Below are 50,388 nucleotides of genomic sequence, written 5' to 3'. Positions count from 1 at the left end.
CGCGAGCTGGGTTCAGAACGTCGTGAGACAGTTCGGTCCCTATCCGTCGTGGGCGTAGGAAATTTGAGAGGAGCTGTCCTTAGTACGAGAGGACCGGGATGGACACACCGCTGGTGTACCAGTTGTTCTGCCAAGGGCATCGCTGGGTAGCTATGTGTGGACGGGATAAGTGCTGAAAGCATCTAAGCATGAAGCCCCCCTCAAGATGAGATTTCCCATAGCGCAAGCTAGTAAGATCCCTCGAAGATGACGAGGTTGATAGGTCAGAGGTGGAAGCGCGGTGACGTGTGTAGCTGACTGATACTAATCGATCGAGGACTTAACCAAATTTATAAAGCGCAAGAAGCCCGTTTACATCCATAGGATGTGGCTTCTGGAGCTAGATTCAAAATGAATGTATTTTGTCTAACGTTATCTAGTTTTGAAGGAACGAAATTTTCTGTTGCATTATTCTTGATAAAAGGGTATAATAGAAAATGTTCTTTTGAAATTGTCTAGTGATTTTGGCGAAGAGGTCACACCCGTTCCCATACCGAACACGGAAGTTAAGCTCTTCAGCGCCGATGGTAGTTGGGGGACTCCCCCTGCGAGAGTAGGACATTGCTAGGCTTATATTGTTCCACAGTAGCTCAGTGGTAGAGCTATCGGCTGTTAACCGATCGGTCGTAGGTTCGAGTCCTACCTGTGGAGCCAATTTATTGCGCCCGTAGCTCAATTGGATAGAGCGTCTGACTACGGATCAGAAGGTTATGGGTTCGACTCCTTTCGGGCGCGCCAAATTATTATTACTAATTATAAGAATTTCTTGGCGGTGTAGCTCAGCTGGCTAGAGCGTACGGTTCATACCCGTGAGGTCGTGGGTTCGACTCCCTCCGCCGCTACCATTTGTTATTTTATACGGAGGAATACCCAAGTTTGGCTGAAGGGATCGGTCTTGAAAACCGACAGGGGTGTCAAAACCCGCGGGGGTTCGAATCCCTCTTCCTCCTCCATTTTATTTAAAGTAAGCATTTAATCAAAAAAATATTCCTTATTATCGCGGGGTGGAGCAGTCTGGTAGCTCGTCGGGCTCATAACCCGAAGGTCGCAGGTTCAAATCCTGTCCCCGCAACCAATATGGAGGGGTAGCGAAGTGGCTAAACGCGGCGGACTGTAAATCCGCTCCTTTGGGTTCGGCAGTTCGAATCTGCCCCCCTCCACCATTATAGGGGCATAGTTTAAAGGTAGAACTGAGGTCTCCAAAACCTCCAGTGTGGGTTCGATTCCTACTGCCCCTGCCAACTAAGTTAATATTAAGTATGGCGGTTGTGGCGAAGTGGTTAACGCACCTGATTGTGGTTCAGGCATTCGTGGGTTCGATTCCCATCAGTCGCCCCATATTTATTCTTGCGGGTGTAGTTTAATGGTAAAACCTCAGCCTTCCAAGCTGATGTCGTGAGTTCGATTCTCATCACCCGCTCCAAAAAAAGTTTAAAATAATACTTAGAATGTCGACGATATTTCGTGATATTTCCTACTGAAATATCCCAAAATATCCTCTTGCGATGCTGATTCATGGAGCGTATTCGAGGAAGATGTTCATGTAGATTCTTCAATGGGCTATAGCCAAGCGGTAAGGCAACGGACTTTGACTCCGTCATGCGTTGGTTCAAATCCAGCTAGCCCAGCCATTTTTTTTTGTAAACATTTTGTTTTTTCAACATATAGTATAATTATAGAAATTAAAGCAAGTAAAGCAAGTAAAGCAAGTAAAGCAAGTAAAGCAAGTAAAGCAAGTAAAGCAAGTAAAGCAAGTAAAGCAAGTAAAGCTACATGTTATTATATTAATGGCGGCATAGCCAAGTGGTAAGGCAGAGGTCTGCAAAACCTTTATCCCCGGTTCAAATCCGGGTGTCGCCTCCAATTCCTTACTAAACTCAAAATTATATATACATACTTAAAAGAAGGGCTTATTAAGTAACTCTTCTTTTTTTGTATGTAAATTTAAAAGTGGTTTTACTTCTGCGAAACTATCTGTTATACTTTGCATGTAGTAAAGTCTTTTTATGGGGGTTATTGGTTTGGAAAATCTTCTAAAATCGTTTGCTAGCTGGTTAAGTGATGAAGGGAAGTCTGAAAATACAATTAAAACTTATGATGGGTCTCTTCGTCAATTTTTTGAGTGGATTTTAAAAAATGAGCGTAGTATACATCATTTAACACGAGAGGATGTTCAAGACTACATGTTTCATCTTGAAAATCTTAATAGAAGTGCAGCAACGATTGAGAAAGCATTTTCGGCGATTAGTGTATTCGCTAGGTTTCAGAATATACAAGAGGTTATGAGTAATATTTCACGATTAGAAAAAGAAAAAAATCATGAAAGCCCTGATGCTTTAGATAAGGTAGAAAGAACAGCATTGCTTCAAGAAGTCGAGAAGGATGGGGATCTTCGAAATATTGTCATTGTTTATACTTTACTGCATACAGGGATTCGTATTTCAGAATTATGTGCTTTGAATGTCGTTGATGTTCACTTAAATTCTGGTAATGGTGAAGTATTTATTCGAAATGATAACGGTACAACTAAACGAACAATTCCGTTATCAAAGGACCTCATGTTATACCTAGGAAGATATATTGAAACATTAAAGGATAATCAAGAAGCATTATTTATCTCAAGTGTTGGAAAGAGAATTTCAACACGAGGAGTTCAATATATGTTAAAAAAATATAATGTGAATCCACACAAACTACGTCATACATTTTGTACGGAGTTAGTCCAAAATGGGATTGATATTTCAACTGTAGCTGAGCTTGCCGGACATTCAGATGTAAATGTGACAAAAAGGTATATGCCAAAAGACAATCCAAGTAGGATAGAAGAGGCTATAAAACGTACGTTTGCTTAAATGTTTTTTGTGACACACATGGTAGTGTTGTTTTATAATTGTTTGAATCGCATTAGAGAATATACGTTAATACCTAGACAGGCGAAAATAAATTGATAAGCGGCTTTGGCTCTATATTATATAGGCTAAGGTCTTTTTTTTTTAGCAAAAAAAAGACCGCCTGGATCTCAAGCGGTCTTTTCTAATTCTTTATTTTTTTGATTTAATCTTGCCATTCCATTGCTTGTATCCACCTTTAAGTGTAAACAACTGTTTATATCCTTTTCGTCTTAAAAGCTGAGCGGCTCTTCCGCTTCTCATTGTGTTTTGACAATATAGATAAACTGGCTGATCTGTTCGTACTTCTTTAATTCTCATTTTTAACTGAGTAAGTGGAATATTACGAGCACCTAATATATGGCCTCCATCATATTCATTTGGTTCACGAACATCTATTAATTGTGCTTTACGATAGCCTGCACGGAATTCATCTTCAGTAAGTGTTTTTAATATTCTTTTTTGATAGAAAAACATAACTAATGAATATGTGATGATTGCTACTAAGGCTATAATGATTATTTCCACAATGAATCGACTCCTTCTCTTGTCCTCTATTATCGACATCTTCTATTATATAAGTACAGGCATTAAGAATCAAAGGAATTCTACTATCATTTTTCTTTGAAAATTCTTCAGTATTTGATAGACTTAGGAAGCAAAAGAAGAATACAACATAAAGAGGGTTAAAAATGGAACAAGAAACATGGAGGTTTATTGACTCCGGAGAATGTTCTCCTGAATTTAATATGGCATTAGATGAAGCATTATTAGAGTGGCATAGTAAGGGAGAAATTCCTCCTACGATTCGTTTTTATGGATGGAATCCTGCAACTCTGTCGATTGGATATTTTCAAAAGGTAGAAAAAGAAATAAATCTAGATGTTGTAGAGCGCTATGGATTGGGGTTTGTTAGAAGACCTACAGGTGGGAGAGGCGTTCTACACGATAAAGAGCTTACTTACAGCGTAATTGTGTCTGAGGAGCACCCAGAAATGCCAAAAACAGTTACTGAAGCTTATCGAGTCATTTCTGAAGGAATTCTTCAAGGGTTTCGTTTACTTGGTCTTGATGCATACTTTGCTATACCTCGAACGGACGAAGAAAAAGCTGGGTTGAAAAATCCACGTTCTGCTGTTTGTTTTGATGCACCTTCATGGTACGAACTAGTGGTTGAGGGACGAAAGGTAGCTGGTAGTGCGCAAACAAGGCAAAAAGGTGTTATTTTACAACATGGCTCGATCCTTCTAGATATAGATGAGGATAAGTTGTTTGATTTATTTAAGTATCCGAATGAACGTGTACGTGAACGAATGCAACGTAATTTTAAGAATAAAGCTGTTGCAATTAATGCAATTCGTGAGACACCAGTTACGATTGATGAGGCAAAGGAAGCATTTATTAAAGGTTTTGAGCAAGGGCTTAACATTCATTTGGAACCATATGTACTTTCACAAACAGAATTAGACTATGTACAAAAGATAATGAAAAATCGATATGCAAATGATGAATGGAATTTTAAGAGATAAGGTGACTTTTTTTAGTCATCTTTTTTTAGTGTGTTTTGAAAAGCCTGAGAAATTAAGGGTTGTTTACTATCGAAAAAACGCAACCGACAAAATTCATCAAATTTAACGAAAATAAGAGGGTTATCTAGTTTTATCTCGAGTATCCTTTCATTTATTAACAATTTTCTGTTTGACAAAATTAAAATAACCTATAACAAAATCAATATGTTGTATGTTTTTTAAAATATTAAATACTATATATTGATTTTATTGGAGAAAATATGATAAGTTATTCTTACCGTAAAAACAAGTCATCAATCCGAGCTTCTAATAGAAATATACACCAAGATGCTCGTTGGACAAGCTTTTTATAATAGATAGTTTAAGGGAGTTGTGAGAATGTCTGTTGCGTTACCTAAAAAAATGAATATTAATGTTGAAAGACTAAATCAAGATATCCGACTGTTTCCTCAAGTTCATCCAATTACTGATGATATGAAACTGTCACACAAAGGGGTATCTCGTTTAGTCATGCTTGATCGGTACACATTTAAAGATACCGAGAAGCTAACTTTAGCAGAGGGCGATTTTGTTGTTCTTACTATTAAGGAAGATCCAAAGTTTCCAGCTCGTGGTCTTGGGTTTATCGTTAGCATCGATTGGGAGCAAAAATCAGCACAAGTACTTGTAGATGAAGAGTACCGTGGTGTATTAGATTCACCTGAGGAAATTGAAACAGGGATTGTGAATCGCTCGCTAGATGTTATTGAAAAACCGCTTGAAGTTTTTTATGAGCAAATTGCTAAAAGAAACGCAACTGGACTGGCATCTGTTGAAAATACTGAAGAGAAACGCCAAGAATGGTTTGAGAAGTTCTATGCTGAATTAGTTGGCTTAAACTTCATCCCAGCTGGACGAGTTCTATATGGTGCAGGGGCAGATACGGATGTAACTTACTTCAATTGCTATGTTATGCCATTTGTACAGGACTCTCGTGAAGGCATTTCAGAGCATCGCAAACAAGTGATGGAGATCATGAGTCGTGGTGGTGGAGTAGGAACAAACGGTTCAACTCTTCGTCCTCGTAACACACTTGCTCGAGGAGTAAACGGTAAATCATCGGGATCTGTATCGTGGTTAGATGATATTGCTAAGTTGACTCATCTTGTGGAGCAGGGTGGATCACGCAGGGGCGCACAGATGATCATGCTTTCGGATTGGCATCCAGACATCATGGAATTCATTATTTCTAAAATGCAAAACCCAAGAATTTTACGATTCTTAATTGAAAATACAAATGATGAAGCAATTAAAAAATACGCTCAAGATAAATTAAAATTTACACCACTTACAGAGCAAGAGAAAGCAATGTATCAAGGAATTATCAATTATAAACAGATTCCAGGTTACGGGGGATTTAGTGAGAAGATCTTCCAAGATGCTGAACTTAAGCTAAGCATTGGTGGAAATTATAGTGTTCATAATTCTGAATTTTTAACAGGAGCAAATATTTCTATTTGTTTAACTGAGGATTTCATGAATGCTGTTGAAGCAGATGCAACTTATGAATTGAAATTCCCGGATGTAGAAAGCTACGGACCGGAAGAAATGAAGATTTATAATGAAGAATGGCATAAGGTTGGAGATGTACGTGAGTGGGAAAGACTTGGTCACAAGGTTCGCGTTTATCGTAAAATCCAAGCGAAAGAGCTTTGGAATTTAATCAACATTTGTGCGACTTATTCAGCAGAACCAGGTATTTTCTTTATTGATAATGCTAACGACATGACAAATGCAAAAGCATATGGTCAACAAGTTGTTGCGACAAATCCATGTGGTGAACAACCACTTGCACCTTATTCAGTTTGTAACCTTGCTGCTGTTAATTTAGCTGAAATGGCTGACAAAGAAACAAGAACGGTTAACTTTGAGAAGCTTAAGAAAACAGTTGAAGTAGGAGTAAGAATGCAGGATAACGTAATCGATGCTACTCCATACTTCCTTGAAGACAATAAAAAACAAGCTCTTGGTGAGCGCCGTGTTGGTTTAGGCGTGATGGGATTACATGACTTACTAATCTATTGTGAAACTGAGTATGGTTCAGAACAAGGAAACAAGCTAGTTGACGAAGTGTTTGAAACGATTGCAACAACAGCTTACCGTGCATCAGTAGAATTAGCGAAAGAAAAAGGAAGCTTCCCATTCTTAGTAGGAGATGAGCAAGAAACAAATCGTCTTCGTGAAGCATTTACGAACACTGGTTTCATGCAAAAAATGCCAGAAGGTATCAGAGATGATATTAAAAAATACGGGATTCGTAACTCTCATTTACTAACCGTTGCTCCTACGGGAAGCACTGGTACGATGGTAGGAGTTTCCACAGGATTAGAACCTTACTTCTCATTCTCTTATTTTAGAAGTGGACGTTTAGGTAAATTTATTGAAGTGAAGGCAGATATCGTTCAAGAATATCTTGATCAACATCCAGAAGTGGATCCAAACAATTTACCAAACTGGTTTGTTTCTGCGATGGAATTAGCACCTGAAGCACATGCTGATGTTCAATGTATTATCCAACGCTGGATTGATAGTTCAATCAGTAAAACGGTAAATGCTCCTAAAGGCTATACTGTTGAGCAGGTTGAGGCTGTCTATGAGCGTCTTTACAATGGTGGAGCTAAAGGTGGAACGGTTTATGTTGATGGTAGCCGTGATGCTCAGGTTCTTACCTTAAAGGCTGAGGAGAATACTTTTGAAGATGAAGTTGAAGTGAAATCAACTGAAAAGAAGAAAAGTCATGTTGTTTTAGTAGATACGATTAATGACCTACGCTCCACAAATGTAACGATCGGTTCAGAAGTTGGAAATACTTGTCCTGTTTGTCGTCAAGGTACGGTTGAAGATCTTGGTGGATGTAACACTTGTACTGGTTGTGGCGCACAATTGAAGTGTGGCCTCTAAAATATTCTCTAAAACCCGTTTGCTGATCACCAGCAGCGGGTTTTTCATTTTTTAAAAGGAAAGTAAATAAATACACACGTAGGAATTAACTATTGGAAACCATTACTTAACTCTAATTTCTCCTAATTGCTAATACTAACTGCAAGTATTGATGAAAAAAGAGGTGAGTATATGGAACCGTTTGTTCCACAGCTTGTTTATATTGAACCAAAAGCTTTAGAGTATCCGTTAGGTAAAGAACTGAAAGAGAAATTCGAAAAGATGGGAATTGAAATTCGTGAAACCACTTCTCATAATCAGGTACGAGGAATCCCTGGGGATAATGAATTTCAGCAATACCGAAATGCTAAATCAACATTAGTAGTAGGTATTAGAAGAACCTTAAAGTTTGATACATCAAAGCCGTCAGCTGAATATGCGATTCCTTTAGCGACAGGGTGTATGGGGCATTGCCATTATTGTTATTTACAAACAACACTTGGAAGCAAACCATACATTCGTACGTATGTAAACTTAGAGGATATCTTTGAACAAGCTGATAAATACATGAAAGAACGTGAGCCTGAAATAACAAGGTTTGAGGCAGCATGTACGTCAGACATTGTAGGTATTGATCATCTGACACACTCATTAAAGAAAACAATTGAATATATGGGTCAAACAGAGTTTGGTCAATTACGATTTGTTACAAAATATCATCATGTCGATCACCTTCTCGATGCAAAACATAATGGCAGAACGAGATTTAGATTCAGCGTAAACTCAAGATATGTTATTAAGAATTTTGAGCCTGGTACATCTTCTTTCGATGAACGTCTTGAAGCAGCTAGAAAGGTTGCTAAAGCTGATTATCCTTTAGGATTTATTGTTGCCCCTATCTATATGCATGATGATTGGCAGGAAGGCTATTATGAATTGTTTGAACGACTGTCTAAATCTTTAGAAGGAGTCAATTTAGACGATTTAACTTTTGAACTAATTCAACATCGTTTTACAAAGCCAGCGAAAAAGGTGATTGAAAAACGCTATCCTAAAACAAAGCTTGAGATGGATGAAACAAAGAGGAAATATAAATGGGGAAGATATGGCATAGGTAAATATGTTTATCAAAATGAAGATGCTAATGATATTGAAACGACGATTCGCCGATATATTCATGAATTCTTTCCTAATGCAGAGGTACAATATTTCACATAAGTTTATCAAATATTGAGAACAAATGATGTTCTCTTTTTTTATGTCAAATTCTGTACTATTTCGTTCATTCCCTTATTAAAGATGTAAGAGGGATAATGAACGGAGGGGTACCATGTTATATATTGATGGTGTTTTTTCTGGTGGCGGAATAAAGGGGTTTGCTCTTATTGGTGCATATGAAGCACTTGAACAAAAAGGGATAGGATTTAAGCGGGTAGCGGGTACTAGCGCAGGCGCAATTATTTCTGCTTTGATTATGGCAGGATATAAAAGTAAAGAAATTGCACAAATTATGGGGGCTGTTGAATTGTCTTATTTTTTAGATGAAAGAAAAACACTCATCCCTATTCCGTTTGCAAAGTGGCTGTTTTTATATAAGAGACTTGGTTTATATCGAGGAGATGCTCTTGAGCATTGGCTAGAAGCAATATTATCTGCAAGAGGTGTTGCTACTTTTGGTGACCTCCCAACAGGCTCGTTACGTCTCATCGCTTCTGATTTAACAACCGGCACATTAATTGTTCTCCCAGATGACCTGCAAAAGTACGGAATTAATCCTGACAGCTTTTCCGTAGCAAGAGCGGTTAGAATGAGTTGTAGTCTTCCTTATTTTTTTGAACCTGTAAAGTTAAGACCTCCAACTGGCTATTCCTTAATAGTTGATGGTGGTGTATTAAGTAATTTCCCGATTTGGCTATTTGATAATGGAACTAGTCGGCAAGAGAGGCCTGTTCTGGGGATTAAACTCTCGGCAAATACGAATAAACAGCCTGTTAATAAAATTGACAACGCAATTACTCTTTTTTCATCACTATTTGAAACGATGATGACAGCACATGATCTAAGGTATATTTCGAGAAAGCATGAAAAAAACATTGTTTTCATTCCAGTTGAGGGAGGAATAACAACTGAATTCTCTCTAGGTGAAAAACAAAGAGAAGCGCTAATCCAACAAGGAAAGGAAAAAACAGAACAATTCTTAAAAACATGGTGTTTTTAACAACATAAAAAGAACCGAGCTTTTAAAAGAAAGCTCGATTCTTCTTTTTCCCTTTTTTTCCTTCGATGACTGTTAAATGGGTCGTTGATTTTTTTCGTTTAGTTGTACTTGTATGGTTTGCATTTTTTTTAGCTGTAGAAGTGAGTCTTTTTCCATCAATGATTTTTGATGGCTGTTTTTGTTGACCTGGCTCATTGAAACGTCTTTTGGATTGTTTTGCTGCACGCAAATATGCAGAATGTTCATTGCTTCCATGTCGGCGCTTCATATAGAATTTGTAAACAAGATAGATGATTCCACCAAAGAAAACAATCGACCCTAATTGAGTCAGTAATCTGGAAGGCTGTGTAAAAAGGGTATATAGAATACCGATAATACCTAAGAAAACAATAGCATAAACGAAAAGATTTGAACGTCGACGATTCATGAGAAACACCTCCCTGAATTACCCTCTTTTAGTATTGTATTATCTTTAAAAGAGCTTGTTGCATAAATTACATAATTTCTTTCTTTCAAGAGTATCTCTTCTTTTATTCTACAAGAAAACATGGTAAACCTCTAGGTAAATGATTACTTTAAAGATATTTTGCCCAAGAATTTCCTTCTATACACAAAAATTCTGTATTTTTTTCCTTCCTTTCCAAATAAATAGATGAGGATTAAGAGGGACATAATAAGGAATGGAGGTGTTGGTTGTGGAAAAAGAAGCAAAGCAAAATCCGCAGTTAGAACAAAATAAATCAGATGAACCAATGTCGATGATTGCAAAAGTTGTTATTACAGGTCTCTTTGGAGGGATTTTTTGGAGTTTATTGAACTATGGGACATATGTGTTTAATTTTACAGAAATAAGCCCTAATCTAGTTCTACAGCCTTGGACTGTAGGGGATTGGAAGGACCGAGTATTAGGGCAATTTATAGGAATAGCAGTAATCGGTATATTATCGATTGGGGTAGCACTTTTATATTATGCACTACTAAGAAGATTTCAAAAGATATGGGTCGGTATGGCGTTTGGTATTGCTTTATGGGCAATGGTATTCTTTGTGCTAAATCCAATTTTCCCGGGCCTGAAGGCAGTCACTGAACTTGATCGAAATACGAATATCACAACCATTTGTTTCTATATATTATATGGTGTTTTTATTGGGTATTCGATTTCATTTGAAGCAAACGAATTCGCTCATGAAAAAAAGGCTTCGTTGGTAAATGAGTAGGTAGCTTCAGTTTATTTATGATAGAATGTTCTTGATTGAACATTCTATTTTTGTCTGAGAAAATTACATATTAATACAAATATGGTCGTCGGGAGGATCAGAATATGGGGAAGATAGAACAGTTACGAGAGAGCTTTAAAGATTTCGGAATAGATGGAATTGTCGTGACAAATAGCTATAATAGAAGATATATGACCAATTTCACTGGTACAGCTGGTGTTGCGGTTATTTCTGAATCCAAAGCAGTGTTTATTACAGACTTTCGCTATGTGGAACAAGCCTATGAGCAAATTAAAGAGTTTGAGATTGTTAAACATACCGGACTACTTATTGATGAAGTGGCAAAGCAAGTAACTGAATTGGGTATTAAGAAGTTAGGATTTGAACAAGATGATCTTTCATATTCAACCTATACTGCCTACCAAAATGCTGTTTCAGCTGAATTAGTACCAGTGTCTAATTCAATTGAAAAGTTACGCTTGATTAAGTCTGAATCAGAGATTAAGATATTAAAGGAAGCAGCAGAGATTGCCGATGCCGCATATACACATATTTTGGGATATGTTCGTCCAGGGATAAGTGAGTTAGACGTTTCTAATGAATTAGAATTCTTTATGAGAAAACAGGGAGCTGTTTCTTCATCCTTTGATATTATTGTTGCATCAGGCGTTCGTTCAGCATTGCCGCATGGAGTCGCGTCAGACAAAGTGATTGAAAAGGGTGATTTTGTTACATTAGATTTCGGTGCTTACTATAAAGGGTATTGCTCTGATATTACTAGAACTTTTGCGGTTGGAACTCCAAGTGATGAACTTAAAAATATCTATGATGTAGTTCTTGAGGCACAATTACGTGGCATGGCAGGAATCAAACCAGGTTTGACTGGGAAAGAAGCAGATGCCCTGACTCGTGATTATATTACAGAACAAGGTTATGGTCAGTATTTCGGACATTCAACTGGCCATGGGTTAGGTATGGAGGTTCATGAACAACCTGGTCTTTCTTCAAAATCAGAGATGGTTCTAGTACCTGGCATGGTAGTAACTGTTGAACCAGGCATATACATAGCAGGCCTTGGTGGTGTAAGAATTGAGGATGATACAGTTATAACAGAAAAAGGTAATGAAACATTAACATTTTCAAGTAAAGAATTAATCATTCTTTAATGACGTTAACTATCTCGTTAAAAAGTGTATTTTAAATTAGGAGGATATTTGTAAATGATTTCAGTAAATGATTTTCGTACAGGATTAACAATAGAGGTTGATGGTGGAATTTGGCGTGTAATGGATTTCCAACACGTTAAACCAGGAAAGGGTGCAGCGTTTGTTCGTTCAAAGTTACGTAATCTGCGTACAGGAGCTGTTCAAGAAAAAACATTCCGTGCCGGTGAAAAAGTAGCTAAAGCTCAAATCGAAAACCGCAAAATGCAATATTTATATGCAAATGGTGATATGCATGTATTCATGGATAATGAGTCATATGAGCAAATTGAACTTTCAGCAACCGCAATTGAGTATGAGCTTAAGTTTCTAAAAGAAAACATGGAAGTTCAAATCATGACATTTGGTCATGAGACTCTTGGGGTTGAATTACCAAATTCAGTTGAGTTAAAAGTAGCAGAAACAGAACCTGGTATAAAAGGTGATACTGCCTCTGGTGGTACTAAGCCTGCAATCTTAGAAACTGGATTATCTGTTCAAGTTCCATTCTTCATTAATGAAGGTGACGTTCTTATTATTAATACTACCGAAGCAGCTTATGTTTCAAGAGCATAACTAAGAAAAGCGGAAGCGCCTGTTCAGCTCCGACAGGCATAAGGCGAATCACGCAGGAAATCTTGATTTCTGAAGTGATTTGACTTATGACCCCGAGGGGCTAGGCGCTGGAGCTAGACACCAAGAAAAGCGGAAGCGCCTTGATCAGCCTCAGGCAGGCATAAGGCGAATCACGCAGGAAATCTTGATTTCTGAAGTGATTTGACTTATGACCCCGAGGGGCTAGGCGCTGGAGCTGGACACCAAAACTTCGTTCAGTTCTTATACTTCCTTATAATTATTAAAAGTACCCATTCCTATGAATGGGTATTTTTTTGTTCAAAAATTTTGAAAGTCTTCTCGATAATCCTCAAATGCCTTCCTGTCCTACCAATTCATAATTTCCTCGATGATTAGAAACTTTCACTTCTTAAAAACCAGATGACCGCATAGGTTGTACAAATAAAACATTCTTAAAGTGTTGGGGGATTCTTCATGAGAAAATGGCTATCTTTAATAGAAACAAGTGTACTTTCAATGGCTGGACTTCGTTTTTTATCGGCTTCCATTGAATTAACTGCTGCGATTCTTATGCTTGTTTTTAATGATGTAAAAAAAGCAGTGGCAATAAATGCAATGTTAGCTGTAGTAGGACCGGTTATTCTAATCACTACGATGGCGATTGGGTTATTAAGTCTTGCAGATGACCTTTCATTTTCGAAATTATTCTTTGTAGCACTTGGTGTTGGGCTTATTCTGTTCGGTATTTATAAGTAATGGCACCGTATTAGTTGTCATAAAGTGGTCAAGCCTGCATACATTGAAATATAAAGTGAACAAGTAGTACCAGTGAATAAATTATAATTGGAGGAATCACAATGCATGAGATTGTCGAGATATTGCCCTCAGCGATTGCAGATATCATCCAAAATTATCCTCCTTCCTTAAAGGAAAAAGTGGAAGAAATTAGAGTAAGAGTTTCTAGACCTCTTGAGCTTGTTGTAGGTGGAAAGCCGCACTTGCAATCTCATATTGTGACAGCTGATGAAGGGATTCAACTGTTAAATCGGTTAAGTCATTATTCTATTTATACACTCGAAGAAGAGCTTAAAAGAGGCTATATCACCATTCAAGGTGGACATAGGGTTGGACTTGCGGGCAAGGTAATTACGGAGCAAGGGAAAGTAAAGGCGATAAGAGATATTTCTTCATTTAATATACGAATCGCCAAGCAAAAAATAGGAATTGCTGCTCCTTATGTTCCCTTACTGTACAAGGAGCATTGGAAAAATACAGTGATTATCGGACCACCTCAAACAGGTAAGACCACATTGCTTCGTGATCTTGCAAGAATAATTAGTACAGGTGATGAGCTTTTGGGGATCCCCTCTAGCAAGGTGGGGATTGTAGACGAACGGTCTGAAATTGCTGGTTGTGTAAAGGGTATTCCGCAGCAAGCTCTTGGTCCAAGAGTGGACGTGCTTGACGCTTGTCCAAAAGCAGAGGGAATGATGATGATGATTCGTTCATTAAGCCCTGAAGTATTAATTGTTGATGAAATTGGTCGTCAAGAAGATAGTGATAGCATTCTTGAAGCAGTTAATGCGGGTGTTTCTTTAATTATTACTGTTCATGGTCATCAGCTTGCAGATTTATATAAACGACCTACACTTCGTCCACTTCTAGAGATAGGTGTCTTTGAACGTTTTATTGAATTGTCACGTACAAAAGGCCCAGGTACGATTCGGGCGGTTTTAAATCAGCATGGCAAAGAAATATATCCACGTCCAGCGAGAGTGTCATCATGATGAAAATCCTTGGTGCCATTTTCATTTTATCAGCGTCTACTTGGATTGGATTCGAAATTTCACGTCATCTGACTGAACGTCCTCGTCAATTAAGGTATTTACGTACGGCACTAAAGTCACTAGAAGCTGAAATCATGTATGGTCATATCCCACTTGATGAAGCTGCGATGAACTTATCACGTCAGATCCCGAAGCCTTTGTCTTGGTTTTTTGAGGTATTTAGCAAGAAGCTTCAAGCCGGAGGATTAATGGTTAATCAAGCTTGGGAAGAGAGTATGAAGGAGATTTGGAAGTTAACTGCCTTTAAGCAAGGTGAGTATGAGATTTTAAAACAATTTGGTGAAACGCTTGGGCAAAGTGATCGAATCTCCCAGCAAAAGCACATAGTTTTAGCATTAACACATTTGGAACAAGAAGAGAATGAGGCAAGAGAGAAGCAGGGGAAATATGAAAAAATGATTAAAAGTCTTGGGTTCTTATCTGGTTTATTGTTAATCATCTTGTTGATGTAGGTTATAGGGGGAGAAGCTTGTGGGAGTCGATGTAAATGTCATTTTTCAAATTGCTGGTGTAGGAATCGTTGTTGCATTTCTCCACACTATTTTAGATCAAATGGGAAAAAAAGAATATGCTCAGTGGGTAACACTTCTAGGCTTTATTTATATTTTATTTATGGTTGCGACGATCGTAGAAGAACTGTTTGCCAAAATTAAGTCAGTCTTCCTTTTTCAAGGGTAAAGGGGGAATCGGTCATTGAAATTATTCAGATTGTAGGTCTAGGGTTAGTCGCTACCTTTTTAGCTCTAATTATAAAAGAACAAAAACCTACTTTTGCTTTCATGTTAGTGGTATTTGTCGGTTGTGTGATCTTCCTCTTCCTAGTTGATCAAATATCGGACATTATCCGCATGCTTGAAAAAATTGCGATTAATGCAAATGTAAATATGGTTTATGTTGAAACAATTTTGAAGATTATTGGAATTGCTTATATAGCTGAATTTGGTGCTCAAATTACAAAGGATGCTGGACAAGGTGCCATTGCTTCCAAGATAGAGCTTGGTGGAAAAATACTTATTTTAGCAATGGCGATACCAATCCTGACCGTAATTATCGAAACGGTTATAAATTTGATACCAAGGTAGTTATACCTAAGGGGTGAAACAATGAATCGATTTGGACTCTCGACTTTTATAATCTTTCTCGTTCTCTTATTTTTACCACAGATAGTACAAGCTTCTCCCCAAGATGAAACACTTGTTGAGCAACAAATAGAAAATCTAGGTTTAGATGAAATCAAGCTTTACTGGGAAAAAGTCGTTTCAGAGTACGGAGGCGTGTTACCGGAAAGTCAAAAAGGGTCATTAGTTGAATTTATTAGTGGGGAAAAAAAACTATCACTAAAAGAGTGGCTACTTGGCTTTGTTAAATACCTATTTTACGAACTGATTGCTAACGGTAAACTTCTTAGTACGTTAATTATGTTAACGATATTTAGTACTTTTTTACAAACATTACAGAATTCCTTTGAAAAGAGTGCAGTTAGCAAGGTCGCTTATGCTCTTGTATATATGGTGTTAATCATTATCGCTTTGAATAGCTTCCGATTAGCCATTATGTATACAGAAGAAGCGATTACTACGATGACCAATTTTATTTTAGCACTTGTTCCGTTATTGCTGGCATTGATTGCATCTTCTGGTGGACTAGCTTCTGCAGCATTCTTCCATCCATTGATTTTATTCTTAATGAATACAAGTGGCATGCTGATCCAGTTTGTTATTCTGCCACTTCTGTTTTTATCTGCGTTGCTAAGTATTGTAAGTACAATGAGTGAGCATTACAAGGTGACACAGCTTGCACAATTAATTAGAAATGTGAGCATCGGTTTATTGGGTGCATTCTTAACAATCTTTCTTGGTGTCATCTCTGTTCAGGGTGCATCTGCAGCGGTAGCCGATGGGATCACAATCAGGACAGCTAAATTTATTACAGGTAATTTCGTCCCAGTTGTTGGTCGTATGTTTACAGATGCCACAGATACTGTGATTAGTGCATCAGTTTTACTTAAGAATACAGTGGGCATTGTTGGCGTGGTGATTTTATTATTACTAGCTGCATTTCCAGCTTTAAAGGTTTTGTCACTAGCGATTATTTATAAAATTGCTGCCGCACTCCTTCAGCCGATTGGTGGTGGACCAGTTATTGCTTGTTTAGATGTAATTAGTAAAAGTGTAATCTACATTTTTGCTGCACTTGCGATTGTTTCTCTTATGTTCTTTTTAAGCATTACAGTAATCATTGCAGCTGGTAACCTCACAATGATGGTCAGGTAAGTATTCTAAGTTGTTAGATTGAGTGACTGGAGGGGGGGATGGAATGAACTTTTTAACAGAATGGATAACAAATATTATTTTATTTATTTTGCTTGCGACGATCATAGATATGCTCCTCCCAAATTCAAGCATGCAGAAATACGTCAAGATGGTTACCGGACTTATTCTAATTGTCATCATTTTAACACCATTGTTTAGTATTTTATCCAAGGACTTTGAAAAAGTGCTTTCTTCGATAAGTGTTACACCTGTATCTGATGAAAAAAATATGGAAAATTTGATAGAAATGAAAAAAATAGAAATACAAGCCTCAAACCGTGCATATATTTTAGAACAAATGGCTGTCCAAATGAAATCTCAAGTTGAAGAGGAGTTGATGGATAAATATGAGTTAGGGGTAGAGCGGGTGGATATTGCATTAAAAGAGGAAGTTGGTGAAGAACCCACTCATAATGATATTGCCTCTATCAAAGTAGTATTATCTGAAAATGTAAGTGATTCAAATGAGATCCCAGTCATCAAGCCAGTAGTGATTGATACCTCCAAACAGCCAAAAATAGAGGATCAGCAAATGGACACCAAACCTATTGTTACTTATTTATCTACTGAATGGGAAATTCACACAGAAATGATTGAAGTTACTGTGGAAGGAGGGAAAGAGTAGGAAATGGATAAAGATAAAGGGTTTATAGATTCAATGAAAAAATTATTTTTTCAATCAAATGAAAATCCGCCTGACAAAAAGACAAAGAAGAATCGATATATCCTCATCGTTTTGGCAGCTGGAATTGTCTTTATGTTAGTGGGCAATCTTTTTTCAAAGGAAACTACTACTCAATCATCAATTCCAGTTTTGAAGGAGACGAGTTCACAAGGAGAAGTTGAGACATTTGGGCAAAAAGATAATGTTGAATCACTAGCAATCTCTGAATATGAAACTAAATATGAAAATGATTTGAAAGAAGCATTAGAAACCATCATTGGCGTTGATGATGTGACCGTAGTTGTGAATGTAGATGCAACAGAAACAAAGGTTCTCGAAAAAAATACAATCACACAAAGCCAATCAACAAAGGAGAAAGACCCTAATGGTGGTGAACGAAACGTAGAGGATACATCCATGGATGAACAAGTTGTCATCGTCAGAACAGAAAATGATGAGAAGCCAATTATCATTAAAATTGAAAAACCAGTGATAAGAAGTGTTCTCGTCGTAGCTGCAGGTGCTGACAACATTAAAATAAAACAAATGGTGCTTGAAGCTGTAACAAAGGGGTTGGATGTACCGGCTCATAAAGTTGCAGTAATGCCCAAAAAAACTAAGGGGGATTCATAAATGTTATTGAAAAAACAAACAGTATGGTTATTAACAATGTTAAGCTTAGTGGTGGTTCTGTCAGTCTACTATATTACTTCACCAGATATCACAACTGAAAATGTAGCTTTCGATCAAGAGAGTGCTGAAGTTGAAAAAGAGACAGCGGCTGATGAAAAAGTGAATGAAGAGGCTGCTAAAGAAGATGGCGTTGATGTGACAGTTGAAGAAGCTGAAGATGGCTCTCTCATTTCTGCTGTATCAAGTGATGAGTTGTTCACGGAGCTTCGCATGCAAATCGAGGATTATAGAAGTCAGGTAAGAAGTGATTTACAAGCACGCGTAGCATCTAAAGATGTATCTGCAGAAGAAAAGAGTAAAGCATATGAAGAAATGCGTGAACTACAAGAAGTTAGTGCAAAAGAAACATTCTTAGAAATGCTAATTAAAGGTAAGGGTTATGAAGATGCACTAGTACGTGCGGATGGTTCTGAAGTGAAAATTACAGTTAAAGCTGAAGAAAATTCAAAAACGGCTGCAAACGAAATTATCAGACTTGTAAGAAGTGAAATGGAAGACCTACAAAATGTAGTCGTTACATTTGATTCAAAATAATTGATCAACAACGTAGGGCGTATCCAAATCATGGGTGCGCTCTTGTTCTATAAAGACTTTGTTATATATTTTTGTTGCAAATCGTGAAATAAGAGTTAAAAAACACAAATCGGACTGTGAAAGCATATAGGCCTTGTTTGTAGGAGGTCTCTATCGGACAAAACGAACGGTGCCAGCAAAGGGTTTGTCCAATAAGCGGTCTCTATCGGACAAAACGAACGGCGCCAGCAAAGGATTTGTCCAATAAGAGGTCTCTATCGGACAAAACGAACGGTGCCAGCAAAGGTTTTGTCCAATAAGAGGTCTCTATCGGACAAAACGAACGGCGCCAGCAAAGGTTTTGTCTAATAAGAGGTCTCTATCGGACAAAACGAACGGTGCCAGCAAAGGATTTGTCTAATAAGAGGTCTCGCGATCGGACAAAAGCAACCGTGATAAACAACACACCGAACTCAATTCTTTGTTATACCGAATGAATTATTAAATTAGGGATTTGAACCTACAGAAAAAGCACAAATAACAAATATCAACCAATGAAAACGCTTTAATTATATGGTATAATTTACTTATATTTAAAAACATCCTACTATCGCTTGAATGAGATTACACTCTAGCGTATCATGTTAGTATGTGGTACTAATACTAACAGTTATATTTTTTGATAGTATTTTACTGAAATATAAAGTATGATGGAGTGGTATGACCACCTAAATACATACCATTGGATTGGTGTGAAGGGGTCTCTTTACTTATAATAAGGAGTGTAAGATCATGTTGAAAATACAAGAGATTAGAGAACTAATTAAATTAATCGATGAATCAAGCATTGACGAATTTTCGTTTGAACACGAAGGTTCAAAATTGAAAATGAAGAAAGTAAAGGAAGTTGTTGTACAACCGACAGTAAATACAGTTGTTGAACAAATTCCACAACCAATGGTCGGACACACGCCACAAGCAGCTCCTGCATCTCAAAAGGAGAGTCAATCAGCTACTGCACCGGTTTCTCCATCAGAGGAAACGGGTAAAGAAAACTTACATAAAATTACTTCACCTATGGTTGGAACATTTTATTCGTCTCCATCACCAGATGCACCAGTATATGCAAATATTGGAGATAAAGTAAGTGCTGATACAGTTGTTTGTATTGTTGAAGCAATGAAACTTTTCAATGAGATTGAGGCAGAGGTAGCTGGAGAAATTGTTGAGGTATTGGTTGAGAATGGACAACTTGTTGAATATGGTCAACCACTATTTCTTGTTAAGGCATAGTAAGGAGCGAATAATATGATAAAGAAGTTACTGATCGCGAACCGTGGAGAAATAGCGGTACGGATTATCAGAGCATGTAAGGAGCTAGGAATTGAAACAGTAGCTGTATTTTCAGAGGCTGATCGCGAATCACTACATGTTCAATTAGCAGATGAAGCTTATTGTATTGGACCAACCTCATCTAAGGATAGCTACTTAAATTTCACGAACATTATTACCGTAGCTAAGTTAACTGAAAGTCAAGCGATTCATCCAGGATATGGATTTCTTGCAGAAAATGCTGATTTTGCAGAGCTTTGCCGAGAGTGTAATATTATTTTTGTTGGTCCAAGTCCAGAGGCAATTACAAAAATGGGTACAAAGGATGTTGCTAGAGAGACCATGCGTGAGGCTGGGGTACCAATTGTTCCAGGTTCTCAAGGGATCGTAGAGAATGCAACTGCAGCTGTTGAATTAGCAAATGAAATGGGTTATCCTGTCATTATTAAAGCTACTGCCGGTGGTGGTGGTAAGGGTATAAGGGTTGCACATAACGAACAAGATTTAATTAAGGGCATTAATATCACGCAGCAGGAAGCTGCCACAGCATTCGGAAATCCTGGAGTTTATATTGAAAAATACATACAAGATTTTCGCCATGTTGAGATTCAAGTAATGGCCGATAACTTTGGTAATGTAATTCATCTAGGAGAACGTGATTGCTCGATTCAACGTCGATTACAGAAACTAGTTGAAGAAACTCCATCTCCTGTACTCAGTGAAGCAACTCGTAGTAAAATGGGAGACGCCGCTGTGAAGGCAGCGAAAGCTGTAAATTATTCAGGTGCTGGAACCATTGAATTTATCTATGATCATAATGAAGATACATTTTATTTCATGGAGATGAACACAAGGATTCAGGTTGAGCATCCTGTTACTGAGATGGTCACTGGTGTGGATTTGATTAAAGAAATGATTAAAGTCGCCTCAGGTGAGACACTTTCTCTTAAACAAGAGGATGTTCAATTTAATGGCTGGTCGATTGAGTGTAGAATTAATGCTGAAAATCCTGAAAAGAATTTCATGCCATCAGCAGGAAAAATCAATATGTACCTACCACCAGGAGGGTTTGGTGTGCGTGTTGATTCAGCAGCATATCCAGGATATACAATTCCTCCGTACTACGATTCAATGATTGCCAAATTAATTACTTATGGTGCTACACGTGAAGAAGCTGTTTCTAGAATGAAAAGAGCATTAAGTGAATTTGTAATTGAAGGGATTCATACGACAATTCCGTTTCATATCAAATTGATGGAACATGAACAATTTGTTAGTGGTCAATTTAATACGAAATTTCTTGAATTATATGATGTCATGAAGTCGTAAACTATAGAAGGAGGTGCTTTTGAATGTCTGAAAATAATATCTTAGAAATGAATCAAGAGAATAATGGCTTAGGAAAAGTTGAGATTGCTCCTGAGGTGATTGAGGTCATTGCTGGAATTGCTGCTTCAGAAGTTGAAGGTGTCGCTCAAATGCGAGGTAATTTTGCAGCTGGGGTAGTTGAACGTTTGGGCAAGAAAAATCACGGTAAAGGTGTTAAGGTAGAACTTACCGAAACAGGTGTAATCGTAGATGTGTTTTGTGCAATGAACTTTGGGATTTCAATTCCAAACGTGGCACAGAAAATTCAGGATAATATCCGCCAAGCCTTACTCAATATGACTGCACTAGAAGTGGATGAAGTGAATATTCATGTTGTTGGTGTCGTGTTTGAAAACCAGAAACAAGAATTACCGTATGATCAAGAAATCTAAAATGGTATAACCATAAGATGATATAAGCATGAAATGCCTGTCACTATTCAAACCCTCAATACTTTTCGTAAGACAGTATTGAGGGTTGAATTAATGACTGGCATTTTGCTTTTTTTGTGTCCTATTTTATTGCACATGAAAAATATGCTATGATGTAGATAAAATAATTGTCGAAGTAAAAGGAGAACAAACGAATGAAAAGACGAACAGCACGAGAAAAAGCATTACAGGCCCTATTTCAAATTGATATGAGTGATAGTGATCCTAGAGAAGCGATTGAAAGTGTGTTAGAAAATGAAGTTGGTGATGAGTTTTTAACTCAACTTGTATTAGGTGTGGTTGAACATAAAGAGGAAATCGATGCACTTTTACGAGGAAACTTAGAGAAATGGAATTTAGAACGCTTGGCTAATGTTGATCGCTCTATTTTAAGATTAGCTATCTTTGAATTAAATCATGTTGACGAGGTACCGCCTAAGGTTAGTATTGATGAAGCGATTGAGTTAGCAAAAACATTTGGTGATGAGAGTTCAAGTCGTTTTATTAATGCTGTTTTATCAAAAGTCACTACTGCGTTGAATTAATTGTATCATACTGTATAACTAGGTAAATACGATATATCGTGTTAAGGGAGGGTAACATGAGTGATTCCCAAAAACGTTACTTAACAGTGACTGCATTAACAAAGTACATAAAAAGAAAATTTGATTATGATCCACATCTACAAGATATTTGGTTACGAGGAGAAATTTCGAATTTTAAATCTCATAGTCGTGGACATATGTATTTTACTATTAAAGATGAACATGCAAGAATTCAAGCTGTAATGTTTTCAAGTCAAAATCGCTCAATAAACTTTACGCCCGAAAATGGAATGAAGGTTCTTCTTCGCGGAGAAGTTACTGTCTATGAAACTTCTGGTGGTTATCAGATGTATGTGAAAGAAATGCAACCGGATGGTATTGGGAATCTTTATTTAGCCTATGAAGAGTTAAAGAAAAACCTTGAAGAAGAGGGTTTGTTTTTAGAAAAACACAAAAAACCATTACCTTCTTTCCCACAGACCATTGGAGTGATTACTTCTCCAACAGGTGCTGCAGTTAGGGACATCTTAACAACGATTAAAAGAAGATATCCCATCGTTAATGTGATTATTCTCCCAGCTCTTGTTCAAGGGACTAAAGCGGGAGAGTCGATTTCTCGTCAAATTGCAATTGCAAATGAGATGGGGAACATTGATTTATTAATTGTTGGTCGTGGCGGCGGCTCGATTGAAGAGCTATGGGCATTTAACGAAGAAATTGTCGCTAGGACAATTTTTGAATCAGACGTACCGATTATCTCTGCTGTAGGTCATGAAACAGATTTCACCATTGCTGATTTTGTTGCAGACCTTCGTGCACCCACACCAACTGCAGCTGCAGAATTAGCAGTCCCTCATATGACTGAATTAGCTGAAAGGATTTTTGTAAGACAAGCTCGTTTGATGAGAAGTATGAAGGAAAGGTTAACACTTCAACATGATCGCTTATCTTCCTTACAAAAGTCATATGCGTTTCGTTATCCGAAGAACTTATATGCTCAAAAGGAGCAACAGTTAGACCGCTTATATGATAAATTTAAAAGTGAATCATATCAGACGATTAAGAATAAGAAGGATTTATTTAACACCTTGATGTTGCGTTTATCCCACCAGCATCCTGAAGAAAAGAAATTACAAGCAAAAGAACAATTACTGCAGCTTGAAAAATCCTTTCAAAAGGAAGTGAAGGGTATTATTAAGGAACATAATCAGATGTTCACATCAACTCTATCAAAATTAAATGCGTTAAGTCCTCTAAAGGTTATGGAACGAGGATTTAGTATTGTCTATAATGAAGAAAACACCTTATTAAAAACAGTAAATACTGTTGAACCAGGAGATTCAGTTAAAGTAAGACTACAAGATGGTCAGTTAGACTGCCAAGTTATTAGGGTAGAGGAGAGACAAATAAATGAGTGAAGAGCAAGCTATATCTTTTGAAGAAGCCATGAAGAAACTTGAAGGAATTGTATCAAAGTTGGAAGAAGGAGATGTTCCTTTAGAACAAGCGATTAATTACTTCCAAGAGGGTATGAAGTTGTCTAAGCTTTGTCATGATAAACTACAAAATGTTGAGAAACAAATGGATCAAATCTTAAAAGAAGATGGAAAGCTAGAGCCATTCTCAATTCAGGAGGAAGAATAGGGTGCTTGTACATGATATTACACACTATTTGTCTTCGCAAAAGCAAAAAATTGAACAAGTATTGCCATTGTATATAGATCACCTTCAAGCACCTAGTATACTAAAAGATGCAATGAACTATTCCCTTGAAGCAGGGGGAAAGCGTATAAGACCACTTCTACTTCTATCAACTTTAAAGGCCTTTAATAAAGAAGAGGAGATGGGTTTGCCAGTTGCTTGTGCAATTGAAATGATTCATACGTATTCTCTTATTCATGATGATCTACCAAGCATGGATAATGATAATTTACGGAGAGGTAAACCAACAAACCATATTATTTTCGGAGAAGCTAATGCCATTTTGGCGGGGGATGGTTTGTTAACTTACAGCTTTCAACTAATCGCTGACATGAATGAAGAGTTAGTTCCTCCTAGTACTAAGCTAAAGTTAATTACAGAACTAGCTAAAGCAGCAGGTGCAGAAGGGATGGTTGGTGGTCAAGTTGCTGATATTGAGGGAGAAGGACAAGCATTAACTCTTCCTGAACTTGAGTATATACATAAGCATAAGACAGGTAAATTACTGGCATATAGTATTATGGCAGGAGGAATTATGGCAAATGCTTCAGCCGAAAAACTCGAAATGTTGGAAAGTTTTGCACTCCATCTTGGTTTAGCGTTTCAGATTAGAGATGACATACTTGATATTGAAGGTTCTGAAGAAGCCATTGGTAAGCCAGTTGGAAGTGATGCTACAAATCATAAAAATACATATCCCTCATTATTGACGATGAGTGGAGCTAAAGCAAAGCTTGAATATCACATAGATCAAGCGATGACAACTATAAAAGAAATTGGGATAGAATCAGAGATTCTAGAGTATTTGTGCCAATTGGTTGGATCGAGACAAAATTAAGCAATTATGTTAGTAAGGGCTTCAGATTGAGGAAAACATGAAAATATGATATAATAACTATAAATTGGGTGGTGCAGTATTCTAGTCAGTCCTCCGTTTCTGAAGACGGGCCTAAAAATCCGTCAAAGGGCACATCGATGAAGTCCCTGGCGTTGGCTTGAGGCGCCCAGCCTTGGGTTGATGCTGGGGGTTAAGGTTGCAGGGCGATCCACAATGGCATGTGGGCGTTGACCCTGCTTCCGTGGAGGCCCATTTATGTAGGAATTTCATCCTATGGGATGGGGTATGAACCTGTGTTGGTCTCGTTTTTGGTAGTTGAGATTCAAACAGCGTAGCCTGCCTTGAGTGGAGTTAAGGGGATTATGGTTCGAGATTCATACATCAGTTGGCCATTGATATATGAGTCAAAGGTTAGCCCATATGAAATTAACTCTGCAAAAGAGGCTAGGAAATGGTTAAGGACTGTTTGAGGAAAACTCCTAGGCTGTTCTAAATGGACATATGAATAGGATTGCAGTACGGACTAAGTGGTAATCCAGTCTAGCATTCGGTGACGGTGCTAAGATAGGTTTAATGGGAAACCGCCATTGTGGCAACACTTGGTACTTATTTGGGAAATCCTACTGGACCTAAGCCGTAAAATTTACTTTTCATATGACCACCTATTATACATAGGTATTGCTTTAAAACGGATGGATGTGTGAATACATTATGAAACAACATATACGTGAATCAATAAACTGGAGTTTGGGTATTGCCGTTATCACTTTTGTGTTAGCGGCTATTTTTACTATTGTCTCTACCTATGCATTATCTGGGTTAACCTGGGCAATTGGTACAATTGTCGTTTTCATCATTGTTTTTATCGGTATCTTTTTTGACATGCTTGGCATCGCCGCCACGGCTGCAGATGAAATACCTTTTCATGCAATGGCATCTAAAAAAGTGAATGGTTCAAAGAGTGCAATACACATTGTAAGGAATGCAGATCGGTTTGCCAGCTTCTGTAATGATGTAATTGGTGATATATCTGGGATAATAAGTGGGACTGCAACAGCGATTGTCGTCTTAGAGTTAACTGTTACATATAACTATACAGATGGTTCTGTCTTTCATTATGTCGTTTCGGTAGTCTTTACTAGTTTGGTGGCTGCTTTAACAGTTGGTGGAAAAGCACTTGGAAAATCGATTGCAATAAGATCATCGACAGAGATTATCTTTCAGGTAGGACGCATCTTCCATTTTATTGAAGATAAGTTTAATATAGTGTTAATAAAGGATAAAAAGAAAAAGAGAAATTCGAAGCGAAAGTGAGTGGTCCTCTTGGATCTAACTGCAATAAAAAGTCCGGCTTTTTTGAAGGACATGTCATATGAAGAATTAGATTTACTAAGTGAAGAGATAAGAACATTCTTAATAGAAAAATTATCTGTAACGGGTGGTCATATAGGACCTAACCTTGGGGTGGTAGAACTAACAATAGCTCTTCATAAAGAATTTAGTAGCCCGAAAGACAAATTTATATGGGATGTTGGTCATCAATCTTATGTGCACAAAATTCTTACTGGTCGGGCATCTGAATTTGATTCACTTCGTCAGTATAAAGGACTTTGTGGCTTCCCGAAAAGAATTGAAAGCGAACATGATGTTTGGGAAACGGGTCATAGTTCAACTAGCTTATCTGCTGCTATGGGTATGGTCGTTGCAAGAGACCTCAAAAAGAGTGGGGAGTTTATCGTACCTATTATTGGTGATGGAGCTTTAACAGGCGGAATGGCTTTAGAGGCGCTTAACCATATAGGTCATGAAAGAAAAGATATGATTGTGATTCTTAATGATAATGAGATGTCAATTGCACCAAATGTTGGTGCACTTCACAATGTTCTTGGGAAACTTAGAACTGCTGGTAAGTATCATTGGGTAAAAGATGAGCTTGAATATTTACTTAAAAGAATTCCTGCTGTTGGAGGTAAGTTAGCTAGTACTGCAGAACGAGTGAAGGATAGCCTAAAATATCTGCTTGTTTCAGGTGTATTCTTTGAGGAACTTGGTTTTACGTATCTGGGACCTGTTGATGGTCATAGCTATGAGGATTTGATTGAAAATCTGCAATATGCCAAGAAAACAAAAGGACCTGTGTTATTACATGTAATAACAAAAAAAGGAAAAGGCTATCAACCTGCAGAAATTGATACCGTTGGAACTTGGCATGGTACAGGAGCATACAAAATCGAAACTGGAGATTTTGTAAAGCCTGTTAATGTTGCTCCTGCATGGAGTTCACTAATTAGTGAAACAGTTCGTAGGTTAGCAAGAGAGGACGAACGTATCGTTGCGATAACTCCGGCTATGCCGGTTGGTTCAAAACTGGAGAACTTTGCTAAGGAGTTCCCAGAAAGAATGTATGATGTAGGAATTGCAGAGCAGCATGCAACGACAATGGCGGCTGGTTTAGCAACTCAGAATATGAAGCCATTTCTAGCTATTTATTCAACATTTCTACAAAGAGCATATGATCAAGTTCTACATGATGTATGCAGACAGAACTTAAACGTATTCTTTGGAATAGACCGATCTGGTCTTGTAGGAGCAGATGGTGAAACCCACCAAGGGGTTTTTGATATTGCTTTCCTACGCCATATGCCAAATTTAGTGCTGATGATGCCAAAGGATGAAAATGAAGGACAACATATGGTAAACACGGCTGTTAAGTATGATGGTGGTCCAATTGCTATTCGCTATCCGCGTGGGAATGGGCTTGGTGTTAAAATGGATGAAGAGTTAAAGGAACTGCCAATAGGCTCATGGGAAGTGCTTAAGGAAGGTAAGGATTTGATCATTCTTACATTTGGGACAACCATACCGATGGCTTTAGAGGCAGCTGAAATGTTACAGACTGAGGATTTATCAGTCAAAGTAATAAATGCTAGGTTTATCAAGCCTATGGATGAAGCAATGCTTCATGAGTTATTTTCATCAGAAGTGCCTGTTTTAACAATTGAAGAAGCGATCCTTCAAGGAGGATTTGGTAGTGCTGTGCTAGAATTTGCACATGACCAAGGATATCATCACACTGTAATTGAACGTATGGGCATACCAGATCAATTCATTGAACATGGTAATGTGAATGAACTGCTAGAAGAAATCAATCTAACAACAGATGAAGTCAAAAGTCGTGTTAGACGATTAATACCTAAGAAACAAAAAAGGGCTTGATTATGAGTACGAAAAAAGAAAGATTAGACGTTATTCTTGTAGAACGGGGACTTATAGAAACCCGTGAGAAGGCAAAACGAACGATTATGGCAGGTCTGGTTTATTCAAATGAAGTACGTTTGGATAAACCAGGTGAAAAAGTAGATCGTGAACTTCCAATCACCATAAAAGGGAAGGTCATGCCATATGTAAGTCGTGGTGGTCTTAAGCTTGAAAAAGCTTTGAAAGAATTTGATGTAACAGTCCAAGATAAAATTATGATCGATATTGGTTCTTCAACAGGCGGCTTTACTGATTGTGCTCTTCAGAATGGTGCGAAATTATCATATGCACTTGATGTTGGGTACAATCAATTAGCATGGAAGCTTCGTCAAGATGAACGAGTTGTCGTAATGGAGAGAACTAATTTTCGATATGTTACAGCTGCTGACCTTAATGAGGGACTTCCAGAATTTGCATCAATTGATGTTTCTTTTATCTCCCTGAAATTGATTTTACCAGTCCTTAAAACTCTTTTAGTTGAGAACAGTGATATTATTGCACTTGTTAAACCACAATTTGAAGCAGGAAGAGAGCAGGTTGGAAAAAAAGGCATTGTACGTGATCCAAAAGTTCATGAGTTTGTCTTATCAACGATGATTGAATTTTCCTTATTACAAGGATATGATTGTGTAAATCTCTCCTACTCACCAATTACAGGTGGAGATGGTAATATAGAATTCTTACTTCATATGAAATGGATCAATTCAGAACATGTTGGTGAGAATCAACTTAAACAAACAGCGAATGAAGTCGTATTAAATGCTCATCGAGCTTTTAAAGATAAACATGATGCATAAAGGGATTGAAGGATGACCAACAGAAATGAACCAACTCTACACTTGTAGGGAAAAAGCTGTAACTTTAAAATGCGGCTATCTGGTTTCTGGAAGTCATCCTTCTATTTGTGTTTGAGAAATGAATTTTTCGACATTCTTAAAAAAACTCCCGAAAAAAATGTACTTTCTTGCCATAATCATATAACATAAAAGGTATAAAAATACATTGTGAGCAGAGTTATCTATTTTTTGTGAGGTGCCTAGATGAACAAAGGTCAAAGACATATTAAAATTAGAGATATTATTACAAATAACGATATTGAAACACAAGATGAATTAGTTGATATTTTAAAGGAAGCAGGGTTCAATGTGACCCAAGCGACTGTCTCTAGAGATATTAAAGAACTTCATTTAGTTAAGGTGCCAATGCAAGATGGAAGATATAAATATAGTCTTCCTGCAGATCAACGATTCAACCCACTACAGAAATTAAAACGCGCACTGATGGATGCGTTTGTTAGGATTGATGGAGCAGGGCAATTGATTGTTATGAAGACATTACCGGGTAATGCAAATTCGATTGGAGCTTTAATTGATAATTTGGATTGGGATGAAATTTTAGGGACCATCTGTGGTGATGACACAATCCTTATTATATGCAGAACAGACCAAGTGACTGACGAGATCTCACAACGTTTTATAGATATGCTTTAAGAAATAGATATAAAAGGAAGGGGGGCGTGATTCTATTTGTTAGCAGAAATTTCAATAAAAAACTTTGCGATTATTGAATCACTTTCCATTTCATTTGAGAAAGGTTTAACTGTTTTATCTGGAGAGACTGGTGCGGGGAAATCCATTATAATTGATGCCATCCATCTACTAGTTGGGGGAAGAGGTTCTTCTGAGTTTGTCCGTTATGGTGAAAAGCGAGCGGAAATTGAGGGGCTTTTTTTACTAGATGATGATCAACATCCTTGTTTTGAACGTGCAGCAGAGTTTGGAATTGATATTACTGATGGAATGATTGTTCTTAGAAGAGATATTTCAATTAGTGGAAAGAGTGTTTGCCGAGTTAACGGAAAGTTAGTAACTATTGCGATTCTCCGAGAAATCGGCAGAACATTAATTGACATTCATGGGCAGCATGAACATCAAGATCTTTTGTTCCAGGAACAGCACCTTACTCTTTTAGATCAATATGGGGGAGAAGCCATTTCAAATGGCTTAAGAGAGTATCAAACTATTTTTAAAAGTTATAATGAGTTAACTAAAAAGATCAAGAAACTCTCTGAAAGTGAGCAAGAAATGGCTCATCGTTTGGATCTTATACAATTCCAATTAAGGGAGATTGAACAGGCTGGTTTACAACCGAACGAAGATCATGAGTTAATGGAAGAAAAACGAAAAATCTCAAATTATGAAAAAATATTCCGGACGTTAAAAAATAGTTATGATGCGCTTCATGGTGAGCAGAAGGGACTTGATTGGGTAGGTCTTGCGATGAGTCATACTGAAGGGATTTCTGACCTTGATGACCAATTAAAGACTATTCATGAGACAGTCTCTAATAGCTATTATTTACTTGAGGAAATCTCATATAAAATTCGGGATGAACTAGATAATCTGGATTTTAGCCCTGAAAGATTGGATTTTATTGAAGGTCGTTTGAATGAAATTACAGGATTGAAGAGAAAATATGGACAAGACGTTAATGAAATACTTCAATATTCAGCTAAAATTCAAGATGAGGTAGAGACAATTGAAAATAGAGATGGCTTACTTGATCAACTAAATAAAGAATTACAATCTTTGACAGATGATTTATTAGTTGAAGCTAAAAATATTACAGTTTTAAGGAAACAATTTGCTAAAGTTCTTATCGATAATATTCATCAGGAACTAAAAGACTTATACATGGAAAAGACTACATTTGATATTGTTTTTTCAAATACATTAGATGTTAATCATGGTGGAAACTTTAAAAATCATGGAGTGGATATTATTGAGTTCTTTCTTTCAACCAATCCTGGAGAACCATTAAAGCCGCTGTCGAAAGTGGCTTCAGGTGGAGAACTATCAAGAATTATGTTAGCGATGAAGAGTATATTTTCAGTTCACCAAGGTATTACTTCGATCATATTTGACGAGGTTGATACGGGAGTAAGTGGACGTGTTGCTCAAGCAATCGCTGAAAAAATGTACAGAGTGTCGGTTGGATCACAGGTTATTTGTATAACACATCTTCCACAGGTAGCCGCCATGGCTGATACTCATTTGTATATTTCGAAGGAAATCAAAAATGATCGAACTAAAACATCAATTAATCCATTGTCATCAAATGGAAAAGTCAAGGAAATCGGGCGAATGATCGCTGGTGCAGAAATCACAGATTTAACAACAGAGCATGCTAAAGAGCTGTTAGAGCTAGCTCAAAAAAATAAACTTGTAATGCTATCCAAATAGGGTAGCATTTTTAAATCGATTTATAGTTATAAATGTTGCCTTTTAAGGCCAAATTAAAGGATGTAGCCAAGTAAGGTGTGTGGGTTAGGAGCGAGGAGAGTGATTTGATTTGAATAGAGAGAAAATAAGAAAATTAATAGGCGCATTTCTCCTTGTTTCACTTGTAGCTTTAGGGTTTTGTCAGCCTTTAAAAGAGATGATTGAAATACCGAAGCAATTAACTTTATTTGAAGGACAGGAATATTCATTTGAAACTTCATTACCAGTATCAGCTAATATACAGGGAACTGAAGTGGAAGCTTTCTCCTCAACAAAAAGTAATGACACCCTTTCGATTGATGCGAAAGAAAGTGGTGAAGGTTACATGATGCTTGAGATGGCAGGAATTCCTATTAAAAAAGTGGATGTTAACGTTCTTTCTGATTTTAAAGTAATACCTGGAGGACAATCAATTGGAGTTAAATTAAATACTTTAGGAGTATTGGTTGTCGGACATCATCAAATTGATACAGCTGAAGGAAAGCAATCACCAGGAGAAATAGCTGGTGTAGAAGTTGGAGATATTATCAAGGAGATTAACGGGAAAAAAATTGAGAAGATGAGTGATGTTACTCCATTCGTTCAAGAATCAGGTAAGACAGGAAAACCTTTAGATCTTGTCATTGCAAGAGAAAGAGAAGAAATAAAAACTAAACTAATTCCGATGAAGGATAAAAATGATCATGCATATCGTATCGGTTTATATATTCGAGATTCTGCTGCAGGAATTGGCACGATGACATTTTTCCACCCTAATTCAAAAAAATATGGTGCGTTAGGGCATGTGATTTCTGATATGGATACAAAAAAGCCGATCGTTGTTCAAGATGGCCAAATTGTTAGATCCACGGTAACATCGATCCATAAAGGAAGTAATGGAGAACCAGGTGAAAAATTAGCTCGTTTCTCTGCTGATAAAGAAGTGATCGGTAATATTACAAGAAACAGTCCATTTGGAATCTTTGGTGAACTATCTAAACAAGTAGATAACGGAATTATGGACAAAGCAATTCCGATTACACTTTCTCACCAAGTGAAAGAGGGACCAGCCAAAATCTTAACTGTAGTTGAAAATGACAAAGTTGAGGAATTTGATGTCGAAGTTGTTAGTTCAGTCCCACAGAAATTTCCTGCTACAAAAGGAATGGTTGTAAAGATTACAGATGAAAGATTATTAAGTAAAACTGGTGGAATCGTTCAGGGAATGAGTGGGAGCCCAATTATTCAAGATGGAAAATTGATTGGTGCGGTTACACATGTTTTCGTTAATGACCCGACTAGTGGATACGGTGTTCACATTGAATGGATGTTGAACGAAGCGGGTATTAATATTTATGAGAATGACGAGAAACAAAAAGCGAGCTAAGAGCTTGCTTTTTGTTTTTTTTAGGCTGTTTTCCTATAGGTTGTTGCTTTTAAAGCCGCAGGCTGAATACACTCCGCGTCCGGCGGGTGACCAGTGAGCCTCCTCGTCGCTAATGCTCCTGCGGGGTCTCACTATGGCCACTGATCCCGCAGGAGTCTACGTGTATTCAGCCTGCTTGTAACTACATTTGAATGGTATATATCTAAACAACAAGCTTTGAAAGAAAGCTTTTTTTTACTTAGTATTGTTCTCTAGCTTTTCCATTAAAGATTATTCGACAAAGTCAAGGGGTAATCTTTGTCAAATGGCGTTTTTAGTCGAATCATTAAGTATAATGGAGGAAAATCTAGATTTCAATGTTTTTTTACGTTTTTTTTAAAAAAATAGAGGATTTTATATTGCATTGTCGAAATCATTCTTTAGAATAGAGATATAACCAAAAGATATTAAAGTGCGACTTAGATCGAGGAGGAACATATGTTGAAAAAAATTAAGGTTTGTGTAGTGGATGATAATAAGGAACTTGTAAATTTATTAGAAGAGTATATTTCTAGCCAAGATGATATGGAGATACTTGGCGTTGCCTATAATGGTCAGGATTGCTTGAATTTATTACAGGAGCAACAACCAGATGTTTTATTACTTGATATCATTATGCCGCATTTAGATGGTTTAGCTGTTTTGGAGAAGCTTCGTGAAGTAAACAAAAGTAATCAGCCGAACGTTATTATGCTCACTGCATTTGGTCAAGAAGATGTTACAAAAAAGGCTGTTGATTTAGGTGCATCATATTTTATCTTAAAACCGTTTGATATGGAGAATCTTGGAGCTACTATTCGTCAAGTAAGTGGTAATGCAACATCTGTAATAAAAAGAGCTTCACAAACAAACACATATAGATCAAATTCTGAAAACAATGGACCGAGAAACCTAGATGCTAATATAACAAGCATTATTCATGAAATCGGCGTGCCTGCGCACATTAAAGGGTATTTATACTTACGAGAGGCTATCTCGATGGTTTATAACGATATTGAGCTTCTAGGTTCGATAACTAAAGTTCTATATCCAGATATTGCTAAGAAATTTAATACTACAGCAAGTCGTGTTGAACGTGCTATCCGTCATGCGATTGAAGTAGCTTGGAGCAGAGGAAATATCGACAGCATCTCCTCACTATTTGGCTACACTGTATCCATGTCAAAAGCTAAACCGACAAATTCGGAATTCATCGCGATGGTTGCTGATAAACTTCGTTTGGAACATAAGGCTTCTTGAGAGGGTAAGGACTAAGGGAATCATGCAATAATAATTTATGATAACGAGGAAAAGCACCTATTATTTGTTGTAATCAACAAGTATGGGTGTTTTTACATTTAGTGAACGTTTAAAATAAAAACCGTTATAGACCAATGAAATGGTCATATAACGTTTAAATAACTTATTTTGCTTCGTTTTTCTCTAGCTCAATCATTTTTTGAATTAATATATGTTGAGGCATGTGCATAATCTGTTCTAGTGGAACACCTAAAGCCTTAGCGAGTTTTACGGCTGTATCGGCACTTATTTGTAGTGGTTTCATTTTTATCCTCCCAAGCGATAACCAAATGGTTTGTCGTTTTGTATTATTTTAAATATAAATATATTATAACAAATTGGAGGTCCATATCATATGAGGAAGACAAAGATTATAGGGCATAGAGGTGCTGCAGGAACTCATCCGGAAAACACGATGATTTCTTTTAAAGAGGCGGAGCGTGTTGGTGCTTATGGTATTGAATTAGATGTGCATCTCTCAAAAGATCATGTTTTAATGGTTATTCATGATGATAAGGTAGACCGTACAACAAATGGTTCAGGTTGGGTTAAAGACCTTAAGGCGAGTGAACTGAAAGAATTAGATGCAAGTTACAAGTTTGGTGATAAATATGGTTTTTGTGGGATACCTACTCTTGAGGAAGTATTTGAATGGGCACTATCAAATGAGCTTGTCATAAATGTTGAACTCAAAAACAGCTTAATTGATTATCCAGACATTGAGCAGAAAACGATTAATTTTATTAACAGATATCAGTTAAAACAAAGAGTGTTTTTGTCGTCTTTCAATCACGAAAGTATGGTGAAAGCTAATATGATAGATCCTTCCATTGAAGCTGCTATTCTTTACATGGAAAAAATATATGAGCCGTGGGAATATGCAAAGAAATTAGGACTTCGTTCCATACATCCTTACCACCGTACAGTTAGGGAGGATATTGTAAAAGAATGTCATCAACATAATGTTAGTGTTCGTCCCTTTACAATCAACGATGAAGCAGGAATGAAAAAAATGATCTCGTATTCCTGTGATGCAATCATCACGGACTATCCCGAAAAAGCTCTTAAATTGAAGAAGAGGTAAAAGTAAGAGGTTGCGATGCAGCCTCTTATTTTTTTTGAAATCGTTGTTGAACTTTGTTTCGTTTACGGTCTCGGTGTAGGACAAACCCTGCTATAAATCCAAGTCCTATAACAAAAAAGAGAAATCCAATCAAAAATTGAAGAAAAAGATTTGGGATTGGTGCGTGTAAGATATTAAAAAGCATGTCTCTCATCATTTTGATCCCAAGAGCTGCAATAATACCTGGGATTAACATGATGATTAAGGCTATGATTCGTTGCATGAGTAAAAAATTCCTTTCAACGTAAAATAAGGTCTATAACGATTGTTATGCTAAAAAAAAGATTTGTCAAGATACAAAAATTTAAGTATGATAGAGATGTGCAAGAGATTGCACAATGAGTTGTTGGATAAATCAAAATTTGCAAAAAATTGCATATTATTGATTCCGGCTACATAACTACATAAATAATGGTTGTGCTTTTGAAGGAGTTTAAGATGGTTCAATATATATATGAAATCCCGTGTTAACTCGGAAATTGATAGTAGTGGGAGGTTAATGGTTTGCAAAGAGTATTAATTGTCGGTGCAGGTAAGGGTGGGACAGCCATCCTGAAAAATTTATATGATACTAAAATGATGAAAATCGTGTCTGTGATCGACCCAAATCCAAATGCTCCTGGCAGGCTTTTAGCTAAACAATTGAATATTTGTGAAGACAATGATTGGAGTCAATATCTTTCTGATGATATTGATATTGTCGTTGAAGCTACTGGTGATGAAGAGGTCTTTAAAGAAATAAGAGAATCTAGAGGTAAGAATACAGTTGTTATACCTGGAGCTGTTGCTAGAATAACAGCACAGTTGATGGAAGAAAAAGAATCGCTTATATCAATATTGAAAGATGAATCCTACAAACATGATTTGATATTCAATTCGACGCATGATGGAATGATTGTCATAGATCAAAATAGCCAGGTCATCTTATTTAATAAAAGTGCAGAAAAGATAACGGAACTAAGGAAAGAAGATGTTTTTGGTAAGCATATTCGAGATGTAATTCCTATGACTAAGCTACCAACTGTATTATCCTCAAGAAAAATTGAAGTGAATCAAGAGTTGGTCCTGAAAAATGGAAAAAAGATTATTACAACAAGAATTCCAATGATTAATGATTCAGGACTTTTATTCGGTGCTTTTGCAGTTTTCAAAGAAATAACTGAAGTTGTTACATTAGCTGCTGAAATTACAAACTTAAGAGAAATTCAAACAATGCTTGAAGCCGTCATTCAATCTTCTGATGACGCGATTTCAGTTGTAGATGAGCAGGGGAGAGGCATTATTATTAACCCTGCATATACTAGAATAACAGGATTAAGTGAACAAGAAGTGATAGGCAAGCCAGCAGATGCAGATATATCTGAGGGTGAAAGTATGCATATGCAAGTATTAACTACTAGAAGAGCCGTTCGTGGTGTCCAACTTAAAGTGGGGCCAAATAAAAAGGACGTTGTTGTAAATGTTGCACCTATTATTGTTGATGGGAAATTAAAAGGTAGTGTAGCAGTCATTCACGATATGTCTGAAATTCGTACATTAACAAATGAATTACATAGAGCTAGGCAAATTATTAGAACCTTGGAAGCTAAATATTCATTCGAGGACATCGTTGCAATATCGGAAGAAATGAAGGTAGCAATTGAACAGGCTAAGCTTGGTGCTAAAACCCCAGCAACTGTTTTGCTAAGAGGGGAATCTGGAACAGGAAAAGAGTTATTTGCTCACGCTATTCATAATGCGAGTGATCGAAAGTTCAACAAATTTGTTAGAGTTAATTGTGCGGCACTTTCGGAGTCATTACTTGAGAGTGAATTGTTCGGTTATGAGGAGGGGGCTTTTTCGGGTGCTAAGCGCGGTGGGAAACGTGGTTTGTTTGAAGAAGCTAACAATGGTAGCATCTTTTTAGATGAAATCGGTGAATTATCTTCAGGTACACAAGCAAAACTACTAAGAGTATTACAAGAGCATGAGATCGTTCGTGTTGGTGGAACTAAATCTATTACATTAAATGTAAGGGTAATTGCAGCTACGAACGTGAATTTAGAAAAGGCAATCGCAAGTGGTGTTTTCAGGGAAGATTTATATTATCGGTTAAATCGGATGCCTATTCATATCCCTCCCCTCCGCTTACGGAAACAAGATATAGCAGAGTTAACGCAGCATTTATTGTACAAGATAAACCAAGATTATGGTCGGAATATTGAAGGGTTGACCCAAGATGCTGTTAATCACTTAATGAATTATCAATGGCCTGGAAATGTAAGAGAATTAGAAAATGTTTTGGGACGAGCGGTAATATTTATGAAATCCAATGAATTTGTAATTGATGTTCAACACCTTAAATCATTGGAGGCCATCAAGCCAGAAACAGTGCAAACAGAGGTAGAGAAAGCTGAGTCAGAACGATCACTCGCAGAGATACTAGAGTTATACGAGGCTGAAGTTATAAGTAAAAAATTAGCTCAATTTAATGGGAATAAAACCCTAACGGCAAAATCATTGGAGATTTCCTTGAGGAGTCTCTACTATAAACTTGAGAAATATAACCTTGCAAATAACAGCATGCAATAATCTGCAGATGCATGCAATGTTTTGCATGGAAAAATGATAATCTCTTTATTTACATAAGATTCAGGAGTTGGCACGTTTTTTGCATGATATAAGGATAGCTGGTAAATGAGAAAGGAAAGGTTCATATTCAATGAATTTAAATGAGCTAGTACAAAGCGCAAAAGATTATTCTCAACGGACAATTGCGGTTGCTGTGGCAGAGGATGAAGAGGTTTTATCAGCTGTCCTTGAAGCGGTTGAACACGGGTTAGGTAAATTCCTTTTATTTGGTGATCGGGAGAAAATAAATCAGCTGTTAAGAGAAAAAGGACCAACGTTTGTGAAGCATGATGACATAAAAGTCATTCATTCAAACTCGAAAGAGAAATCAGCAGAACTTGCTGTAAAGGCAGTACATTCTCAGGACGCAGACATCCTTATGAAAGGAAACTTGCATTCCTCGACATTGCTTAAGGCTGTTTTAAATAAAGATTACGGTCTCAGAACAGGAAAAGTACTTTCTCATATTGCTGTGTTTGAAGTACAAGGCTATGACCGATTAATCTTTGTAACAGATGCTGGAATGAATATATCTCCGACCTTAGAACAAAAGGTTGAAATAGTTGCCAACGCAGTTTCGATTGCAAGGGCTCTGGGTGTTCACATGCCAAAGGTAGCCCCATTAGCTGCCCTTGAAACAATCAATCCTTCAATGAGTGCTACAGTTGATGGTGCAATTCTAACGCAAATGAACAAGAGAGGCCAAATTAAGGATTGTATTGTAGATGGCCCACTAGCGTTAGATAACGCTGTTTCATTATCTGCTGCTAAACAAAAAGGGATTGAGAGTGAAGTTGCTGGGGAAGCAGATATTTTATTAGTGCCTTCTATTGAAGTAGGAAATAGCTTATACAAATCGCTCATCTATTTTGCAGGTGCAAAAGTTGGGGCAGTTGTAGCGGGAGCAAAAGTACCAATCGTATTGACATCAAGATCAGATTCAGCTGAAAGTAAGCTATATTCATTAGCATTAGCTGTATGCTGTTCAAAGAAATAATGCATCTGGTTTAGATAGTAAGGGGAGGAAATTACAAAATGGAAATGTTTAAATATATGGAAATGTATGACTATGAACAATTGGTACTGTGCCAAGACAAACAATCAGGCTTAAAAGCAATTATTGCAATCCATGACACAACACTTGGGCCAGCACTAGGTGGAACACGTATGTGGACATATGAGACAGAGGAGGCGGCAATCGAAGATGCCCTACGCCTTGCAAAAGGCATGACGTATAAAAATGCTGTCGCAGGTTTGAATCTTGGTGGGGGAAAAACAGTCATTATTGGTGATCCACGTAAAGATAAAAATGAAGAAATGTTTCGAGCATTTGGACGTTATATCCAAGGATTGAATGGTCGCTATATCACAGCAGAGGATGTGGGGACAACTGTAGCTGATATGGATCTTATTCATGAAGAAACTGATTTTGTGACTGGGATCTCCCCAGCGTTTGGTTCATCTGGAAACCCTTCACCTGTCACTGCATACGGTGTTTATCGTGGGATGAAAGCTGCGGCTAAGGAAGCATTTGGCACAGATTCTCTTGAAGGTAAAATTGTTGCTGTGCAAGGTGTTGGAAATGTTGCATATACACTTTGTAAGTATTTACATGAAGAAGGAGCACAATTAATTGTAACTGATATTAACAAAGATGCAGTGAAACGTGCTGTAGAAGATTTTGGTGCAAAAGCAGTTGAAATTGATGAAATCTATAGTGTGGATTGCGATATTTATGCACCATGTGCACTTGGAGCATCAATTAACGACCAAACCATTCCACAATTAAAAGCAAAAGTAATTGCTGGAGCAGCCAATAATCAACTAAGGGAACCACGTCATGGTGATGTTATTCATGAACTTGGAATTGTTTATGCACCAGACTATGTAATCAATGCTGGTGGTGTAATTAATGTGGCAGATGAATTATATGGATATAATTATGATCGTGCAATAAAAAAAGTTGAGCTCATATACGATAATATTGAAAAAGTAATTGACATAGCAAAACGTGACCGAATTCCTACTTACAAAGCAGCAGATCGATTAGCAGAAGAGCGCATTGAAAGAATGCGTAATTCACGTAGTCAATTTCTGCAAAATGGTCATCACATATTAAGTAGAAGATAATTCTGCTGACGCATAGAACCAGATGGGGGAGTATTTTTGAAATAATATTCAAAAACCCTCATTTTTCCTATTTTTATTATTAGTTAAAGTGATGCTACAACCATTTGGAGGGTTTATGTTGCAAGAAAATGTTTACCGAATTCTAGTTATCAACCCTGGTTCAACTTCCACCAAAATTGGTGTGTTTGAAAATGAACGCTCTATGTTTGAAAAAACGATTAGACATGACTATGATCAAATCAATTCATTTGACAGTATTATTAGTCAATATGAATTTCGGAAAGAAACGATTCTTGAAACGTTGGATAGCGAAGCTATTAACATTTCTAAAATAAGTGCTGTATGTGGTCGTGGAGGATTGTTGAGACCTATCGAGGGTGGTACATATCTAGTTAATGAGTTAATGCTTAAGGATTTAAAAGCTGGCTACGCTGGACAACATGCTTCAAATCTAGGTGGAATTATAGCATATGAAATAGCTTCGGCATTGAATATTCCTTCGTATATAGTTGATCCGGTTGTAGTTGATGAATTAGAACCAATTGCCCGAATCTCTGGTTTGCCAATGATAGAAAGAAAGAGTATTTTTCACGCATTAAATCAAAAGGCTGTTGCGAGGCGAGTAGCAGCGGATTTCGGCAAGAAATATGAAGAGCTTAATTTAATTGTTACACACATGGGTGGGGGAATAACAATAGGTGCTCATAAACGTGGAAAAGTAATTGACGTTAATAATGGGCTTCATGGTGATGGACCATTCAGTCCAGAGCGAGCAGGAACAGTACCTGTTGGTGATCTTGTTGCACTATGTTATTCAGGTGATTACTTCCGAGAAGAAGTGATGAAGATGTTGGTTGGTCAAGGTGGCCTTGTAGGCTATTTAAATACAAGCGACGCAATAAAAGTTGAAAAGATGATTAAAGCAGGGGATAACAAGGCAAAACTTGTATATGAGGCCATGGCTTATCAAGTGGCAAAAGAAATTGGTGCAGCAAGTGCTGTCCTTGAGGGCAAAGTTGATGCAATTATCTTAACTGGGGGAATTGCCTTCAGTCAGGATTTTATAAACTATATAACTAATCGAGTAAATTGGATTGCAGATGTTATTGTACATCCGGGTGAAAATGAGTTGCAGGCCCTTGCGGAGGGTGCTTTAAGAGTGTTAAGAGGAGAAGAACATCATAAAGAATACCTGATATAAAGTGATGATAAAGGATTAAGAGAGGAGAAAACATCTATGGCTACAGAAGAATATGATTTAGTTATTCTTGGAGCAGGTACTGGAGGGTATGTTGCAGCAATACGTGCCGCACAGCTCGGATTAAAGGTCGCTGTTGTTGAGAAGGGGAAACTTGGTGGAACTTGTCTACATGCAGGATGTATTCCGAGCAAAGCGTTACTTAGGAGTGCTGAGGTATTTGCTCAAACAAAGAATAGTGAAGAGTTTGGGGTAATTGCTTCAAACATTTCTCTTAATTTTGAAAAGGTGCAGGAGCGTAAAAGAAAAGTCGTAAATCAGCTTTACAAAGGTGTACAGCATTTAATGAAGCAAGGTAAGATCAAAATATATGAAGGAACCGGACGAATCTTAGGTCCGTCAATCTTTTCACCCTTACCAGGAACAATATCGGTTGAAATGTCCAATGGAGAAGAAAATGAAATGCTTATCCCAAAAAATATGATTGTAGCCACTGGTTCTAGACCTCAAACTTTACCAGGACTCGAGGTTGACGGTGAATTTGTTCTAACCTCTGATGAAGCACTCGAGATGAAAGAGCTTCCTACTTCAATCATTATTATTGGTGGAGGGGTAATTGGTATTGAGTGGGCTTCAATGCTTTCGGATTTTGGGTTAGAAGTAACCGTGTTGGAATATTCAAATCGTATTCTGCCAACTGAGGATGAAGAAATTTCAAAAGAAATGCTTCGACTTTTAAAGAAGAAAAAGATAAAAGTATTAACCAACGCCAAGATTTTACCAGAGTCCCTTGTGAAGAATGCCACTAGTGTGACGATTGAAGCAGAACATAAAGGAAGTACAAAATCCTTTACAGCTGAAAAACTATTACAATCGGTTGGAAGAAGAGCAAATATCGAAGGAATCGGGTTGGAAAATACCGATATCGAAATAGAGAATGGCTATATCACAACAAATGAATTTTACCAAACAAAAGAATCTCATATTTATGCGATTGGTGATGTCATTGGTGGTCTTCAGCTTGCCCATGTTGCTTCACATGAAGGAATAGCAGCTGTTGAGCATATTGCAGGTGAAACACCATACCTGATTCAAACTTCAAATATTTCAAAGTGTATTTATAGTAATCCAGAGATTGCTAGTGTTGGTTACACAGAGCAACAGGCAAAGGAGTTAGGGTATACACTAAAGATAGGTAAGTTTCCATTTAAAGCAATTGGAAAAGCACTAGTATTTGGAGAATCTGATGGATTTGTTAAGTTAGTTGTAGATGAAGCAACAAATGATATATTAGGTGTTCATATGATTGGCCCACATGTTACAGACATGATTTCAGAAGCGGGCTTGGCGCGAGTATTAGATGCAACTCCTTGGGAGGTTGCTCATACCATTCATCCACATCCTTCACTCTCTGAAGCAATTGGAGAAGCAGCGTTAGCAGTTGATGGAAAGGCTATCCATTTATAACGTTTATAGAAAAGAAATTTGAGTATATCTTGTTCAAAAATAAGGAGGGTAACGTATGACTAAAAATCGTCACCAACTATTAGGACTTAGTGATAAAAGTGTATTGGAAATGTATGAAACGATGCTACTTGCTAGAAAAATAGACGAACGAATGTGGCTTTTAAATCGTGCAGGAAAAATTCCATTTGTGATCTCTTGTCAAGGTCAAGAGGCTGCGCAAGTAGGTGCTGCATTTGCATTAGATCGTAGTAAAGACTACGTTCTTCCATATTACCGAGATATGGGTGTAGTGCTTGCATTTGGGATGACGGCAACAGACCTTATGTTGTCAGGGTTTGCTAAACATGAAGATCCGAATTCAGCAGGTAGACAAATGCCAGGACACTTTGGTCAGAAAAAAAATAGAATTGTGACAGGGTCTTCGCCGGTAACTACACAAGTTCCACATGCTGTTGGTGTAGCCTTAGGTGGGCGTATGGAAGGCAAGGATATCGTTTCCTTCGTAACATTTGGTGAAGGGTCATCAAACCAAGGAGACTTTCACGAAGGAGCTAATTTTGCAGCTGTTCATAAGCTTCCAGTTATATTCATGTGTGAAAATAATAAATATGCGATTTCTGTTCCTTATGAAAAGCAAGTTGCTTGTGAAAAAATCTCAGATCGTGCAATCGGTTATGGGATGCCAGGAGTGACTGTTGATGGAAATTGCCCGTTAGAGGTTTATGAGGCTGTAAAGGAAGCGGCAGACCGTGGCCGTCGCGGGGAAGGGCCAACATTAATTGAAGCCATTTCTTATCGACTCACTCCACATTCATCAGATGATGATGATCGCTCATATAGAGAACAAGATGAGGTGGCTGAGGCGAAAAAGAAAGATCCCATTCTGTCCTTTGCTACTTATTTGAGAGAAGTTGGCGTATTAACAGAAGAATTAAATCATGAAATAAATGAGCGTATTGTTCAACAAGTAAATGAAGCGACTGATTATGCGGAAAACGCACCGTATTCAGAGCCTGAATATGCGTTAGAACACGTATATGCTGATGATGTGAGGGGGAAATAAGATGCCAGTTATATCTTATATTGATGCAGTCACAATGGCGATGCGGGAAGAAATGGAGAGAGATTCAAAGGTATTTGTATTGGGTGAGGATGTTGGTAGAAAAGGTGGCGTTTTTAAAGCAACAAATGGATTGTATAGTCAATTTGGTGAAGAACGCGTTATTGATACCCCTCTTGCTGAATCAGCGATAGCTGGCGTTGGAATTGGAGCGGCAATGTATGGTATGCGTCCTGTCGCGGAAATGCAATTTGCTGATTTTATTATGCCAGCAGTTAATCAAATTATTTCAGAGGCAGCAAAAATTCGTTACCGTTCAAATGGTGACTTTCATTGTCCAATTACGATTCGGGCGCCATATGGTGGTGGGGTACATGGAGCATTATACCATTCGCAATCAGTTGAAGCTGTCTTTGCAAATCAGCCTGGATTAAAGATTGTTATGCCGTCTACTCCATATGATGTGAAAGGATTACTAAAGGCAGCGATACGTGATGATGACCCAGTTTTATTTTTTGAACATAAACGTGCATATCGATTAATTAAAGGTGAAGTGCCTACTGATGATTATGTTCTTCCAATAGGAAAAGCTGATATCAAACGTGAAGGGGAGGATATCACAGTCATTACTTATGGACTTTGTGTTCATTTTGCATTACAGGCTGCAGAGCGCCTTGCAAAGGATGGAATCTCCGTTCATATTCTTGATTTGAGAACTGTTTATCCTCTTGATCAGGAAGCCATTATTGAGGCTGCTTCAAAAACAGGGAAGGTACTTCTAATCACAGAAGACAATAAAGAGGGAAGTATTATTAGTGAAGTATCAGCGATTATTGCAGAACATTGTTTATTTGACTTAGATGCACCTATAAAGCGTTTAGCAGGTCCAGAAATACCAGCTATGCCTTATGCACCGACAATGGAAAAATTCTTTATGGTCAATCCTGATAAAGTCGAAAAAGCAATGCGAGAACTTGCTGCATTTTAATAATAAGCACTTAGAGTCTACTGTGATGAATGAGGAGGTTTAAGTAATGGCAATTGAAAAAATTAAAATGCCTCAATTGGGAGAAAGTGTAACAGAGGGAACAGTGAGTAAGTGGCTTGTATCTGTTGGAGATCGTGTGAACAAGTATGATCCTCTCTTGGAGGTAATGACAGATAAAGTTAATGCAGAAGTCCCATCTTCTTTTAGTGGAGTAATCAAGGAGTTACTTGCAGAAGAAGATGAGACACTTGAAGTTGGCGCGGTGATTTGTACGATTGAGGTTGAGGGTAGTGAAAGTCAATCTGAGGAAGTTAAAGTGCCGAAAGTGAATACCGACATGAGCCAAACTCCAACTAAGGTTGAAAGCGGCCATAAACAACGATTTTCTCCTGCTGTTTTAAGAATAGCTCAAGAAAATCAAATCGATTTACAGCAAGTTGAGGGATCAGGTGCTGGTGGTAGAATTACCCGTAAGGATTTAATGAAAATCCTTGAAACAGGGAAAATTCCTACAGCCGGAGTTCAGTCTGAACTTAATACAAAAGCTTCTCAAGCACAAAATCAGCTAGACGAGTCCCATTCTTTGACTTCATCTAATCCAGTGAATGTTCAAAAAGAAACAGGAGATATTGAAATTCCGGTCTCTGGTATACGTAAGGCGATAGCTGCAAATATGCTTCGTAGTAAGCATGAAGTTCCACATGCCTGGATGATGGTGGAAGTGGATGTAACGACATTAGTCAATTACCGTAATTCACTTAAAGACCAATTTAAACAAGAGGAAGGATTTAATCTTACCTTCTTCGCTTTCTTCGTGAAAGCTATTGCTCAAGCATTAAAAGAGTTCCCACAAATGAATTCAATGTGGGCTGGAGAGAAAATCATTCAAAAGAAAGAAATCAATATTTCGATTGCTGTTGCTACTGAAGAAGCATTATATGTACCGGTTATTAAAAATGCTGATGAAAAATCAATAAAGGGCATTGCTAAAGAGATTACTGAGTTAGCAAATAAAGTTCGTTCAGGAAAGTTGACTGCTGCTGAGATGCAAGGAGGAACGTTTACGTTGAATAATACTGGTTCCTTCGGTTCGATTCAATCAATGGGGATTATTAATTATCCACAAGCTGCCATTTTACAGGTAGAATCCATTGTAAAGAGACCTGTTATTATTGATAACATGATTGCAGTTCGTGATATGGTTAATCTTTGTTTATCGCTGGATCATCGAGTACTGGATGGGCTTGTATGTGGCCGTTTCCTAGCACGAGTAAAAGAAATATTAGAGAATGTTTCAAAAGAGACTACATCTATCTATTAGAAAACCCTTCTTCGGAAGGGTTTTTTTCTGTATAAAATGAACGACTGTTCATATTTTGATTGCTAGTTGACTATAGATATACTAAAATAAAAATATGTAAATCATTTAAATTCATAAATGTAAGCGATTTCTTCAAAGTGAGAGGATGAGTGAAAATGGGAATTCATGAATCGAAAAGAATCACATTTGATAAAACTGATGCTAAAACCTGGAAGGAGGAAGTTATAAAAATCCTAAAAGGAGCTCCATTTGAAACCTTGCTTACAAATACATATGAAAACATAACGATAAAACCACTCTACACCAAAAAAGACATAGAGCCTATAAAACATCTACATACACTTCCTGGAGAGAAGCCATTTAACCGAGGGAGCAATTCATTTGGTTATACAGTACAGCCTTGGTTAATAGCACAAGGAGTAGATGTAGATAACCTAGAGACCTTCAATGAAGAGGTTAGGGAGGAATTAGCAATAAAACAGAAAATGATTCATTTTTATGTTGCTGATTCAAATATCCCCTCTAATGGTCTAACCGTTAATACAAAGGAAGAATTATCCCAAGCATTGCAAGATATCCCGATAATGGGAACACCAATCCTCGTCAATACGGGTGCAAATTCACTTCCATTTTTATCGGTTTTTATTGAATATTGTGCATCTCATTGCATTTCAATGGAAAAGTTGGAAGGAACAGTGGGGATGGACCCTCTCCATGTATTAGTAAAGAATGCGAACATTCCTTATTCTTTCGAGTCCTTATATGATGCTATGGCATTTAAGCTATTGTGGGCAAAGGAACATGCACCACAACTAAAGACGATCATCGTAAATAGTGAAGCATATCATAATGGTGGTGCTAGTGCAGTAAGTGAACTTGCGTATACTCTTGCAACGGCTACAGACTACTTGAATGAATGTATTGAGCGTGGAATAAGTATTCATGATCTAGCACCACGAATGACATTTTGTTTTTCAATTGGATCACACTTCTTTATGGAAATTGCAAAGCTCCGTGCTGCAAAAATCGTGTGGGCGACTATTGTTGAGGCGTTTGGAGGAAGTGCTGAAGATCAAAAAATGCGTATACATGCACAAACTTCATCTTATACAAAGGCAATTTATGACCCATATGTTAATATCATTCGTTCGACGGTAGAATCCTTCGCTGCTGCAATGGGGGGAATTGAAAGCCTTCATGTTGAACCTTTTGACAAACAAAACCAACGCGATAATCGTTCATTTTCAAGAAGAATTGCAAGGAATACCCAATTAATTCTGCAGGAGGAAGCACTCTTAACAAAAGTGATAGATCCGTGTGGTGGATCTTATTATATAGAATCCATTACAAATGAACTTGCTGAAAAAGCTTATAAGCTCTTTCGACAAGTAGAAGCAAAGGGAGGGATGTTAGAAGCTTTAAAATCTGGTTTTCCTCAAAAGGATATAGAGCAAACTGCAATAAATAGAAAGATGAATGTAGAGGTTAGGAAGGATCGAATTGTTGGTACAAATATGTTTGTCAATATGTCTGAACAACCTCTTACAAAGTTAACAGTGAAAGATAAGCTACCTTCAGAGAAAAAAAGAAAAAGCCTAGAGGAAAGCTTAAATTCAATGATAGCAAATGTAAGCCTGCCATTGAAAATCACGAGAGATCAGTTATTAAAAGCCAATGAACTAGAAGAACCACTTAAAATTACTCCAATAAAACAACACCGATTAACAGAGGATTTTGAAGCTCTTAGGTTATCTTCAGATCATTATTTGCTTAAAAATGGTCAGCGCCCCAAGGTAGGTTTGCTTATTTTAGGTAACATTTCTAGTTCAAAGACAAAATCGGATTTTGCAAAGGGTTTTTTTGAAGCAGGTGGATTTGAACTTGAGAGTTCTGCTAGTCTAAACAATGTCAACGAAGTGATGGAATATATTCATTCAAGGAACTTATCCTCATATGTACTATGTGGAAGAGATGAGGCTTACTTGGATCTATTTAATGATGAATTTGCTAAGAGCTTAACTAATATACGATTTTATTTGATAGGAAAACCAATAAAAAGTGTTGTTGAAAAGTGTAGCAGTATTGGATTAGTTCAGTTTATTCATGAAAAAACGAATTGTTATGAAACACTATTAGCACTTCAGCTTAAAATGGGGGTTACCCAAAATGAAGAAGCGAATTGATTTTTCGAAAGTTGAATTAAAAAGAACTCAATCGAATGATACGACACTAGAAGAATGGAAAAAGAAATTTGAAAAAAATGCTGAAAAATCGTTTGAAGACCTTGTGACTAAAACCAATGAGCAAATTAATATTAAGCCATTATATACATCTGATGACACGAAGGGAAACAAGTATCTGGATACGTTTCCAGGTTTGCCTCCTTTTTTGAGAGGACCATACCCTACTATGTATGTAAATAGACCTTGGACCATTCGACAATATGCAGGTTTCTCAACGGCTGAGGAGAGTAATGCGTTTTATCGTCGGAACTTAGAGATGGGGCAAAAAGGGCTATCAGTCGCTTTTGATTTGGCGACACATCGCGGATATGATTCAGATCATCCAAGAGTAGTTAGTGATGTAGGAAAAGCAGGTGTTGCAATCGATTCGATTCTAGATATGAAAATCTTATTTGATTCAATTCCACTTGATCAAATGTCTGTATCTATGACAATGAATGGAGCTGTCTTACCGATTCTCGCTTTTTATATCGTCACAGCCGAAGAACAAGGTGTAAGACTAGAACAACTTACAGGTACGATTCAAAATGATATTTTAAAAGAGTATATGGTTCGTAATACGTATATTTACCCACCTGAAACGTCAATGAGAATCATTGCAGATATCTTTAAGTATACATCAGCTCATATGCCGAAATTTAATAGTATTAGTATATCAGGCTATCATATGCAAGAAGCAGGTGCTCCTGCTGATCTTGAATTAGCTTATACATTAGCAGATGGATTAGAGTATGTTCGCACAGGTATGGAAGCAGGAATTGATATTGATTCATTTGCCCCGAGGCTATCGTTTTTTTGGGGGATTAGTATGAATTATTTTATGGAGATTGCAAAAATGAGAGCGGGCAGATTAATTTGGGCTCAGCTAATGAAGCAGTTTAAACCACAGAATTCTAAATCTCTTACACTACGAGCTCATTCACAAACATCTGGTTGGAGTTTAACAGAACAAGACCCTTTTAACAATATTACCAGAACATGTATTGAGGCGATGGCTGCCGCTCTAGGGCATACCCAGTCACTTCATACTAATGCTCTTGATGAGGCAATCGCTTTACCAACAGATTTTTCGGCCCGAATTGCGCGAAATACACAATTATATCTACAAAACGAAACTGGTATATGTCAGACGATAGATCCCTGGGCTGGTTCGTATTATGTGGAGTCATTAACTCAACAATTAGTTGAAAAGGCTTGGAAGCATATGATTGAAATTGAGGAATTAGGAGGAATGGCAAAGGCAATTGAAACTGGTTTACCTAAAATGCGTATAGAGGAAGCGGCAGCTCGTAGGCAAGCAAAGATTGATAGCGGACTTGAAACGATTATTGGTGTTAACAAATTTCAATTAGATAAGGAAGAACCGATTGATATACTGACTATTGATAATACAGCTGTAAGGTTAAAGCAAATAGCAAACCTAGAAAAGCTACGAGCAATAAGAGATGAGGAACTGGTAAGGGAAACCTTAAAGAAACTAACGATTGCGACTGAAACAAATCAAGGCAATTTGTTAGAACTATCCGTTGAAGCAGCTCGTGCTCGTGCTAGTTTGGGAGAGATTTCAGATGCAATTGAAAAAGTGGCGAAAAGGCATAAAGCAGTGATTCGCTCCATAAGTGGGGTATACAGTTCGGAATATAATGATGAAAAAGAAATAAAGGAGGTCAGAAAAATTACCGATGATTTCTATGTTCAAGAGGGTAGGAGACCGAGAATTCTAGTGGCTAAAATGGGTCAGGATGGACATGATCGAGGGGCGAAAATCATCTCTACTGCATTTGCTGACTTAGGGTTTGACGTTGATATTGGACCTTTATTCCAAACAGCAGAAGAAACAGCTAAACAAGCGGTTGAAAACGATGTTCATGTTGTAGGAATGAGTTCCTTAGCAGCTGGCCATAAAACATTACTGCCACAACTAATTGAAGAATTGAGAAGGTTAGGAAGAGAAGATATCATTGTAGTGATCGGTGGAGTAATTCCCCCTCAGGACTATGACTTCCTTTTAGAAAAAGGGGCTTCCGCCATTTTCGGGCCAGGTACAGTGATTCCAGTAGCTGCTAGGAAAGTAATGGACGAAATTATTGGTCGCTTGGAGCTTGAGGATGTGGAGTCGTAATGGATGAACAAAGGGGAAAGGACCGTACGGCAGGAAAGAATAGAAGCGGAAAAGGTATAGATGATCTTATTA

The 50,388-nt window shown here is 37.5% G+C and carries 47 protein-coding genes, 11 tRNA genes and 2 rRNA genes (1 of these 60 cut by a window edge); 56 read left to right on the top strand and 4 right to left on the bottom strand.

Annotation, left to right across the window (positions count from 1 at the left end; translation table 11 throughout):
- The 14 genes from BLQ56_RS18440 to BLQ56_RS18375 form a co-directional block, all read left to right on the top strand.
- Nucleotides 1–327 (top strand): 23S ribosomal RNA (locus BLQ56_RS18440); the annotation flags it as partial.
- 166 nt (nt 328–493) lie between these two features.
- A 5S ribosomal RNA gene (gene rrf / locus BLQ56_RS18435) occupies nt 494–609 on the top strand.
- A 9-nt stretch (nt 610–618) separates the two neighbouring features.
- Nucleotides 619–693 (top strand) — tRNA-Asn (locus BLQ56_RS18430).
- Nucleotides 694–700: 7 nt separating this feature from the next.
- Nucleotides 701–777: transfer RNA gene (locus BLQ56_RS18425), tRNA-Arg, on the top strand.
- 30 nt (nt 778–807) lie between these two features.
- Nucleotides 808–884 (top strand) — tRNA-Met (locus BLQ56_RS18420).
- Between the two features lie 15 nt (nt 885–899).
- Nucleotides 900–992, top strand: a tRNA-Ser gene (locus tag BLQ56_RS18415).
- A 45-nt stretch (nt 993–1,037) separates the two neighbouring features.
- A tRNA-Met gene (locus tag BLQ56_RS18410) sits at nt 1,038–1,114 on the top strand.
- A gap of 4 nt (nt 1,115–1,118) precedes the next feature.
- Nucleotides 1,119–1,202, top strand: a tRNA-Tyr gene (locus BLQ56_RS18405).
- Between the two features lie 4 nt (nt 1,203–1,206).
- Nucleotides 1,207–1,280: transfer RNA gene (locus BLQ56_RS18400), tRNA-Trp, on the top strand.
- Nucleotides 1,281–1,301: 21 nt separating this feature from the next.
- Nucleotides 1,302–1,377, top strand: a tRNA-His gene (locus BLQ56_RS18395).
- 11 nt (nt 1,378–1,388) lie between these two features.
- A tRNA-Gly gene (locus BLQ56_RS18390) sits at nt 1,389–1,462 on the top strand.
- 133 nt (nt 1,463–1,595) lie between these two features.
- Nucleotides 1,596–1,670 (top strand) — tRNA-Gln (locus BLQ56_RS18385).
- Between the two features lie 158 nt (nt 1,671–1,828).
- Nucleotides 1,829–1,902 (top strand) — tRNA-Cys (locus tag BLQ56_RS18380).
- 158 nt (nt 1,903–2,060) lie between these two features.
- On the top strand, nt 2,061–2,891 hold the full coding sequence (locus BLQ56_RS18375) for a tyrosine-type recombinase/integrase (protein WP_238457314.1): 831 nt from the start codon (nt 2,061–2,063) through the stop codon (nt 2,889–2,891).
- A 189-nt stretch (nt 2,892–3,080) separates the two neighbouring features.
- Here the strand turns inward: BLQ56_RS18375 and BLQ56_RS18370 are convergent, their stop codons facing one another.
- Complete coding sequence (locus tag BLQ56_RS18370; RefSeq protein WP_386756511.1) at nt 3,081–3,404, bottom strand: rhodanese-like domain-containing protein; 324 nt, start codon at nt 3,402–3,404, stop codon at nt 3,081–3,083.
- A gap of 215 nt (nt 3,405–3,619) precedes the next feature.
- Between BLQ56_RS18370 and BLQ56_RS18365 the strand changes: the two genes are divergently transcribed.
- The 4 genes from BLQ56_RS18365 to BLQ56_RS18350 all read left to right on the top strand — a co-directional run bounded on the left by BLQ56_RS18365 (nt 3,620) and on the right by BLQ56_RS18350 (nt 9,593).
- Nucleotides 3,620–4,456, top strand: a complete 837-nt coding sequence (locus tag BLQ56_RS18365; RefSeq protein WP_090857846.1) for a lipoate--protein ligase family protein — start codon at nt 3,620–3,622, stop codon at nt 4,454–4,456.
- 378 nt (nt 4,457–4,834) lie between these two features.
- On the top strand, nt 4,835–7,396 hold the full coding sequence (locus BLQ56_RS18360; protein WP_090857843.1) for a vitamin B12-dependent ribonucleotide reductase: 2,562 nt from the start codon (nt 4,835–4,837) through the stop codon (nt 7,394–7,396).
- A 171-nt stretch (nt 7,397–7,567) separates the two neighbouring features.
- Nucleotides 7,568–8,593, top strand: a complete 1,026-nt coding sequence (gene splB, locus BLQ56_RS18355; RefSeq protein WP_090857841.1) for a spore photoproduct lyase — start codon at nt 7,568–7,570, stop codon at nt 8,591–8,593.
- 112 nt (nt 8,594–8,705) lie between these two features.
- Complete coding sequence (locus BLQ56_RS18350; RefSeq protein ID WP_090857838.1) at nt 8,706–9,593, top strand: patatin-like phospholipase family protein; 888 nt, start codon at nt 8,706–8,708, stop codon at nt 9,591–9,593.
- Between the two features lie 22 nt (nt 9,594–9,615).
- On the opposite strand, the gene BLQ56_RS18345 is transcribed toward BLQ56_RS18350, so the two are convergent.
- Nucleotides 9,616–10,020: an SA1362 family protein gene (locus BLQ56_RS18345; protein ID WP_090857835.1), complete on the bottom strand. Its 405-nt coding sequence runs from the start codon at nt 10,018–10,020 to the stop codon at nt 9,616–9,618.
- 253 nt (nt 10,021–10,273) lie between these two features.
- Here BLQ56_RS18345 and BLQ56_RS18340 point away from each other — a divergent pair, with 253 nt between their 5' ends.
- From BLQ56_RS18340 to spo0A, 26 genes are all read left to right on the top strand, one after another.
- Complete coding sequence (locus BLQ56_RS18340) at nt 10,274–10,810, top strand: YqhR family membrane protein (RefSeq protein ID WP_090857833.1); 537 nt, start codon at nt 10,274–10,276, stop codon at nt 10,808–10,810.
- Between the two features lie 104 nt (nt 10,811–10,914).
- Nucleotides 10,915–11,976, top strand: a complete 1,062-nt coding sequence (locus tag BLQ56_RS18335; protein ID WP_090857831.1) for a M24 family metallopeptidase — start codon at nt 10,915–10,917, stop codon at nt 11,974–11,976.
- Nucleotides 11,977–12,030: 54 nt separating this feature from the next.
- Nucleotides 12,031–12,588, top strand: a complete 558-nt coding sequence (efp, locus tag BLQ56_RS18330) for an elongation factor P (protein WP_090857828.1) — start codon at nt 12,031–12,033, stop codon at nt 12,586–12,588.
- Between the two features lie 474 nt (nt 12,589–13,062).
- A complete protein-coding gene (locus BLQ56_RS18325) occupies nt 13,063–13,344 on the top strand; it encodes a YqhV family protein (protein ID WP_090857825.1) in 282 nt (93 codons plus the stop codon).
- A 101-nt stretch (nt 13,345–13,445) separates the two neighbouring features.
- Complete coding sequence (gene spoIIIAA / locus BLQ56_RS18320; protein WP_090857822.1) at nt 13,446–14,375, top strand: stage III sporulation protein AA; 930 nt, start codon at nt 13,446–13,448, stop codon at nt 14,373–14,375.
- Nucleotides 14,372–14,887, top strand: coding sequence for a stage III sporulation protein SpoIIIAB (gene spoIIIAB / locus BLQ56_RS18315; RefSeq protein WP_090857819.1), 516 nt, complete (start codon nt 14,372–14,374; stop codon nt 14,885–14,887). Before spoIIIAA ends, spoIIIAB begins: the two co-directional genes overlap by 4 nt.
- Before the next feature lie 19 nt (nt 14,888–14,906).
- Nucleotides 14,907–15,113 (top strand): stage III sporulation protein AC, encoded by a 207-nt coding sequence (gene spoIIIAC / locus BLQ56_RS18310; protein ID WP_090857815.1) that lies wholly within the window; start codon nt 14,907–14,909, stop codon nt 15,111–15,113.
- 14 nt (nt 15,114–15,127) lie between these two features.
- On the top strand, nt 15,128–15,517 hold the full coding sequence (spoIIIAD, locus tag BLQ56_RS18305) for a stage III sporulation protein AD (protein WP_175490377.1): 390 nt from the start codon (nt 15,128–15,130) through the stop codon (nt 15,515–15,517).
- Nucleotides 15,518–15,538: 21 nt separating this feature from the next.
- The gene (gene spoIIIAE / locus BLQ56_RS18300; protein WP_090857808.1) at nt 15,539–16,708 is read left to right on the top strand and encodes a stage III sporulation protein AE; all 1,170 of its coding nucleotides are present in this window, start codon (nt 15,539–15,541) and stop codon (nt 16,706–16,708) included.
- A 43-nt stretch (nt 16,709–16,751) separates the two neighbouring features.
- Nucleotides 16,752–17,372, top strand: a complete 621-nt coding sequence (gene spoIIIAF / locus BLQ56_RS18295) for a stage III sporulation protein AF (RefSeq protein ID WP_090857805.1) — start codon at nt 16,752–16,754, stop codon at nt 17,370–17,372.
- Nucleotides 17,373–17,375: 3 nt separating this feature from the next.
- Nucleotides 17,376–18,044: a stage III sporulation protein AG gene (spoIIIAG, locus tag BLQ56_RS18290; protein ID WP_090857803.1), complete on the top strand. Its 669-nt coding sequence runs from the start codon at nt 17,376–17,378 to the stop codon at nt 18,042–18,044.
- Entirely contained in the window at nt 18,045–18,638 is a 594-nt protein-coding gene (locus BLQ56_RS18285; RefSeq protein WP_090857800.1) for a SpoIIIAH-like family protein, read from the top strand. It begins immediately after the preceding gene.
- Nucleotides 18,639–19,409: 771 nt separating this feature from the next.
- Complete coding sequence (gene accB / locus BLQ56_RS18280) at nt 19,410–19,910, top strand: acetyl-CoA carboxylase biotin carboxyl carrier protein (protein ID WP_090857798.1); 501 nt, start codon at nt 19,410–19,412, stop codon at nt 19,908–19,910.
- A 15-nt stretch (nt 19,911–19,925) separates the two neighbouring features.
- Nucleotides 19,926–21,278: an acetyl-CoA carboxylase biotin carboxylase subunit gene (gene accC, locus BLQ56_RS18275; protein WP_090857796.1), complete on the top strand. Its 1,353-nt coding sequence runs from the start codon at nt 19,926–19,928 to the stop codon at nt 21,276–21,278.
- A gap of 23 nt (nt 21,279–21,301) precedes the next feature.
- The gene (locus BLQ56_RS18270; RefSeq protein ID WP_090857793.1) at nt 21,302–21,709 is read left to right on the top strand and encodes an Asp23/Gls24 family envelope stress response protein; all 408 of its coding nucleotides are present in this window, start codon (nt 21,302–21,304) and stop codon (nt 21,707–21,709) included.
- 194 nt (nt 21,710–21,903) lie between these two features.
- The gene (nusB, locus tag BLQ56_RS18265; RefSeq protein ID WP_090857790.1) at nt 21,904–22,293 is read left to right on the top strand and encodes a transcription antitermination factor NusB; all 390 of its coding nucleotides are present in this window, start codon (nt 21,904–21,906) and stop codon (nt 22,291–22,293) included.
- Nucleotides 22,294–22,349: 56 nt separating this feature from the next.
- On the top strand, nt 22,350–23,711 hold the full coding sequence (xseA, locus tag BLQ56_RS18260) for an exodeoxyribonuclease VII large subunit (RefSeq protein WP_090857787.1): 1,362 nt from the start codon (nt 22,350–22,352) through the stop codon (nt 23,709–23,711).
- Nucleotides 23,704–23,937, top strand: a complete 234-nt coding sequence (locus BLQ56_RS18255; protein ID WP_090857784.1) for an exodeoxyribonuclease VII small subunit — start codon at nt 23,704–23,706, stop codon at nt 23,935–23,937. Before xseA ends, BLQ56_RS18255 begins: the two co-directional genes overlap by 8 nt.
- 1 nt (nt 23,938) lies before the next feature.
- Nucleotides 23,939–24,832 (top strand): polyprenyl synthetase family protein, encoded by an 894-nt coding sequence (locus tag BLQ56_RS18250; protein ID WP_090857781.1) that lies wholly within the window; start codon nt 23,939–23,941, stop codon nt 24,830–24,832.
- 711 nt (nt 24,833–25,543) lie between these two features.
- Complete coding sequence (locus tag BLQ56_RS18245; RefSeq protein WP_090857779.1) at nt 25,544–26,146, top strand: hypothetical protein; 603 nt, start codon at nt 25,544–25,546, stop codon at nt 26,144–26,146.
- Nucleotides 26,147–26,155: 9 nt separating this feature from the next.
- Nucleotides 26,156–28,048, top strand: a complete 1,893-nt coding sequence (gene dxs, locus BLQ56_RS18240; protein WP_090857776.1) for a 1-deoxy-D-xylulose-5-phosphate synthase — start codon at nt 26,156–26,158, stop codon at nt 28,046–28,048.
- Between the two features lie 2 nt (nt 28,049–28,050).
- Nucleotides 28,051–28,887, top strand: coding sequence for a TlyA family RNA methyltransferase (locus tag BLQ56_RS18235; RefSeq protein WP_090857773.1), 837 nt, complete (start codon nt 28,051–28,053; stop codon nt 28,885–28,887).
- Nucleotides 28,888–29,130: 243 nt separating this feature from the next.
- Nucleotides 29,131–29,580, top strand: coding sequence for a transcriptional regulator AhrC/ArgR (ahrC, locus tag BLQ56_RS18230; RefSeq protein WP_090857771.1), 450 nt, complete (start codon nt 29,131–29,133; stop codon nt 29,578–29,580).
- Nucleotides 29,581–29,616: 36 nt separating this feature from the next.
- Nucleotides 29,617–31,332 (top strand): DNA repair protein RecN, encoded by a 1,716-nt coding sequence (recN, locus tag BLQ56_RS18225; RefSeq protein ID WP_090857768.1) that lies wholly within the window; start codon nt 29,617–29,619, stop codon nt 31,330–31,332.
- Nucleotides 31,333–31,441: 109 nt separating this feature from the next.
- Nucleotides 31,442–32,737 (top strand): SpoIVB peptidase, encoded by a 1,296-nt coding sequence (spoIVB, locus tag BLQ56_RS18220; RefSeq protein ID WP_090857766.1) that lies wholly within the window; start codon nt 31,442–31,444, stop codon nt 32,735–32,737.
- Nucleotides 32,738–33,217: 480 nt separating this feature from the next.
- The gene (spo0A, locus tag BLQ56_RS18215) at nt 33,218–34,015 is read left to right on the top strand and encodes a sporulation transcription factor Spo0A (RefSeq protein WP_090857877.1); all 798 of its coding nucleotides are present in this window, start codon (nt 33,218–33,220) and stop codon (nt 34,013–34,015) included.
- 163 nt (nt 34,016–34,178) lie between these two features.
- Here the strand turns inward: spo0A and BLQ56_RS18210 are convergent, their stop codons facing one another.
- A complete protein-coding gene (locus BLQ56_RS18210; RefSeq protein WP_090857763.1) occupies nt 34,179–34,319 on the bottom strand; it encodes a YycC family protein in 141 nt (46 codons plus the stop codon).
- A gap of 90 nt (nt 34,320–34,409) precedes the next feature.
- Here BLQ56_RS18210 and BLQ56_RS18205 point away from each other — a divergent pair, with 90 nt between their 5' ends.
- Nucleotides 34,410–35,138, top strand: coding sequence for a glycerophosphodiester phosphodiesterase (locus BLQ56_RS18205; protein ID WP_090857760.1), 729 nt, complete (start codon nt 34,410–34,412; stop codon nt 35,136–35,138).
- Between the two features lie 25 nt (nt 35,139–35,163).
- Here BLQ56_RS18205 and BLQ56_RS18200 read toward each other — a convergent pair whose 3' ends face one another.
- Entirely contained in the window at nt 35,164–35,400 is a 237-nt protein-coding gene (locus BLQ56_RS18200; RefSeq protein WP_090857758.1) for a DUF2627 domain-containing protein, read from the bottom strand.
- Nucleotides 35,401–35,681: 281 nt separating this feature from the next.
- Between BLQ56_RS18200 and BLQ56_RS18195 the strand changes: the two genes are divergently transcribed.
- From BLQ56_RS18195 to meaB, 11 genes are all read left to right on the top strand, one after another.
- Nucleotides 35,682–37,748 (top strand): sigma 54-interacting transcriptional regulator, encoded by a 2,067-nt coding sequence (locus tag BLQ56_RS18195; RefSeq protein WP_090857755.1) that lies wholly within the window; start codon nt 35,682–35,684, stop codon nt 37,746–37,748.
- Nucleotides 37,749–37,878: 130 nt separating this feature from the next.
- On the top strand, nt 37,879–38,784 hold the full coding sequence (gene yqiS / locus BLQ56_RS18190) for a phosphate butyryltransferase (protein ID WP_090857752.1): 906 nt from the start codon (nt 37,879–37,881) through the stop codon (nt 38,782–38,784).
- Between the two features lie 38 nt (nt 38,785–38,822).
- On the top strand, nt 38,823–39,917 hold the full coding sequence (bcd, locus tag BLQ56_RS18185; RefSeq protein WP_090857749.1) for a branched-chain amino acid dehydrogenase: 1,095 nt from the start codon (nt 38,823–38,825) through the stop codon (nt 39,915–39,917).
- Nucleotides 39,918–40,035: 118 nt separating this feature from the next.
- On the top strand, nt 40,036–41,118 hold the full coding sequence (gene buk, locus BLQ56_RS18180) for a butyrate kinase (protein WP_090857745.1): 1,083 nt from the start codon (nt 40,036–40,038) through the stop codon (nt 41,116–41,118).
- A gap of 36 nt (nt 41,119–41,154) precedes the next feature.
- Nucleotides 41,155–42,582: a dihydrolipoyl dehydrogenase gene (gene lpdA, locus BLQ56_RS18175; protein ID WP_090857742.1), complete on the top strand. Its 1,428-nt coding sequence runs from the start codon at nt 41,155–41,157 to the stop codon at nt 42,580–42,582.
- 55 nt (nt 42,583–42,637) lie between these two features.
- Nucleotides 42,638–43,645 (top strand): thiamine pyrophosphate-dependent dehydrogenase E1 component subunit alpha, encoded by a 1,008-nt coding sequence (locus BLQ56_RS18170; protein ID WP_090857740.1) that lies wholly within the window; start codon nt 42,638–42,640, stop codon nt 43,643–43,645.
- A 1-nt stretch (nt 43,646) separates the two neighbouring features.
- Nucleotides 43,647–44,630 carry an alpha-ketoacid dehydrogenase subunit beta gene (locus BLQ56_RS18165; RefSeq protein ID WP_090857737.1) on the top strand — a complete coding sequence of 328 codons (984 nt, stop codon included), beginning with the start codon at nt 43,647–43,649 and terminating at the stop codon, nt 44,628–44,630.
- Between the two features lie 46 nt (nt 44,631–44,676).
- A complete protein-coding gene (locus BLQ56_RS18160; protein WP_090857734.1) occupies nt 44,677–45,951 on the top strand; it encodes a dihydrolipoamide acetyltransferase family protein in 1,275 nt (424 codons plus the stop codon).
- Nucleotides 45,952–46,106: 155 nt separating this feature from the next.
- Nucleotides 46,107–48,134, top strand: coding sequence for an acyl-CoA mutase large subunit family protein (locus BLQ56_RS18155; protein ID WP_090857732.1), 2,028 nt, complete (start codon nt 46,107–46,109; stop codon nt 48,132–48,134).
- Nucleotides 48,118–50,316, top strand: coding sequence for a methylmalonyl-CoA mutase (scpA, locus tag BLQ56_RS18150; RefSeq protein ID WP_090857729.1), 2,199 nt, complete (start codon nt 48,118–48,120; stop codon nt 50,314–50,316). The genes BLQ56_RS18155 and scpA overlap by 17 nt, the downstream gene beginning before the upstream one ends.
- A protein-coding gene (gene meaB, locus BLQ56_RS18145) for a methylmalonyl Co-A mutase-associated GTPase MeaB (RefSeq protein WP_090857726.1) crosses the window boundary here: on the top strand, nt 50,316–50,388 show its start. Its footprint extends 959 nt past the window's final position; 73 of the gene's 1,032 nt are visible here — the first part of the coding sequence; it begins with the start codon at nt 50,316–50,318; the stop codon falls past the right edge of the window. Before scpA ends, meaB begins: the two co-directional genes overlap by 1 nt.

This window comes from Litchfieldia salsa, assembly GCF_900104555.1.
In the GTDB taxonomy this organism is placed as follows: Bacteria; Bacillota; Bacilli; order Bacillales; family Bacillaceae_L; genus Litchfieldia; species Litchfieldia salsa.
The sequence above is the reverse complement of the archived record's forward strand: the minus strand, read 5'-3'. Positions and strand labels throughout refer to the sequence as shown.

Coding starts and splice junctions, on each gene's coding strand:
- BLQ56_RS18370 (WP_386756511.1), bottom strand. CDS start 3,404: ATGTTTTTCTATCAAAAAAGAATATTAAAAACACTTACTGAAGATGAA.
- BLQ56_RS18365 (WP_090857846.1), top strand. CDS start 3,620: ATGGAACAAGAAACATGGAGGTTTATTGACTCCGGAGAATGTTCTCCT.
- BLQ56_RS18360 (WP_090857843.1), top strand. CDS start 4,835: ATGTCTGTTGCGTTACCTAAAAAAATGAATATTAATGTTGAAAGACTA.
- splB (WP_090857841.1), top strand. CDS start 7,568: ATGGAACCGTTTGTTCCACAGCTTGTTTATATTGAACCAAAAGCTTTA.
- BLQ56_RS18350 (WP_090857838.1), top strand. CDS start 8,706: ATGTTATATATTGATGGTGTTTTTTCTGGTGGCGGAATAAAGGGGTTT.
- BLQ56_RS18345 (WP_090857835.1), bottom strand. CDS start 10,020: ATGAATCGTCGACGTTCAAATCTTTTCGTTTATGCTATTGTTTTCTTA.
- BLQ56_RS18340 (WP_090857833.1), top strand. CDS start 10,274: ATGGAGGTGTTGGTTGTGGAAAAAGAAGCAAAGCAAAATCCGCAGTTA.
- BLQ56_RS18335 (WP_090857831.1), top strand. CDS start 10,915: ATGGGGAAGATAGAACAGTTACGAGAGAGCTTTAAAGATTTCGGAATA.
- efp (WP_090857828.1), top strand. CDS start 12,031: ATGATTTCAGTAAATGATTTTCGTACAGGATTAACAATAGAGGTTGAT.
- BLQ56_RS18325 (WP_090857825.1), top strand. CDS start 13,063: ATGAGAAAATGGCTATCTTTAATAGAAACAAGTGTACTTTCAATGGCT.
- spoIIIAA (WP_090857822.1), top strand. CDS start 13,446: ATGCATGAGATTGTCGAGATATTGCCCTCAGCGATTGCAGATATCATC.
- spoIIIAB (WP_090857819.1), top strand. CDS start 14,372: ATGATGAAAATCCTTGGTGCCATTTTCATTTTATCAGCGTCTACTTGG.
- spoIIIAE (WP_090857808.1), top strand. CDS start 15,539: ATGAATCGATTTGGACTCTCGACTTTTATAATCTTTCTCGTTCTCTTA.
- spoIIIAF (WP_090857805.1), top strand. CDS start 16,752: ATGAACTTTTTAACAGAATGGATAACAAATATTATTTTATTTATTTTG.
- spoIIIAG (WP_090857803.1), top strand. CDS start 17,376: ATGGATAAAGATAAAGGGTTTATAGATTCAATGAAAAAATTATTTTTT.
- BLQ56_RS18285 (WP_090857800.1), top strand. CDS start 18,045: ATGTTATTGAAAAAACAAACAGTATGGTTATTAACAATGTTAAGCTTA.
- accB (WP_090857798.1), top strand. CDS start 19,410: ATGTTGAAAATACAAGAGATTAGAGAACTAATTAAATTAATCGATGAA.
- accC (WP_090857796.1), top strand. CDS start 19,926: ATGATAAAGAAGTTACTGATCGCGAACCGTGGAGAAATAGCGGTACGG.
- BLQ56_RS18270 (WP_090857793.1), top strand. CDS start 21,302: ATGTCTGAAAATAATATCTTAGAAATGAATCAAGAGAATAATGGCTTA.
- nusB (WP_090857790.1), top strand. CDS start 21,904: ATGAAAAGACGAACAGCACGAGAAAAAGCATTACAGGCCCTATTTCAA.
- xseA (WP_090857787.1), top strand. CDS start 22,350: ATGAGTGATTCCCAAAAACGTTACTTAACAGTGACTGCATTAACAAAG.
- BLQ56_RS18255 (WP_090857784.1), top strand. CDS start 23,704: ATGAGTGAAGAGCAAGCTATATCTTTTGAAGAAGCCATGAAGAAACTT.
- BLQ56_RS18245 (WP_090857779.1), top strand. CDS start 25,544: ATGAAACAACATATACGTGAATCAATAAACTGGAGTTTGGGTATTGCC.
- BLQ56_RS18235 (WP_090857773.1), top strand. CDS start 28,051: ATGAGTACGAAAAAAGAAAGATTAGACGTTATTCTTGTAGAACGGGGA.
- ahrC (WP_090857771.1), top strand. CDS start 29,131: ATGAACAAAGGTCAAAGACATATTAAAATTAGAGATATTATTACAAAT.
- BLQ56_RS18210 (WP_090857763.1), bottom strand. CDS start 34,319: ATGAAACCACTACAAATAAGTGCCGATACAGCCGTAAAACTCGCTAAG.
- BLQ56_RS18205 (WP_090857760.1), top strand. CDS start 34,410: ATGAGGAAGACAAAGATTATAGGGCATAGAGGTGCTGCAGGAACTCAT.
- BLQ56_RS18200 (WP_090857758.1), bottom strand. CDS start 35,400: ATGCAACGAATCATAGCCTTAATCATCATGTTAATCCCAGGTATTATT.
- yqiS (WP_090857752.1), top strand. CDS start 37,879: ATGAATTTAAATGAGCTAGTACAAAGCGCAAAAGATTATTCTCAACGG.
- bcd (WP_090857749.1), top strand. CDS start 38,823: ATGGAAATGTTTAAATATATGGAAATGTATGACTATGAACAATTGGTA.
- lpdA (WP_090857742.1), top strand. CDS start 41,155: ATGGCTACAGAAGAATATGATTTAGTTATTCTTGGAGCAGGTACTGGA.
- BLQ56_RS18170 (WP_090857740.1), top strand. CDS start 42,638: ATGACTAAAAATCGTCACCAACTATTAGGACTTAGTGATAAAAGTGTA.
- BLQ56_RS18165 (WP_090857737.1), top strand. CDS start 43,647: ATGCCAGTTATATCTTATATTGATGCAGTCACAATGGCGATGCGGGAA.
- BLQ56_RS18160 (WP_090857734.1), top strand. CDS start 44,677: ATGGCAATTGAAAAAATTAAAATGCCTCAATTGGGAGAAAGTGTAACA.
- BLQ56_RS18155 (WP_090857732.1), top strand. CDS start 46,107: ATGGGAATTCATGAATCGAAAAGAATCACATTTGATAAAACTGATGCT.
- scpA (WP_090857729.1), top strand. CDS start 48,118: ATGAAGAAGCGAATTGATTTTTCGAAAGTTGAATTAAAAAGAACTCAA.